Origin of the sequence: Bacillus sp. FSL R5-0659 (assembly GCF_038008785.1) — a bacterium.
Lineage (GTDB): Bacteria > Bacillota > Bacilli > Bacillales > Bacillaceae > Bacillus > Bacillus safensis.
In genome coordinates, this window is sequence record NZ_JBBOZU010000001.1 from 2,763,292 (window position 1) to 2,820,962 (window position 57,671).

Below are 57,671 nucleotides of genomic sequence, written 5' to 3' on the forward strand. Positions count from 1 at the left end.
TGATTACCGCCTTCCTTCTGCACTTGGCGGATTTACGAAAGGCTTCTCACCGCTAGAAATAACAGATGCGTACACCGTTTTTGGCAACCAAGGAGCCTACACACAAAGTCATTCGATCACAAAAGTGACAGACTTAAACGGCAAGACCCTTTACAAGTGGAAAGAGTCGCCAAAGCAAGTATATTCTCAGCGGACAAATGAAACGATGCGTAAGCTGCTTTCCTCCGTTGTAAAAAGTGGAACAGGGAAAAAAGCGAATTTCAATGCCCCTTACATCGGTGGTAAAACAGGAACTTCCAATGACTATAAAGATATTTGGTTTGTGGGACTGACAGATCAGTACACAATGGGTGTCTGGGTCGGAAGAGATAGAGGAACGGTTGAATCGATTTATCGTTCAAGCCCGCACTTACGTATTTGGAAAAATACGATGCAATACGCCAGATAAACAGGAGGTTTGATTGCGATGCATTCAACACATCCATCCCATTTAATTTTATTTGACGGTGTCTGCAACGTGTGCAGCGGCGCTGTTCAATTTGTGATTAAGCGCGATCCGAAAGAACGGATGATGTTCGCTTCATTACAATCAGATACAGGACAACGTATTTTAAAGGAAAACGGTTTGCCTTTAGAAGAGTTCAATTCATTCATTTATATTGAAAAAGGAACCCTTTATACGAAGTCAACAGGCATCTTAAAAGCCGCGCGGCATTTAAAAGGGATCTACAGATGGAGCTTTTTACTCCTTGCCATACCTCGCCCAATCCGTGATTGGTTTTATGAGCTGATTGCAAAAAATCGCTACAAATGGTTTGGTCAAAAAACATCTTGTATGATGCCTACACCCGATATTCAAAAGCGGTTTCTTTCATAAAAAAAAGCATCCTCCAATGATAGGAGGATGCTTTCTTTGTCTGCTTACGAAGGCAGACTTGCCATCACACTGTTATAAAGCTTAATAAATAAGTACAAAATACCGATCAAAAACGTCGCCCAAAACAGCAGAATAAACATCATAAATCCAATCAAATTCAGCATATTAAGCGATTGATAAATGCGAACCACAACCCAGATAAAATAGACAAGACTTGCTAATGCAAAAAGTCCGACTAGCAGAATGAGCTGCTGCGTCAACAGAAATGCAAGCAAGCTGGCAAATAAATAAACAACGGATGCAATCCGAATTTTCTTTAAGTTCTCCCCTTCAGGGTCCTTAGCGAAAAAGAGTAACGCCAGCTCTAATACCGTATCTGCAATCAGTTTTAAGGCAGATAATATCATAAAATAAACAAGTGCAAAAGCGGCAAAAAGAGCAAGACGGATGCCCTGTTCTGAGAAAAATTCCAGCATTCCTTTTAAAATACCTGCTTGAGTCAAGAAATCAGTTGTGATACCTACTGTAAAAATCGAAAAAGCAGAGCTGAATAGTAAGATTGAAATCAGCGGAAAATATCCAGTCAAATATGTATTTTTCATAAATAGTTCCTTTCTCATAAGCTCACATTTATTATGGCTCACTTAAAACGGATTGACAAGATGCTTTCAAAGTAAACTGACAGCAAAAGCAAATTTATGATTTTGCACGTACATTCCTTCACAAACTTACATTTTCCCGTTAAAGTATTACTGTTACGAAAAAAATCGCGCGTTAGGGGTATACTCGTGAAAAAAACTTTAAGACTGCAAACACGGCTAACGATCTTTGTGTGTATCGTTGTCCTGATCTCCCTTTGTATCACATTCTTTACGATATGGTCGGAAACAGCCAAGAACATTCATCAACAGGAGCGTGACATTGCTCTCTCTACTGCCAAAATGGTCGCAGAGGCACCGATCACAGCACAATCATTAGAAGATCATTCATATTCAGCATTACGAAAATATACAACAAATGTTCAGCAAATCACCAAAACCGAATTCGTTGTCGTCATGGATATGAAAGGTATCCGCAAAACACACCCGAATCCGCAGAAGATTGGGAAACGGTTTGCCGGCGGTGATGAAAAAGCAGCATTACAGGGAAAAGAACATATTAGTACGGCTTCTGGAACACTCGGCAGATCCATGCGTGCTTTTGTTCCTGTTTATGATCAAAATGGTAAGCAGCTCGGGGCTGTAGCCGTAGGGATTACGTTAAAGGAAATTGACTTGATTATTCATCAAAGCTTACTTCCACTCTACTTCGTCACATCACTCAGCCTCCTATCTGGCATCATCGGGGCACTCATTGTGGCAAGAAAAGTGAAGAAGATTATGTTTGGACTTGAGCCGGATGAGATTGCCACATTGCTAAAAGAACGAAGTGCCATGCTAGAATCAACAAAAGAAGGGATTCTTGCCGTCGATCAGCACGGTAAAATCAAGCTGGCCAATGCAGAGGCAAAACGACTCTTTCATAATATGGGCATTATGGTTGATCCTAGAGAACAAGATGTTCAAACTCTCCTCCCTTCAAGCGGCTTAAAACAGGTCATTGAAACACGCAAGCCACTGCTTGATCGTGACGTGAGAATGAATGGACTGGAGCTCGTTTTTAATGAAGTACCAATTACAGTAAATGATGAGATTGTCGGGGCCATCGCCACCTTCCGTGACAAAACAGAAGTCAAACACCTGGCTGAGCAGCTTAGCGGGGTCAAAATGTATGCGAATGCCCTCCGTGCCCAGTCACATGAATTTATGAACAAGCTTCATGTCATTTTAGGTTTGGTCCAGCTCAAAAACTACGATGACCTTGGCACCTACATCAAAGATATTGCCATTTATCAGCAAACGGAAACAAATGAAATCATCAACCATGTGAAAAACTCTGTTTTAGCAGGATTTTTACTAGGAAAACAAAGCTATATCAGGGAACAAGGCGCTTCCTTGGAGGTTATTTGCAGCACACAAGTGCCAAATACAGAGGACCCGGCAGTGACGCATGACCTCATTACCGTGATTGGCAACCTGTTAAATAATGCACTCGATGCGGTTTCACATACTGAGACGAAAAACATCTCGATCTCCTTCAGATACGTTCAAGAGCAGCTTCACATTGAAATCACGGACACAGGTGTTGGTCTCACAAAAGAAGAACAAGACATCATGTTTGATCAAGGCTTTTCAACTAAAGGAGAAGACCGAGGTTTCGGACTCTACTTCGTTGACCAAAGCATCAAGAAATTGAATGGACATATGATTGTCACGAGTGAAAAAGGAGAAGGAACGACCTTTAGTCTCCGCATTCCGTATAAACAAAAGGAGGATTCACATGATTAATGTGTTAATAGTAGAAGATGATCCAATGGTTGGGGAGCTGAACAAACGCTACCTGACCCAAATCGATGGCTTTGAGTTAAAGGGGATTGCCACCTCTTTTCAGCAGGCGCTTGAAGTGTTAAAAACAGAAGTCATTCACCTCGTACTGCTCGATATTTATATGCCAGGTCAAAATGGGCTGGCATTACTAACAGAAATTCGCCAGCAAAATCATGCCGTTGATGTCATTGTCATTTCGGCTGCAAATGAAGTGGACGTTGTTCAGCAAACGATGCGAAACGGAGCGGTTGATTATTTAATCAAACCTTTTGAGTTCGAACGATTCCAATCAGCACTGGCAGAGTATAAACGGAAACACGCCCTGTATCAATCCATGAACAGCATTTCGCAAAATGATTTAGATGCGAAGCTTTTTCATAAAAAAGCAGAGGCGGAAAAAGTCCTCCTGCCAAAAGGCCTGACCAAAAGCACACTCAAACTCATCTGGACAAGCATTCAATCATTTGGACAGCAGGCTTTCACGACCGAAGACCTAGCCAATCATACAGAAATCTCTCAAGTCTCCATTAGAAAATATTTGAAATTCCTTGAGGACATCGAAGTGGTGGATGTTGAAATGGCTTATGGGACAATTGGACGTCCTGTTTTCCAATATAAACTGAACACGAGCAATATGAATTTGATTCAGCAATATCTTTAAACTGTTACATCTGACCTTCACGAAAGGCCAGATGTTTTTTTATGGCATACGATGTAACAAACCCCTTGATATCAGTGGTTCTACTGTAATAGAGCACATCACAAAAGCGGCATTATATCATATTTCGGCAGATAAAAAGACATCAAATAAAGCCATTTAACATTTTTTTAAAAATAAAACAAATTTCTATTTATTTATTCGATGGGAAATGATAAATTATGATTGATTAGTTCAACGAGATATAAGTCTGATGTCTTACATCTTCTCTCCTGCCCTCCATAAGTTTCATGAGAAAGCAGGATAAAATACCCTCTTTAGGGTGAGAAGAAGATAGATCGGTCTTTTTTCGCGAGACTTTTCTGAAACTTTTAAATTTTATAGGGGGTTATGTTTTGAAGAAGCGCAAAATTGGACTAGCATTGTCCTTAGTCGTAGCAGCAGGAACCATCCTTGGAGCATGCGGCAACTCTGGCTCAAACAGCGGTGAAAGCAAAAAAGATAAAGATCAATTCACTGTTGCAATGGTAACTGATGTCGGTGGTGTCGATGACAAATCGTTTAACCAATCAGCTTGGGAAGGTTTACAAGCATTTGGGAAAGACAACAATCTAAAAAAAGGTAAAAACGGCTTTGATTACTTACAATCTAAATCAGATGCTGACTATACAACAAACTTAAACACACTTGCTCGTGAGAAATTCGATCTGATTTACGGAATTGGTTTCTTAATGGAAGATGCTATTTCTGAAATTGCGGATCAACGTAAGAAAAACCACTTTGCTATCGTTGATGCAGTCGTGAAGAAAGACAACGTAGCCAGCATCGTGTTTAACGAAAACGAAGGATCATTCCTTGTGGGTGTTGCGGCTGCTCTTACAACAAAATCAAACAAAATTGGTTTTGTCGGCGGCGTTGATTCTGAATTAGTCAGAAAATTCGAAGTCGGTTTCCGCGCTGGTGTTGAAGCAGCGAACCCAAAAGCAAAAGTTGAAGTGAAATATGCTGGTGCATTCGATAAGGCTGACATCGGTAAAGCAACAGCTGAAAGCATGTACAAATCTGGCGTAGACATCATCTATCATGCTGCTGGCGGCACTGGAACTGGTGTCTTCACAGAAGCGAAAAACCTGAAAAAAGCAGATCCTAACCGTAAAGTTTGGGTCATCGGTGTAGATAAAGACCAGTATGACGAAGGAAAAGTACCTGGAACAAAACAAAGTGTCACTCTTACTTCTATGGTTAAGAAAGTAGACACAGCGGTACAAGACTTAACAACAAAAGCAAAAGATGGTAAGTTCCCTGGCGGCGAAGTGATCACATACGGTCTGAAAGAAGGCGCTCTTGACATCTCTCCATCTAAGGAAAACCTTGATAAAGATGTATTAAAGAAAGTGGAAGAATGGAAACAAAAAATCATCAAGGGCGAAATCAAAATCCCTGCAACACGTGATGAATTAAAAGATTTTAAAGCTTAATTTGAGCATCGGGATAAGCGCGCCTTATCCCCTTGCCTCTCCTTTACCTCCTCTTTATTCGTAAAAGGTGGTAAAAGAAAAGCTGCAGCCTCGTTTTGCAGCTTTTCTTTTGCTAGTTTTTATCTTCATCAGCACCCTAAAAAAGGAGCGGTTAAACCTGTGGATTATGTCATTGAAATGTTGAATATACGCAAAGAATTCCCTGGCATTGTAGCAAACGACAACATTACGCTGCAGCTAAAAAAGGGCGAAATTCATGCGCTGCTTGGTGAAAACGGCGCTGGAAAATCAACGCTCATGAACGTGCTTTTCGGACTGTACCAGCCTGAAAAAGGTGAAATCAAGGTACACGGAAAACCCGTGACCATCTCTAGTCCAAATGATGCTAGTGATTTAGGCATCGGAATGGTGCATCAGCACTTTATGCTTGTCGATACCTTCACTGTCGCTGAAAACATCATTTTAGGTAAAGAGCCAAAGAAGTTTGGAAAGATTGACAAAGAGCAAGCCATACAGCAAGTACAAGAACTTTCTGACCGCTATGGTTTGAAAATAGATCCTGCCGCAAAAGTATCTGACATCTCTGTCGGTATGCAGCAACGTGCAGAAATCTTAAAAACACTTTACCGCGGCGCTGACATTTTGATCTTCGACGAACCAACGGCCGTTTTAACACCTCAAGAAATCAAAGAACTCATACAAATCATGAAAAACTTAATTAATGAAGGCAAATCCATTATTTTAATCACCCATAAGCTGAAAGAAATTATGGATGCCTGTCATCGCGTGACCATTATCCGAAAAGGTCAAGGCATTCGTACACTTGATGTGGAAAGCACAAATAAAGACGAACTTGCAAGCCTCATGGTTGGTCGTGAAGTGTCATTTAAAACAGACAAAAAAGCTGCTTCTCCTGCTGAGGAAGTTCTTCAAATTCAAGACCTCACAGTAAAAGACGCCAGAGGAATTGAAGCGGTCAAACAGTTAAACCTGTCAGTGAAGGCTGGCGAAATTGTTGGAATTGCTGGAGTAGACGGCAATGGCCAGTCTGAATTAATTGAAGCCATTACTGGTCTAAAAAAATCAGAATCTGGCACGATCATGCTAAACGGGAAAGCCATTCAAAATCTCCCGCCTCGTAAAGTGACCGAATCTGGGATTGGACATATTCCTCAGGACCGTCATAAACATGGACTTGTACTCGATTTTTCAATTGGAGAAAACATTTCCTTACAAACGTATTATCAGCGTCCTTATTCAAAATTCGGCTTATTGAATATGAAGAATATTTATCAAAAGGCAAAACGAATCATTGCGGAATATGACGTCAGAACACCGAGTGAATATACAGAAGCGCGCGCCCTGTCAGGCGGTAACCAGCAAAAAGCCATTATCGGCCGTGAAGTGGACCGCAATCCTGATTTATTAATTGCCGCTCAGCCGACACGAGGACTTGATGTTGGTGCGATTGAATTTGTTCATAAACGTCTCATTGAGCAAAGAGACTCTGGCAAAGCTGTTTTGCTCATCTCCTTTGAGCTTGATGAAATTATCAATGTCAGTGATAAGATCGCTGTCATTTTCGAAGGCAGCATTGTGGCCATAGTTGATCCAAAAGAAACAACAGAGCAAGAGCTTGGCCTATTAATGGCTGGAAGTACGCAACAGGAAGTGGGGAAAGAAGCAAATGTCTAATCGCTTAACAAATCTGCTGATTCCGCTTATAGCCATTGTACTTGGTCTTTTGGTTGGGGCCATTATTATGCTGGCAAGCGGTTATAGTGTCATCGAAGGCTATGGCGCCCTTTGGAATGGCGTTTTCGGTGAAACCTATTATATGGGAGAAACCATCAGGCAAGTGACACCTTATATTTTATCAGGTCTTGCTGTTGCCTTTGCATTTCGGACAGGCCTGTTTAATATCGGTGTCGAAGGTCAAATGCTTGTTGGCTGGGTAGCTGCTGTATGGATTGGAACAACTGTCCATGCACCTATGTATATTCATCTGCCGCTTGCACTCATCACCGCAGCTGCTGCAGGTGCTTTATGGGGCTTTATTCCCGGATTTTTAAAAGCTCGTTTTTATGTGCATGAGGTCATCGTCACCATCATGATGAACTACATTGCCCTTCATGTCACAAACTATTTAATCTCAAATGTCTTAACAGATAATAAAGATAAAACAGATAAAATCGATGCCACTGCCTCTCTTCGCTCTGGATTTTTTGAGCAGATCACTGATTTCTCCCGGATGCATAACGGTATTTTTGTTGCCATTATTGCGGCGGTCGTGATGTGGGTCATTATTCAAAAAACTTCTAAAGGGTTTGAATTACGGGCTGTTGGAATGAATCAGCAGGCATCACAGTATGCTGGCATGAACGTTCGCCGCAATATCATTTATGCGATGCTCATTTCAGGTGCTTTTGCAGGTCTTGCAGGCGCTATGGAAGGTCTTGGTACATTTGAATATGCCTCTATTAAAGGCTCGTTTACAGGCGTAGGTTTTGATGGAATTGCCGTCGCTTTATTAGGTGGAAATACGGCTGTTGGTGTTGTCCTTGCTGCATTATTGCTTGGTGGATTGAAGGTCGGTGCATTAAATATGCCGCTTGAATCAGGCGTACCGACTGAGGTTGTTGATATTGTCATTGCGATCATCATTCTTTTCGTCGCCTCAAGCTATATTATTCGTCTTGTGATTCAACAAATGAAGAAAAAGGGGGGAAAATAAGTGGGATTTCTGCAAATACTTGAAATCATCGTCCCAGCTACACTTGTTTATGCTGCACCACTTATTTTAACCGCTCTTGGAGGCGTCTTTTCAGAAAGATCAGGTGTTGTCAATATCGGTCTTGAAGGTTTGATGGTCGTCGGAGCATTTTCCAGTATTATCTTTAACTTATTTTTTGCTGATACGTTTGGAGCCTTGACCCCGTGGCTTGGGCTTCTCGTTGGAATGGCCGTTGGCGGATTGTTCTCACTGATTCATGCAGTTGCGACCATTACCTTCCGAGCTGATCAAACGGTCAGTGGTGTGGCCATTAACATGCTGGCACTTGGCGCTACATTGTTTGTCGTAAAACTGATTTACGGAAAAGCACAAACTGATAAAATTACAGAACCTTTCTATAAAGGAGATATTCCCCTTTTAAGTGACATTCCGATCATTGGTGATATTTTCTTTAAAGATGTTTATTATACGTCCATACTTGCTTTAGCCCTTGCGGTGGTTGCATGGTTTGTTTTATTTAAAATGCCATTTGGTCTTCGTCTTCGTGCAGTTGGAGAGCATCCAATGGCAGCTGATACAATGGGAATCAAAGTGTACCGGATGCGTTATATCGCTGTCTTCATTAGTGGACTGTTTGGCGGTCTGGGCGGGGCTGTTTATGCCTCAACGATCGCGCTTGATTTCTCCCATGCCACCATTACTGGACAAGGCTTTATCGCACTAGCTGCGCTTGTATTCGGTAAATGGCATCCATTCGGCGCAATGGGAGCTGCTTTATTCTTTGGATTTGCTCAAAGCTTAAGCATCATTGGTTCTCTCCTGCCGCTGTTCCAAGATATACCGAATGTTTATATGCTCATAGCACCATATGTGCTCACCATTTTAGCACTTACTGGCTTCATCGGACGTGCCGATGCACCGAAAGCACTTGGTACACCTTATTTAAAAGGAAAACGATAAATACGATGTATGATCAATCCCCTGAAGGACAAACTATCTTCAGGGGATTTTTGTATGATAAAAAACTCAAAAACTCCTGTTTATTTTACTTTTATTACACTTATTTTAGTTTAATAAATAGATGAGTGTCACAGAATCTTCTACAATTGAGACAAATAGCATTTGGGGGTGTTTATGTGGCTAATGCACAACAATTGAAATCGATTACAGACGATTCTGACAATAATAAAAGCGTTTTCCGTAAGATCATGTCTTGGAAAATTGGTGTTATTGATCTACCTGTGTATTTAGTACTTGCAGCGATTATTTTAACTGCCGCTTATTTCAATAAAATTCCAGCAAATATGCTTGGTGGTTTCGCTGTTATTATGATTTTGGGGATTTTCCTTGGAGATGTAGGACAACGTATTCCAATCTTAAAAGATATTGGTGGACCGGCGATTCTTTCTTTATTCGTACCATCGTTCCTGGTCTTTTTTAATGTTCTGAATCCGAACTCATTGGAAGCGGTTACGTCTCTTATGAAAACGTCGAACTTCCTTTACTTCTATATTTCTGCTCTTGTAGTAGGTAGTATTCTTGGGATGCAGCGGACTGTTTTAGTACAAGGCCTTATTCGTATGTTTGTCCCTCTAGTTGCAGGTACAATTGCAGCTGTGAGTGCTGGTATCCTTGTTGGCCTTTTAGTTGGTTACACACCGCATCATTCATTCTTCTTTATTATTGTACCGATTATTGCCGGTGGTGTTGGAGAAGGAATTTTGCCATTATCTATCGCTTATTCACAAATTCTTGATGTATCAGCAGAGTCATTAATTTCTCAATTAATTCCTGCGGCTGTCATTGGGAACGTCATTGCCATTATCTGCGCTGGCGCAATGAAGAAGCTTGGTGAGAAACGTCCTGAACTGAACGGGAATGGCCGTCTTGTGAAATCTAAAGAAGCAAACGAAATTTTCGAGCAGCCAGATATGGATGCAAAAGTTGATTTCGGTTTAATGGGTGCTGGTGTACTCGTTGCTTGTACAACCTTCATCTTTGGTGGTTTGTTAGAAAGCTTCGTTCATATTCCAGGTCCAATCCTAATGATTGTTCTTGCTGCTTTAATCAAATACTTAAACGTGATGCCTCAGCATCTTCAAAATGGCTCACAGCAGTTCTACAAGTTTGTATCAAGAAGTTTTACATGGCCGCTAATGGTTGGTCTTGGTATTCTATACATTCCACTTGATGATGTAGCAACTGTCATCTCAATTCCATTCGTATGCGTATGTATCGCTGTTGTACTCGCAATGGTTGGTTCTGGTTACTTCGTTGGAAAACTAATGAACATGTATCCAGTCGAATCTGCTATTGTCACTGGCTGTCACAGTGGACTTGGCGGTACTGGTGATGTTGCAATTCTTTCAGCTTCTGGAAGAATGGGTCTTATGCCTTTCGCACAAGTATCTACACGACTTGGCGGAGCAGCAACTGTTATCTGTGCAACGATCTTACTCAGAATGTTTAGTTAAACTACCACACATAAAAAGCATGAGCTCTCACATGGGCCCATGCTTTTTTTATATTTCTTTTCTCCTATAGGATCTTATTCATCAGCTAATACAATTCGTAAATATTCCCTGGGCTGAAAAGGATACAGCTTGGTTTCTTGATAGCTCATGTGAAGAAGATGCTCAGAAAATAGCGGCCATTCACTCCCGGCCTGCCACCTTTTTTGATCATTTCGGTCAATCAAGAATGCTCCTCCTAAAATCGTGCAGAATAGGCTTAAGCTGATGGCGATCTTTCGTTTCATTTGATCAGCTCCTTTAAGAAAAGCATGTACGAAAAACAAAACAATATACAATGAGTGTCATTTTTGATAAAATTATTTTTGTGGTCAAAAGAACCTAAAACAAATACAGTTTGCTTGAAATCGTTTCAAACCAATGCACTATGGCTGTATTTACGCTATAATTTTAATTACCAGTTCTTTAGAACGTGAATTTATATTGATCAAAGGAGGTTCATTTTCTTGCAGCTTATTCACTTCGCCATCCTATCACCTTTTTTACTCGCTTTTGTTGTACCTTTCCTTTACAAATATGTGAAGCGTATACATACAGGATGGTTTGTTCTCATCTTGCCGATTCTTTTATTTACCTATTTCATCCAAATGTTACATATCACTTCGAATGGACGAACGCTTTTCTCACAGGCTGAATGGATTCCATCTTTAGGGATGAATTTCACTGTGTATGTCGATGGTCTCAGCCTGTTATTTGCTTTATTAATTACAGGTATCGGCGCACTTGTGGTACTGTACAGTATTTTCTACTTATCAAAGGAAAAAGAACAGCTTGGCTCTTTCTACACGTATTTGCTCATGTTTATGACCGCGATGCTGGGTGTCGTTCTTTCTGACAACATGGTGGTTCTATACTTGTTTTGGGAGTTAACGAGTATCTCTTCCTTCCTCTTAATTGGGTATTGGTATAAGCGTGAGCGCTCTAGGTATGGGGCAACGAAATCACTGCTTATTACTGTTTTTGGCGGATTAGCTATGCTTGGTGGCTTCATCCTCATTTACCTGATTACTGATTCATTCAGTATTCGTGAAGCAGTCAATCAGCTTCAACTCATTATGGCATCACCTTACTTTATCCCTGCCATGATCCTAATCTTAATAGGTGCCTTTACGAAATCAGCCCAGTTCCCATTCTATATCTGGCTGCCTGATGCAATGGAAGCACCGACCCCTGTGAGCAGTTATCTGCATTCTGCTACGATGGTGAAAGCCGGTATTTATCTTGTTGCCCGCTTCAGTCCAATCTTTGCTATATCAGAGGTATGGTTCTGGACCATTTCCATTGTTGGACTTGTCACATTATTCTGGGGATCATTCCACGCCGTCCGGCAAAACGATTTGAAAGCCATTCTGGCCTATTCGACAGTGAGTCAGCTCGGTATGATTATGCTCATGCTTGGCGTCGGCGCAGCTGCGATTCATGAAAACAATCCTGCCTTTTTTGGCGCAGCCATTCTTGCAGCTATTTTTCACCTCATTAACCATGCTACGTTTAAAGGAAGTCTCTTTATGGCAGCTGGTATTATCGATCATGAAACAGGAACTCGTGACATTCGAAAATTAGGCGGATTAATGACGATCATGCCGATTACCTTCACAATTACGTTAATCGGTACATTTTCAATGGCCGGATTACCGCCATTTAACGGTTTCTTAAGTAAAGAGCTATTTTTCACAAGTATGATACGAATTTCTGACATCAGCTTTACGGACGTTTCAACATGGGGTGCTATCATCCCAGCACTTGCTTGGCTCGCTAGTGTCTTTACGTTCATTTATAGTATGATGCTCCTCTTTAAAACTTTTAGAGGCCGTCTGAATATAGACCAATTGGAGAAAAAACCGCATGAAGCACCGATCGGCATGCTCATTCCGCCAATCATTCTCGCTGCACTTGTGGTCACCTTCTTCTTTTTCCCTAATATTCTTGCCTATTCTGTCATCGAACCCGCAATTGCGGCGATCATTCCTGAAGCGATTGAAACAGGAAGCCGTTTTTCTGTGAAGATTGAAGCATGGCATGGCTTCCAGCCAGAGCTCTATATGACAATAGGTGTTGTTGTACTCGGAACAATCGGCTACTTGACGCTTTCAAAATGGCGTCCAATGTACAACATCTTTAAGGAAAAATGGTCATTTAACGCTTTATACGACCGCTCTCTTATCGGTTTGGAAAAAGGGTCATACCGCCTGACAAACAGTTATATGACTGGTTTTCTTCGTGACTATCTTGTCTATGTGTTTGGGTTCATGATTATCGTCATTGGCGGCGTGATGTTTTATCAGCAGGCCTTTTCATTTCAAACAGATCAGGCTGCCTCAATTGGCACGTATGAGGTGATTCTTTCACTTGTGATGGTGGCGGCGACGATTGCAACAGTATTCGCAAGCTCACGATTAACAGCTATTATTGCTCTAGGTGTCATGGGCTACACGCTGTCATTATTCTTCGTGATTTTCAGAGCACCTGACCTTGCGCTGACGCAGCTGATTATTGAAACGATTTCTGTCGCACTGTTTTTGCTTTGCTTCTATCATTTGCCGAAGCTGAGCTTAAAGCAAAAAACGAGAAGATTCAAAATGACCAATTTCATCATTTCATTAGGTGTTGGGGTTGTTGTCACTTGTCTAGCTTTCGCTTCCACAAGTCAGCAGTCACTTGATACCATCTCAACTTACTTTATTGAAAACAGCTACAAACTTGCTGGCGGTGACAATATTGTCAATGTCATTCTTGTCGATTTCAGGGGCTTTGATACCCTTTTTGAAATTACTGTGCTCGCCATTGCGGCACTTGGTATTTATGGGTTATTAAAAACACAAGCAAAACGGAAGAGAGGTGTGCGGCGATGAGAAAGATTGATACGAATGATATGCTTTTGCAAGTCACAACAAAAATCACAGCATTCATCATCTTGCTCTTCTCCCTTCACCTATTTCTTGCGGGGCATAACAATCCTGGCGGCGGATTCATCGGCGGCCTGATGAGTTCTGCGGCTGTCGTTCTTCTGCTTTTAGCCTATGATCTGAAAACAGTAAGACGCATTTTGCCTTTTGACTTTATTTATGTAGCTGGAGCCGGTTTGCTCGTTGCGATCCTGACAGGTATGGGATCCTTTCTATTCGGTGCACCTTTTCTATCACATGCATTTGATTATTTCCAATTACCGTTTTTAGGAAAAACAGAACTAGCGACAGCCGTCCTGTTTGATATCGGGGTGTATTTGGTCGTTGTTGGTGTCACCATGACCATTATTCAAATGATTGGAGAGAAGGAATAATGGAATTTCTAATGTCTATTATCGTCGGAATTATTTTTATGGCGGCGACCTATTTGATGCTGTCAAAAAGCCTTCTGCGGGTCATCGTCGGTACTGCTGTTTTGAGTCACGGCGTCCACTTGCTTCTTTTAACAATGGGCGGCTTAAAAAAGGGAGCGCCTCCCGTTCTAAAAGAGGGGCTCACATCCTATGTAGATCCATTGCCGCAAGCATTAATTTTAACAGCCATTGTCATTGCTTTTGGTGTGACATCCTTATTACTTGTCATGGCCTTCCGAGCCTTCCAAGAGCTGCGAACAGATGACATGGATCAAATGAGAGGAAATGATCAGCATGAATAATCTCGTGATCCTGCCTATTTTAATTCCATTACTAGCTGCTACACTATTGATCTTTATGAATAAAAACATCATGCTGTCAAGAGTTTTTAGTGTCTTGGCATCTCTCTCAGCCATTATATGTAATGCATATTTGGTTCAAACGATTTTCACAAATGGGATACAAACCCTTTATTTAGGCGGCTGGAAAGCGCCATTTGGGATTGCCCTTGTGGCCGATCAATTTGCTGCACTCCTTGTGCTGACCGCTTCCGTTGTCGGGCTTGTGACAGTCCTCTTCTCCTTTCAAACGATTGGGAAAGAAAGAGAGCGGCTCTTCTATTATTCTGGCGTGCAGTTTTTGTTAGCTGGCGTGAGCGGAGCCTTTTTAACGGGAGATATATTCAACCTGTTTGTCTTCTTTGAATTACTGCTGATGGCATCTTATATGCTCATTGTATTAGGCGGGTCAAAGCCTCAGCTTCGTGAATCACTCAAATATATTGTGTTTAATATCATCTCGTCGGCATTATTTATTGTCGGAGTTGCCTGTTTATATGCAGTGACGGGTACGCTCAATATGGCTGATTTAAGTGTGAAAATAGCTGAATCAGGGCAAACAGGGTTAATCACTGTTATTTCCATCCTGTTCCTCATTGTATTCGGCTTAAAAGCTGGGATCTTCCCGCTTTATTTCTGGCTGCCAGGATCGTATCATGCGCCGCCAGCAGCGATTTCAGCTCTTTTTGGGGCTTTGCTCACAAAGGTTGGCTTATATGCGATTGCCAGAGTCTTTACATTAATTTTTATACATGATACAGGCTTCACCCATACACTCATGGCGTGGCTTGCCGCACTGACGGTGATATTCGGTGTGATTGGCTCGATCGCCTATTCTGATGTGCAGAAGATCGTGATTTATAACATTGTCACAGCAGTTGGGGTCATTTTGTTTGGATTTGCAGCCAACACACCTGCATCACTCCAAGGAGCCATTTATTATCTTATTCACGACATGGTGATCAAAGGGGCTTTATTTATGCTGGCAGGTGCCCTCTTTGTATACGCTGGCACAAACCAACTGAAAAAAATGGGCGGACTGATTCAATCCCAGCCTCTATTGGGATGGATGTTTTTCATATCGGCTTTATCGCTTGCAGGAATTCCGCCGCTGAGCGGCTTTGTTGGGAAACTAAAAATTGTGGAAGGTGGATTTTCTGCTGGACACATGACGTTTTCTATCCTGGTCTTACTGTCAAGTCTTCTTGTCCTCTACTCTATTATGAAGATTTTCATGTCCGCATTTTGGGGCGAGGAACAGGATATGCGAAGAAGAAAGCCGTCAATTAAAGGAATGGTGTACCCTGGCGTACTGCTTGTCGTCTTATCGCTCGCCATTGGGTTAGGGACAGAGTTCATTGCCCCTTATATCAATCAAGCAGCGGAAATGCTCTCTACACCAGAAAAATATATTCAAGCTGTGCTGAAGGAGTAGATGAACATGGCCTTTCAAATATTACTAAACGCTCTCCTCGCCTTTACATGGATGTTTATGAATGATACATACAGAGCCGCAGACTTTGTATCAGGGTTTGCATTAGGGATGATCGCCATTTTTATGCTGCGTCGATTTTTCCCGCAGCGTTTTTACGGCTATGCCCTTTATGCGATTTTCAAGCTTATCATCATTTTTATTCGCGAGCTGCTTCTTGCCAATTTAAGTGTATTAAAGACCGTATTATCTCCAAAGCTCAAGATTAAGCCCGGTATTTTCGCCTTTCGTACGGATTTGAAAACAGATTGGGAAATCACCATACTGGCTAATATGATTACATTGACACCAGGTACACTAGTGATTGATATTTCCGACGATCGTTCCATTTTATACATTCATGCGATGGATATTGAAGATGCTGAAAAAGCCATTCACGATATCCGGGTTTCATTTGAAAAAGCGATTCAGGAGGTGAGCGGTAAGTAATGGAACTCATTTTGCAAATTTCACTTGGCATTCTTGCGCTGTCTACCTTGCTTTTTGTGATACGAGTGATCAAAGGTCCGTCTATTCCTGATCGTGTGAGTGCGCTTGATGCGATAGGAATCAATTTAATTGGGATGACAGCCATCGTTTCAATTTTACTGAAAACCACTGCATTCTTTGAGATTATTTTACTGCTCGGTATCCTTGCCTTTATCGGTACTGTCGCTTTTTCCAAATTCCTTGAGAAAGGGGAAGTGATTGAAAATGATCGTCATCGCTAAAGCCATCGTCATTTTCTTTATCCTGCTAGGCGCTATCCTCTGTTTGATTTCAGCCATTGGTGTCCTTCGCCTGCCGGATGTTTACACACGTATGCATGCTGCATCAAAAGCATCGACACTTGGCGTTGTTCTGATTTTAGTAGGTGTGTTTTTTCATGAATGGTTTCTTGCAGGCGTTATTTCTGCAAAAATCCTTCTCGGCATCGTATTCATCTTCCTGACAGCACCAGTCGGCGCACACTTAATCGGAAGAGCCGCCTACAATACTGGTGTTAAGCTCGACAAACGCAGTGTCCAAGATGATTATGGCGGTTTCCGTAACTTTGTGATTAAGCGGAAAGAAGATTCTTATTTATAAACAGCGAAAAAAAATGGCCTGACATGTTAGGCCATTCTTTTTTTATCGCTCAACGTGCATATAAAAAAAGCTTCCGCTGCACCGGGAGCTTTTTTATATGCGATCAATGACAGCAAGTGTGCATCTTGACGTACAGATGTGCCGGTCTCGATCATCTTTTATATCGATTTGAAATACCATTGTACGCCGTCCTACATGCACAGGAACAGCTGTCGCTGTCACAACTCCATCGCGTACAGATTTTAAATGATTGGCATTGATTTCAATACCTGAGCAAACTTGCTGCGTTAAGTCTAAATGAGCCGCAGCCCCCATGCTCGCCACTGTTTCTGCTAGAGCAGCAGATGCTCCTCCGTGCAGCAGTCCAAATGGCTGTTTTGTTCTGTGATCGACTGGCATTGTTGCAACGCATCGTGATTCATTGCACTCTACTATTTCAATGCCTAGTGCCTCAAGCAGTGTATTTGATCCGCTCACATTCATTAAGGCCCTCTCCCTTCACACGTTTACAGCACACTTTCAGACTTGGCAATTAACACCGCTTCTGTACGAGATCCAACATTCAGCTTATTAAAGATGGATGTCAAACTGTACTCAATTGACCGTTTGCTCAAATGAAGCACATCGGCAATCTCCTGGTTCGTGTATCCTTTTTCCACTTCTCTAAGGATCAAACACTCCCGTTCCGTTAAGAGATCGTGGTCAGTCTGCTGCGCCTGTTCTGGCTTTTCTTGCTGCTGTGAAATTAATTTCTTTAAATAGGACAGCTGAATGACAACTTCTCCTTGCAATGTCCGGTGTATGTATTCAATAATTTTGTCTTTCGTCTCTGTTTTACTAATTGCACCGTGTAATCCAGCCCGAATAGCCTCTTCAAAATAATCATCTACTTCATACCCTGTATAAATGATAATTTTCACTTGATGGTTGGTTTCTAAAATTTGTTTCGCTATGTCCATTCCATTGATATCCCCGAGATTTAAATCCATTAAAATCACATCATAGATGGAAAAGTCATGCGTCTTTAAAAAGGCGGCTTCTGCATCAGGACTTAAACAATCGACTGATAGCTGCTGGTCTGATTCTAATATGCTTTTTGTCCCTTCCATGACAGCCGGATGATCATCAATGACCAATATCTTCTTCATGTCTTCCTCCCTTTAAATCACTCACTTCCATTTTATATAAAAGACTTGGCTGATGCCAAGTCTTAATCCTTAATAAATGGTTACAATTCCATTTCAATTTTCACCTTGAGCCCTTTCCCCGGGGCTGTGTGAATTTGAAGCTTTCCATTTAATGCTTTCACTCGTTCTCTAATTCCCGAAAGCCCCATGCTCATTGTGTGCTGATCAAGATGACTTGCATCAAAACCGACTCCATCATCCTCATAGTGAAGAACAACCTGATCTTTAATACAAATTAGCATAACTAACACTTGAGTGGCCTTAGAGTGCTTCAGGGCATTAGATAACAGTTCCTGAACAATGCGGTAAATATTCAGCTGTGAATCAATATCAATGTCCAATTCTTTATCAAAGCGTGTCGTATTCAGCCTAATATGAAACGGTGCTTCCTCCTGAATTTGAGAAGTTAGCTTCGATATCGCCTTTACTAAACCTAAATCATACAGCAGCTGAGGCCGAAGCTCATGACATGTTTCTCTCGTCGTTTGAATCACTTTAGACATTTGATCGTTCCATGAGATAAGCGAATTTTCAATAGATGTCGGGCATTGATTGCTTTGGAAATTCGTTAAAAACATCTCCGACTGCCTTTTTAGTGATATCAAGTCCTGGAGTACGGAATCATGAAGATCTCTCGCTAAATCTGAACGCTGCTTCTCTTCCATAGCAAACATGATTTTCTTCAGCCACGCAGGATTGGCCTCACGCTGTTTCAAATCGTCAAGATGCTCCATCAACTCTTCGATTTTGACGACATTTTCTAAACTGACACTGGTGTAAAATGCCAATGTTTTCAACCAAGAAATCTCATCGCGTGTCAATTTCGGTGTCTGTATATTGGATAAGCAGCAAATCATAAACGAGTGACCGCCCCGCTCGCCAATTTTCATCATAAACCCTTTATCAAGCTCGATGATTTTACCAACTTCACCTAAAATATCTTGAAATTGATCCACGTATTCTTTCCATAGCTTACTATCATTTGTTGATTCATCAATTTCAATAATTTGTCCGTCAGCCTTCACCTCAAGCACAAAGGCTTTATTCACAACAAGCACTTCTAAAATGGTGTATTTCAAATGATACAGCACTTGATGAAGTGATGATGCCTCACGAATAAGCTGCGTGAATTTAAACACGCTGTCCTGGTAATTATGCTTCTCTGAAAAACGCTTCAGACGAAAACGGAAATCTAGAATTTCTTTGAAATAGAAAACAGCCAGCATGAGTGTATAGGTAATTATTGCGAGCTTCAGTGTGTACTTCAAATCTTCTGGTTTTTGCAGAATATAAAACGTGACAACAACAAAAATGGTCGGTGTAATGGCAAGAAATCCATAGTATTTCAGTCTACTAATCAAAAAATCCATATTGTAAAGTTTGTTCGTCATGAATTGATACACGAGTGAAAAAGGAATGAGCAAGACAAAAGAAGTTAAGAAAAAGGGATCTACGACATAAATACGAAACAAAACATATGGAATTGCAAATAAAAAGATAAATGGACAAAATGCTATGATATTTATCATGACAAAAAACTTTAAAACAGACCCCTGCTCTGTCTCTTTATATTTCCGCATTCCATTGATAATCACTTTGAATGACATGATAATAGAAGCGAAAAAGAATAAAAGATTTAAACTTGGCATGTATCTGGCTATCACCGAATCAATTGGAACAATTAACTCTATTACTAGATTAATTATAGGAAGACTATATAAAAAGCGAATCGTTTTTTGAGTCGTTAAATGCAGGTCAAACTCTTTGAAATATTGATAAATGAAATGAATATAAAAGATAAATACACTTGATAAACAAAATGTGATGACATAATGGCTAAATCTATCACCAATACCTGAAGTACCTGCACTAAGATATCCGATACAAATCGTTAATAAAAATAAAATTAAAAGGAATGCTGATTTTCGTTGGGCCTCTTTGTTAATTCGAATGATAAAGAAGATACAAAATAAACAAATTGAATACAGAATGAGAGGAATTAAATAGACAAATAAACTTTCTTGACCAATCAATGTCTTATTTTTTAGAGTGATCATTTGGTTGCCTCTTTGAATATCAATTCTTTGCACATTCCTAAGCTCACCATTGATCAAATGATCTTTGTTGTTAGCAGGTTCCCCATTGATTTTAAGTATAATATCTCCTTCTTCTAATCCTGATGTGTAGGCTAAAGAAAGATATTCAACTTTGACAACTTCTGCTTGACCGTTCTTGTTCTCCGCTACACGTGCTCCATTAAAAATATCAAATACATAAATATATGAAACATAGATCACAAATAAAAAAGACAGAAAAACCAAAAAAGCAGATAGTTTCGTATAAGTTATCTTCATGTATAAAACATCCTTAACTGGAGAACTTTTAAATCATTTTTTAAATGAATAGTATCATTTATAGTACCATATATAATCTGCAGACATTTGCCCTTTTTTAATGCCTTGAATAATTACTTTCATGGTTTGCTCATCTGTGTGAATTAAACTTGCATTCCCTAAGTCCAATTCATTCACAACACCAGGATTTTTCACTAAATATGCAATAACATTTTGAATGTTCAACCATTGCCCTCCTTTGTCATAAATGCACATAATTGTTCCTTCTTCTTCCCAGGTAAATCAAGTTGTTCCATTCCTCGCTTCATTTTTAACAGCATAATCTCTCTCATCGATACCATGTACTGAGTCAAACCAGCTTCAAGTAACTTCTGCTTCAGTTGAAACGGCTTTTGCTCAGACTCATCCAGCCGGTTAGAAAAGAAGGAAAGAAGCTCTTGACTGGCATCGTTAAAACGTCTTTGTAAATAACTGAATGCCAGCGTTTGTTTTTTTTGAAAATCTCCGTTTGATTTTGAAAATAACGCAAAAAAATCGTTACTGATCTGTTCAGCAACACCATAATATATCGAATAAGATTCCACAGTGGCGTTTATTTTTCCTGTCGCTAAATAAACACCCAGTACGCTAGAAAGAGCTGTTAAAGATCCTGATTTTTTCCTTAAAACCTCTACACACTCTTCTTCTGTTCCATGCAAATGACGCAAATCCTCGTGCTGCCCTTCCATTGACATTTTGATGAAATGGAACAATTTCTCTATTAGCTGAGAATTATTTTCACATATAGATGTGATGAATTGGATACTCACCGTATACAAATACGTAGATGCATTGATGGCCACTCCTTGGTCGACGTTCATCCAAGGATACGAGTCATTGTCCTGATCTTCAATATCATCTAATATATCGGCAGATAAAATGAGAAGTTCAATCCCCGCTGCCAGTTTTGTAATCGCTTGCTTGTCTTGTCCGCCAAATGCCTCATAATGCTGGTAAGCCAGTTGACCAAGAGGAAATTCTTTTTTTCTATCTGTAAATTTCAGAAGCAGCTTTTGTAAATCATTCTGCCTGACTGCATGTTGAATAAAATCAGACATATTCTGCTTGATTTTTGTATTCTCTAGATAGTTTAGCATACTCGATCTTGTACCTCACCCTTTCGTCTTTTATTTTACTAAAAAGACATGAGCAAATGTCCACTGACATCGCTATTTAACAATTATATAATAATATATCCTTTTTTTGTATGTATTTGGATAAAAAAAAGACTTGATGATTATCAAGTCTTTAAGAAATTTTCACATATTCATATTTGTCGTATTGATCAATGCTTTTGTTAATGTTATGAAGAGAAGCCGTTGTTTCTCTGATTTCGTTTTCAAGTTTCCATAATAATTGTTTAAGTTCTTCGATTTCATACTTTTCCATCGATTCCACTCTCCTTTTTTGGAAGATCAATGTATTTGTGTATGGTGATTGGGTCATAAGTATTTGATCTGTTACTAACAGTGTAAATGTAATTGAGTATTTTTTCACCGAAAAGTATGCACAAAACGTGTGCGCGATACCGCAAAATTCAATAGGTCTTTTTTCATCATTTTCTGACTTTTCAAATCATACTTTTATCTCAATTTCAAAGGAATTGCGTCATTTTTGCGACAGGAATAGGCATCATTCGTCACAATTCTCTCCTAACAGAACGTACGATCCCCTCTATATCTTCGGTTTTGCGTGTCATAGGTCAGACGACAGACGCTATTGTGGACACCGCAATTTTTTGGCGACATTCACCGAAATTGACCGCAAAAGTACCTATTTTTATGCTGGAATTACAAAGATAGAAAGATCATTTTGATTCTTTATTCTGATTTTCTACATACATTTAGAACAGATATCCGTCCAATTTCACGCCAATGAGAGAAGAGGTGACCATGTGTTTTACTATGTACCTTATCCTGCTTTGCAGGTTCCCGCAATGAGCAACGCATACCCGACGCGCACACCAATGACTTTTCCTCCAGTTGATGCCCACTCATTTCAACGAGCCGGAAAGGAATCAGCCCGTCTCGTTGCTGATGCTTCACTCATCACGCAGCAAATTTCCAGCTCCCTTCCGTTTGCGCAGCGCATCATGGAGGCTGCTGAGCGCTCTGATTCGACAAGTGTTATCCGAATGCTGAAGCAAATCGGGGTGAAAAGCGGCATTGATATCCGCTTTAGTCCAGAAGGCATTCGAATCTACTTGTCTCTTGCCTCCAGCAGACTTTTCCTTCTTTTACAGTGGGCATGACAAAGAAAAAGCCGCTCTCACGCGAGCGGCTTTTCTTAAGATTCAAACATTTTATGGCACCATTCAATGGCTTCTATATAACAGCCATAGGCTTCCTGTTTCGGGAGATTTCCATCGAACATTTCATCATCCCATTCATTTCGTTCAATACGTTTGGCCACACCTAGCACAAAAGAATAATCATTTTCATAGCCAAGCAGTGCCTCGCCAACTTCATCAGAAAGCGGCAGCTCCTTCACAAGTTCTGTAATATCTGCCCTGACAAGTGTATCAATGAGAGAAAACATGCCTGTCAGCATATAAGAGGCAGGGTGCTCTCGTTCAGTCCGATAGGCAATCAGTTCACACGTTTTGGCACGAATGAATGACATTTTGATAATTTCTTTTTGGCTTGAGTTAGCTTGGACATTCAGTTCTTTAAATGAAAGGATAAAGATCCAGCGCCGAATTTCATTAAACCCAAGCAGGATAATCGCCTGCCGGATACTCTTAATTTGATATAGACGTCTCATGCCGCCTGAATTCAGCATTTTTAATAATTGATATGATAGCGAAAGGTCACTTTCAATAAAATGAGTCACGGTCTGGATATTCGGCTGGTCCTTGCTTAACTCATTTAAAAGCTGATGGTACGCATGGAAGCTGGTCGATAATGCTCGTCCTGATATCACATGCGGCTCACTAAAGAAATACCCTTGAAACAGGTGAAAACCCGCTTCTAGCGCTTCTTCATATTCTCTTCTCGTTTCTACTTTTTCTGCTAGAAATCGAAGGCGATACTTTTTATACGTATTCAGAATAGCTCTTCGTTCTTGCGTTGTCGTTTTCAGAAAGTCAATTTTTAAAATATCAATGCAATAGAGGAGTTCCTCAAGCAGCTTGTCACTATAATGTGTTCCGTTTAGGAAGAAATCATCGAGTGCAATCGTATATCCCCATTTTTTTAACTGCTTACATCTCATAATAAGTGCCGGGGTAATCGGTACATTTTCTAATATCTCGATCACAAGCTGATGCGGATCAAAATAGGTGAGCAGATCAGATGAAAGCAAGCTTTCGGTGAAATTAATGTAGCATCGTTTTCCTTCTGTCAGTGTTTCGATGCCGATATTTAGAAAACTGTTGATAATGAGGTCCGTTGTCGCTTGATCACCGTCTTCAGCGCTATATGTATTGGTTTCACTATCTCTATAAAGCAGCTCATATGATACGACTTGTTCTTTTCTGTTAAAAATAGGCTGTCTCGCAACAAACACCCTCAACTGCTCCAATCCTCCTTTATGCCATGACAAACAAGATGTGCTTTCAGTATACCAAATGATTGCGCTTTTAGTTCATTTTCAATCGGTCAAAATTAAAAAAAGAGACCATCTGGCTTGATGATCTCCCTTTCTTCTAATCATTCGCTTTCATAAAGCTCTTTTTTGATTTTATTTTTCACATCATGGATAAACTGCATTTTATTATCCCAGCATTTTTGACTCAAATCGACTGGATATTCTTCTGGTTTGCTGATTCGTTTGTATTCCTCCCAGAAGAGTCCAAGACTGTCCTGCACGTAGGCTTGAATCGTTTGAATATCTGGATTGTCATACACAAGTTTACCTTGTTCAAAAATCGGTACGTGAAGATCTTTCGCCACAAAGTTTGTCACGAATTTACTAATAAATGTATGCACGGGATGGAACATTTTTAGTTTATCCTCACTATGAACATCTTCCTCTTCAAGTGCAATGTAGTCACCTTCAGAATGATGGTTCAATTGATTAATAATGCGGTACACCCGTTTACGGCCTGGTGTTGTCACTTTCTCTGGGTTAGATGAAATTTTGATGGTATCATTCATTTTGCCGTTTTCTTCAATGGACACCAGCTTATACACTGCACCGAGGGCTGGCTGATCGAATGCTGTGATCAGTTTTGTCCCAACACCCCACACATCAATTTTGGCGCCCTGTGCTTTTAAATTCATAATGGTGTGTTCATCAAGATCGCTTGATGCAATGACTTTTGCCTCATGGAATCCTGCTTCATCCAGCATTGTTCTAGCTTTTTTAGACAAGTATGCAAGGTCCCCGCTATCAAGTCTGACACCAATGAAGTTGATTTTGTCTCCAAATTCTTTCGCTACCTTAATCGCATTCGGTATACCTGATCTGACAGTATCATACGTATCGACTAAAAAGACACAGTCTGTATGTGTTTCAGCATATTTTTTAAATGCTGTATATTCATCACGGTATGCTTGTACAAGTGCGTGAGCATGTGTTCCTGATACAGGGATGTTGAAGCGTTTCCCAGCACGAACATTACTTGTTGCCTGGAAGCCGCCGATGAGTGCCGCTCTTGCTCCCCACATCGCCGCATCCATTTCATGTGCACGTCTTGTTCCGAATTCTAAAGCTGTCTCATCTTCAATGATTCCTTTAATCCGAGCCGCTTTTGTTGCAATCAGCGTCTGGAAATTCACGATATTGAGCAATGCCGTTTCGATTAACTGAGCTTCAACAAGCGTTGCCTCGATGCGCATAATCGGTTCATTCGCAAAGACAATTTCCCCTTCTCGCATTGAATGAAGTGTACCTGTAAAGGATAATCCGCTTAAATAGTCAATGAAATCGCTTTTATAACCAAGTTCATCTTTTAAATACGCGAGATCGCTTTCAGTAAAGGAAAAGTCCGATAAATATTCAATCGCTTTCTCTAAGCCAGCAAATACAGCGAAGCCATTGTCAAATGGAAGCTTTCTAAAGAAGAGTTCAAAGACTGCCTTCTTCTCATGTATGCCGTCTCTCCAATACGTTTCTGCCATGTTAATTTGATAAAGATCTGTATGTAGTGATAAACTGTCGTCATTAAACCGATGCTCCAACTTCCATTCTCCTTCCCTTACTTAACCACTTTCGCACCAAGCGACTGCTCAAAGTGAGAAAGTGCCCACTCGTGCCCCGCTTCATTAAAACTCGCCACAGCATTCTGGTGAATCACAAGTTCAAAGCCTTTATTGTACGCATCAACAGCTGTATGAAGTACACAAATATCGGTACATACGCCGGCTAAGTGAAGTTCCGTGATGCCGCGCTCGCGCAGTTTCATTTCTAATTGAGTGCCTGCAAAAGCAGAGTATCTTGTTTTTTCCATATAGTAGACATGTTTTAAATGTTTTGACGTGTGAAATAGTGAACTTAGTTGTCCATAAAGTTCAATACCCTCTGTTCCGCGAATATTATGGGGCGGAAATAACTTTGTCTCTGGATGATAAGGGTCCTCTTCTTCATGATGATCGACAGCAAAGACGACAAAGTGGCCTTCATCAATAAATGAAGAAGTGATCTCTGTGATCTTAGACTCAATCGCCTGTCCAGGCTTTCCGCATGTCAGTTTTCCATCGTCTGCAACAAAATCAACTGTATAATCAATACAAATCAACGCTTTGCCCATCCGCATCTCTCCCATATGCTCTTTTGAATCATTATATCTTATTCATTTCACTAGGGAAACCTATTCAACAGATTCATGAGAAAAAGCTTTTTGAAACAGTTCATCCTCTATATAGATGTGCTCCTGATTCACCGCAATTGGCATCTCTATGACAAGACCAAATGGAGAGTGCGCTTCATGATGATTCACCACTTTAAACGAACATCCAGCGGCATTTGCCATTTTGACATATTGAGAATAAGAAGCATAGGACAGTTCACCATTTAAAAGAAGGGATGCCTGTCGATTGGCCTTCAATACTTGCTCCACCTCATGATACGGTTTATTTCTTGATACCTGTCCCTTTGTCAGGGCGAGAAGCGCTCGTTCCCTTAATGAACCAAGAAACATTCTTCGTTCATCAGGTTTTGTTTCAGCATGTCCAAATATCCCCTGCTGCAAATAAAAGTCTACGGATTCTTCTTTCATCGCTGTTTTCACTCCTGGTTTCTAAATTTACATTTCTGTGACCCAGTGCACAATCTTGAGTGCGAGGTCACGGGCTTCGTCTGTTTCTACTCTTTCCATTAAAGATTGTTCAAGCGTATGGATGAGCTGCTCTTTTTCGTCCTCATACGCAATGGAAATACTCCATTCAATGTCAGGTACGGCTACAAGCGTTTTATATTCTTTTTTATTTTCATGTAAATATACATTGTAGGTCTTTGGTTGTCCGCTTGTGATGTGTGCTTTTCTAATTTTCATTTGACTCTGTTCACACCTCTTTTTTCTTCTTATATCCATTGTACCATAAAAAAAGACAGCTTCTGAAAAGGAATTCCCTTTCAAAGCTGGCTACGCATTAAAGCTCTTTTGCTGGCTGATCAGGTCTATATCCCACACAAAAGTGACATTTGGACTGTTAAAAAATTGGACAAGATCTCCTGCATTATAAGTCCCTGAACCACCGGCAGAGTGATCGACACTTTTTGGCGAAATGGCAAAAACATCACCGAAATGTGCTGCCCCATTTCCGTACACACGATCAATATGAATAGGCCCAACAATCGCTGGCATCTTTCCACCACCTTTTCTTACCTCATCATATGCCCAGCCTAAAATTACGTGTATGAAAAATAAAAAAGACAGCTGATCTGTAATCATCAGCTGTCTTTCTATGCGTTAAATGATTGAGGCTGGCCAAACAATGTAAAGTCCCAAAGCATTGTCGCATTCGGATCACTTGTAAGTGACATATAATCACCTGAATTAAAGGCTCCTGCCCCGCCAGTAGAGTGGTCTACAGCCAAAGGGGCAATGGCCAGGACATCACCGAAAGTAGCTGCACCGTTTCCTCCTAACGACTCGATATGAATAGGTCCAACGATTGCAGGCATCAGAATCTCCCCCTATCTGCTTATCACAATCATCTTATGCAAGAAGGGAAAAAGTGTGCATCTGTCCTAGACGTTTAAATGCTGTTCCTTACGAGATCGCTGACGCAGCTGCACCAATCTGACAATATTCAAGGTGATGGCTTTGAGCAGTGCATAGACAGGGACCGCAAAGATCATACCAAGGATTCCGCCAAAGCTTCCTGCCCCAATTAATAGCAGGATAATGGTCAAAGGATGTGTGTTGAGGCGTTTCCCAATAATCAATGGAGAAATAACATTTCCATCAACTTGCTGAACGACAAGAATCACAATCACTGTCACCACAGCTTTTCCAGGCGAATCAAGAAACGCAATAAGCACAGCTGGTGCCGCGCCAAGATATGGCCCAAGGTAAGGAATCACATTCGTGACCGCAATGATAATACCGAGAATGAGCGCATATTTCACACCAATTAATAAGTACCCGATAAAACAAGCCACTCCAACAAATAAACAGACGACAATCTGCCCTTGTATGTAAGCCGCAAGCGTATCGTTTAATTCTTTAAAGATTTTTAATCCTTCTTTACGGTAAGGCATTGGCAAAAATTGAACGAGCTTGTCCGGAAACTTATGTCCGTCTTTCAACATATAAAACAAAATGAACGGAACTGTGATCACAGCTAAAGCAATATTGGCAATCACACCAAACACAGCAGACATACTTGAAGCAATATTTTCCGGCAAATCTTTTAATGTCGAAACAATTGTCTGTTCAAACTTCGAGACGGAGACATAATCTTGGTTCATCATCCAAGTAAATGTTTTAGAATGCGAGAAGTCATTCATAAATTTCTGCATATCCGTCACATAACCAGGGAAGCTTTTGACAAGTCCACCGACCTGCGTGACAATAATCGGTCCCGCAGCATTCACAATGAACGTGATGAGTCCGATGAACAAAAGATAAATGATCAGGATAGCCAGTGTCCTAGGAATTTTCTTGGACAAAAATCGAACAATTGGATTAAAGATGAAAAAGAGAATTCCAGCCAGCAAGATGGGAACAAACAAGGTTGAAGCAAATAAAATAATCGGCTGAAATAAAAACGAAACCTTTGTTGATACATAAACAATGAGTAAAACAAGTAATATTTGGAATGTCCAGAAATGAACTTTAGATTTTAACAAAGATGCTCCTCCTGTTACGTATTGATCTTATTAAAAAACTACTATTCAACCCACCTTCTGTCAACTGCTTCTTGTTTTAGAACCTTATTTTTTGTAAAAAAAAGAACAATTGGTATATCATGCACTTTTTCCAGATATACATTCTGTAAGCATGAAAAAAGCAGACACCTTTGCGTCTGCTTGTTACACTCTTTCACTGTGATCAGGCATCACCGATACAATTTGCTGGATCCGCACATAAAAAACTGATTTCGCCCCCGCCTCAATGACAATATGATCCGGCATGACTTCCTTCAATTTTCCACGCACCGTATCTTTCACTGTTTGAACAATTAATCTCATACCGATTACTTTCTGCAATGTTTGATAAACATATGGATCAACTAATGAAACAAGCTGTGGACTTCCTTGTTGTGCCATCCTACCTGCCCCTTTACTTGTGTATTTACCCACAGCGTATGCAATGACCCATGTGAATGTCACTCAGGGCAAACCCACAACATAAATACCACATTTTAACATTTTATGTTATTTTACATCTTTTGGAAGTATAATAGATTGGTGCTGCCAACAACTTAAATCATTTGAAGAGGTGAATGATCTTGAAAAAACTCATCTGTCTCGCTGCTGTCATGCTCTTTTTTTCCTTTGCAAGTTATGCGTATGCAGGATCAATTGGAGATGAACCTGGGACACCGGGGAAGTGGTTTAAAGGAGAAGCGCCAGTTCAAAAAGACGAGTCAAAACCGCCACTTGTTTTTGTTCACGGCATTAACAGCTCCTCCTCCACATGGTTCGACCGAAACGACATGGCAAAGCAAGCTGTTCTGAACGGATACGAAAGCGCATTCATAGATTTGTATCCAGATCAGGATACGAAAAAGAATGGCAAACTATTAGCAGAAAAGCTAAAAGAAATCTATGATGTGTTCGGTCGAAAACTCATTGTGATTGGTCATAGTAAAGGCGGGGTGGATACACAGTCCGCACTCGTGTATCACAATGCCCATCCATATGTAGAGAAGGTCATCACACTTGGCTCCCCTCATTACGGGACGCCGCTGGCAGATTTAGCGTATAGCAAGGGCGGAAGCTGGCTCGCGGAAATTCTTGGACAAAAAAGCGATGCGCTCTATTCTTTGCAAACGGGGCTCATGGCGGCTTTTCGAAGTGAAACCGACAAGCTGGAGAAGTTTCCTCAAAAATACATCACTTATTCGGGATCGGAATGGGGAACATTTGGCGGGGTGCTGTACTTAGGCGGCATGTATTTAAAGAGCTTTGGTGCAAACGATGGCGCCGTCACGGTAAGCAGCACAAGACTATCATATGCAAACAATATTTTAACAGGGAAATGGGATCACAACTCCATTAAAAACGGCACAAGCATGTTTCCTGTGTTCCAGCATCAGCTGCTGGCAAATGCCGCAAGCACTGGAAAAGAAAATATAGAGAGCCCGAACTCTACTGAGCTGAATACAGATGTTTATGTGAAAGGCGGAGAAAGTGAAAAGGATAAAACAGAAGCGTTCTATGTAGAGGAAGGAACGAATGGCTTATCGATTCAGTGGTTAAATGAAAGGCGTGAGGCGCGGCCGGAAATCATCGCCCCAAATGGAGACGTCTTAACAAATCTGAAGACATCGGAAGCATCTTTCCCATATGAAGGCGCATTTTCGCACCATGTGCAAATCAATAAACCCGTTCCTGGAAAATGGACAATTCGATCAAATTCAGGAAAAAAGACTCCTTATTTGCTGCTCGTATCCTTTGATTCACCATTAAATGAAGAAATCAAAGCAGAGGCAGCGAAATTAGGGGATGATGCATCGACCCATTCAAGCGGTCTGATTAAACGATTAAGCAAGAAAGTAGAAACCTTTTACTTTAAGGATGCTCAAAAAGATCATCCTCTCAAAACAACTTCTTCATCAGCTGTTCAATTGAAAAAAGAAGGTGCTTATTCTGTCACGGTTCATTACACTGGACTCACTGCATCAGGTACATCAGCATTTAACCGTACCGTTATTCGCACATTGTATGTCGATCAGCATGGAAATATTCATGGTGACATTCCATACTAAACAGAACGTTTCATGGGCTGAAGTGCCTGTTGCACTTTCTGATCCAATTCCGTGATTTTTTTCATTGCAAGTGATTCGTCTATTTGTCTGTAATGGTGATGCCCGCCAGGCTCTTCATCCATTTCATCTGCTTTCTTAACGATTTGCTGGAGTGTGTCCTTATGAAGGTCGCCCTCTGGCAAATATGAATCCGTATGAAGCAGAATTGCAAGCGCAATATCTTTGGCTGCCTTTGGTTCCTCACCGAGGCGTATGAGCAGTTTGTGAGCACGCTCTGCGCCTTTAATGGCATGAATATCATTCCGTCTATATGTCTCGTAATCCCATTCTCCGCCAGCTGTATACCATTCATAGTGGCCGATGTCATGCAAGAGGGCTGCTTTCACAGCGAGATCTGGATTAATCCCTGCCTGCACCGCCAGTTTGAATGCGTGATAAGCACAAGCAATCGCATGGGCTTTACCTGAACGATTTAAATATTTTTGAGCGACTGGATGGGTGTAAACATCCATTAATGTAACCTTTCTCATGGAAACCCCTCCTTATCTATATTTTTAGCATCCTAACATATTCTGAAAAGAAACTCAAATGTTCTGTTATATTTTCTATGAGTCTCAAAAATAGCTTATGTCAAATGAGCTGTTTTTGCTTGTACAATACGAAAAAAGCAGTCGTTATGACTGCTTTTTTTCTTCTTTTCAGCGTGATATGAAAACCCTTGAAGTCTAGGAAGGCCGAGTACTGGCGCGGAGCGAATTTGACATTCGTGAGCACCAGCACGCAAGCCTGACACCGAATGCGAGGGTTTGCCTTACGCTGTAGCTGTCGTTATGACTGCTTTTTCACATACTCACGTGCATCGTAGACAGATCCGCCAGCTGGATCATCTCCTAAAAGATCGAGCAAAATCCCTGCGACTTCATCTGGACTCTTCAGTGTGCCTGTTTCATATAATTGCTGAAAACGGTCTATTTGTTCAAAGTCTTGTTTTGATGACTTCCGAATTTCCCCCTGCATATCTGTATCGATCGTGCCGGGTGAAAAGGAAAACGTGTTGATCGGATGCGCCTCGTCCTGCTGTTCCTCATGAAAAGTCCTCATAAACATATCGAGTCCTGCCTTTGAACTGCAATACGCACTCCAGCCTTTGTATGGGTTTTTCGCCGCTCCAGAAGAGAGATGAACGATCGTTTTCTTTCCGTTAAAAGATTGAGTCTGTTTGGCAAACACATGGCTCAGCAAAACAGGAATGACAAGATTCAACTTGTAATGCTGATGAAGCGTATCCTGTCCGCCTTGTCCAACGCGTTTGATAGGTGTAACCATTCCTGCGTTATTGACGAATAAGATGTCATCAGCATCTACCAGAGTTTGCGGCATGAGACTATGTTGAAGCCATTTGGCCGCTGCTTCTTCATCCGTCAGATCGACCTGAGTATGTGTGAGCTTTGGATGGGATATCGGCGATGCACTTCTTGCTGCTGTGTACACATGATCCCCGCGTGAAAGCAGCCTGTTCACAAGTGCTAGGCCAAAACCTTTTGATCCGCCTGTAACGATTGAAATTCGAATGACAATCTCCTCCCTTGATATCACTATTTTACGTAGTGAAACGGTGGGACATCAAGCAATCTGCATAAAGAAAAGCCTGCCTCTTTTAAAAGAGACAGACTATTTCTTTTCAGCCTTCGCATTCACCTTTGGAATCAGGATAATCATCACGACGAGACCAAGGGCTATCAAGAAACCAAAGATAATCGGAAGCAGTGCTGATGTCTGCTTCTCATGTTCATCCTCAGAAGGTGCTGATACAGCCGAATCACTAAAAGAGATATTCTTCTCTTTCATCATGTGAGCTGGTGTTTTGGGTGGGTTCTCTTTTAGATCACTGAAAAGCTGCGGAGAAAGAGATCCACCCGGGGCTTTAGGCGGTTCAGCAAAATGAATGTCTGTTTTGACCTTTGACGTTGTTTTACTTTGTTCATATTTCGTTTGATCCCTCAATATACTCGAGTTAATATTGAGCTCCTTTTCCTGATATTCATTCGGCTTGACATTCGTATCCGTATCTTCACCAGCAGCAAAAGCGGCAGGGATGAGCAGAAAAAGGGAAACGGCAGCGAGTGCCGCCCCTTTCACGAATAGATTAAGCTTCATGAGTCACATCACGTTCCTCTGTTTTATCTTTCCATAGCTTTTTCACAAGCGGTACGACCATGAAAAGGACAGTTAAAATCACTAACCCTGTGACGCCCATTCCAAAGGTGTCTCCATTTCCATATTGGATCGACAGGTACACGTCTGTCACTGGATTGGTAAAGTGGAAATTCGGCATCACCAAATCAATTAACGGTGCGACAAAGAAGAAAATAAGCGCCGTTGCTGCCATCCATCCGGCAATGGAACCGAAAAGGAAGGCCGTGCGAATAAAGGCAGAGCACGCCACTAATAACAAAATGGTGAAGATCGACCATTGAATGGCTTGATCATCTGCAAGTTTGTAAATGTTCAGTCCAAACAAACTGATCATGAGTCCGACTAATAGATTCAAGATGCCAAACAGTGCACCTTTGACCAGCATCGGAGCTGACGCATAATACGAGCTGAAAAAGCCAATTAACAAACTGCTGATCATCACAATGACCAAAATGACGACCGGCGGTACAGTCTGCGTTTTTTCTTCCGGCACATCGCCGCTGATTTTCAGCGGATTGGCTAAATGGTTATACACATAGTTGCTGTTGCCTTGATCACTTAATGTATTTCCTAAAATACCCTTTAAATCTTGCTGAACAAGTTTTGTAGAGTCGACATTCTTGCTCCAGTTTTCATTCAGCGTATCTGCTTTTTCTTGTACTGTTGTGACACTCTCTTCAATGTTATTCGTATAATCCGCCACCCCTTTTTGGCGGTCGGTTAACGAACTCATATTTTCAGAAAGACGAAGCACTTCCTGACCAATTGAATCCTGTGCACTGACAACAATTGAACTGCCTGCAAGGTCTGCTGTATATACCGCATCTCCTTGATCAGCCATTTGCTCAGCTACATTGTCCGCACTTTCAGCAATTGTCTGTAATTCCTGTTCCATGCTTGCCTGCTGAGTCGTGATGTACTCTGCATAACCATCTGAAAACTTCTGCATCTCATCAATAAAAGTAGACACATCATCGTTTGATGTCAGCATCTGGTTTTTGAGCTTATCCCAGTTTTCTGTTTCTTCTTTTTTGATGGAGAGGATGGACTGGATTTCTTCTCCTTTTGTGTCATATAGAGAAGAGTTATTAGATGGTTGATAGACATTTGCGATCATCAGCTCTAGCTGAGAGAGTTGATTTGAATAGTCCATTAATTTTTTAGTTCTTGTTGATTTCGTTTCAAATTTTTTCTCAAAAAGATTATCGCTAAAGACATTACTAATCGGTGAATTTCTGCGCTTCAGCTCTTTTACTTTGCTGACAATGGATGATTCCTGATTTTTGATTTCATTTGGAATGACATTATATCGATCTTGTAACGATAGAATCATCTTTTCAAGTTTATCTACTTTTTTCGTCAGACTCTCAAGCTCTTTACTCATTTGACTCACTTTATCTTTCAATTCGTCATTATGAGCAGCAGCTTTTTCTTGAATTTTCTTTTTCACTTCATCTAAGCGAGTTGAGAGTGCTTTTAGGTCATCCTGCGATGAATTCTTACTGCTAGTATCTGGCTGAGCAGGATTTTCACCGCTTTCACCTTGTTCCCCATCTTCAGTCGAAGGCGGTGTTTCCGGTTCTCCTAATTGATCCGCGAGTTCGTTCATCTCTATTGAAATTTGTGAGAGTTCATTTGTTTCTTCATCTAAGTTAATCCCAATCTCTTCTGGGTTTTCATTATCTTGGTCTGATGGCCCGTCATCATCAGAATCAACTGGCGGTTCCGGCTCGTCCATTAACTCTTGCCTTTTTGCTAATAGCTTTGTCTGCAGGGCTGATATTTTATTTCGATAATCTTCTAAGTAACGCTCTTCATACTTTTTAATCAGTTCTTCCTGAGACGCTTTCACAAGTTCCGTTAATCCCGTTGATTGCTTAGGAATAGCCTCTTCTCTCGACTTTTGAACAGATTGGATAGCGCTGTCAGTTGTTTTCAGCTGACTTTGTACCCCGTTGATGTCTGTTTTGAGTCCGCCCATTTGATCACTAAAGCTGCGGGCATTTTGGTTTTGAATGTCAGCGAGCTGCTTAAGCCCTTGCTGAATTTGCTTTTGGTTTGTTGATTGCGCTTTGATCAAGAGATCCTTTTGTTTGTCTTGATACTGCTGGTATTGATCGACTACTTTCACAAAGTCCTTTAACTGGTTCTTTGCTTCTTCTGTTGTACTCAAGCCGTCTTTATATTGTTTCTGTGAATCGGCCATTGCATTTTTTAATTCTTCTATTTGTTTCTTCTGCTGCTGTACGGCATCTGATAATTTGTTCGAGTTCGGTTTATAGAAGTTGTACATCGTATTTTGGAATTCGACTTCTTTGCCGACAATATGCTCAAACTCTTCTCTCACATTGCCAATTTCCTGTGATACAAAACTCCAGTATAGCGTTGACATCTGTTCATTCATTTTCTTTTGCGCATTTTCCAGCTCTCTTTGCACTTTCTCTTTATTGACTGCATTGAGCTGATCTTGAATCGAAAATTGAATGGATGCCTTTTCCGGATGGTCTTTATCATAGCTCAGCACATTTTTAGAGAAGTCAGACGGAATATAAAGGACAGCGTCATACTTTCTGTTTTTCAGTCCATTTTCCGCCGCGCTGCGATTCACTACAGTCCATGTATAATCAGGACGCTCTGACAATGCTGCCACAACATCCTGTCCGAAACGAGCCGTGTTTTCACTTTCACTCGCCCCCATATCCTCATTGACCACCGCAATATTTCGTGTGGCATTCTTCTTCTGTTTTGCCGGATCATCTCCAATCAGGTGGAAAAATAAAACCGGCAGCACAAGAATTAATATCATGGTGGATATGATTTTGATGGAGCTTTTTTGCTGCTCTGTCATTGAACACTCTTCCTTTCTACCGCACATAAAGGAACCTGGATTTTCTTCTCTTTCCCGTTTTCAACCAAATAGCCGAAGCCTGGCTGAATGTCTGGTTCTTGTCTTGCATACGGAAGCGGTATGATGTTTTGCTCTGATTTTTTCATGAGTAACATGGCATGACGAACTTGTTTGATTTCGTTTGTGAGTGCATCATAGCCCTTGCTGAACTCGGTATGATTCCCTGATGCAATCAGGCTGAAGCCTAAGTGCGCATATGACTTCATGAAATCAGCCAATTGATCTTGAAGACGCGGATCGATCGTCTGCTGAAAACGCGTAATGCCATCAATCACAAGCACAATTTGAGGAAATGACAGCTGATCGGTCTCCCCTCGGCGTACAGCTTCGACATACATCTCTTCTCGCACCTTGAATAAGCGGTCCATTTCTTCTGCCCATTCCGTGATATCATCCTTTGTTTCAAGGTAATCAATGTTCTCTTCTTTTGCATAATGGGATAGACCTCGATCAATTGAATCAAAGACAGCCAGTTTTTCAGGCTTTGCCACTAAAAGCTGATCAAGCATTAGTTTTGTCACATTTGTTTTCCCGCGCTGCGTTTGACCGATGATGAGGCAATGTTTATTCTTTTTCAAGTCAAAATAAACAGGTGCCACAGATTCCTCATCTAATCCGACTGGAATGTCATAAGGCGGTTTTTGTTCATCTAAACGACTCTCAAGCTCCCAAACTGTCAGCTTATCAGGAAGCATTGGCACAGGCTTTGGTTTTTCGGCTGCTTCAAAGCGGTCATGAAGAAGCTGTATCTCTTGTTTCAGATGCTCAAACAATTCGAGATCGTTCTCTCCTTCCACTGGCAGAAACATTTGCGCAAAATAAAGCTCTTCTTTGTTGATAATCACTCGTCCTGGGATCGGCTCTAAACTGAATTTCGGTCTGCCAATAATCGAGTACGCCTCTCCTTGATCCATTAAGTAATGGACAATCTTAGTTTTCAAATTGTTCATCAACGATTGACGCACTGCATTTACCCGAGTCGCCGTAATCAAGAAATAAATACCTAGTGATTGTCCGTCACGGCTCAGCTGAATAAATTCAGATTCGAGGTCATGCATTTCGTCTTTGACAATGTCAAAGTTATCAATCACGATAAAAATGAACGGAAGCTTTTTCTCATTTAAGGCATTGTACATTTTGATATGACTCATTTCTTGCTGTCTGAATAACCGCTTGCGATATTCAACCTCTTCCCGCAGACGCTTCATTGATTTTTGAATCTTTCTCATCTGATCCATTAAGAAATAATCCGCCGTATGTGGCAGTTTGGCTAACGGAAGCAATGTTCCGTTTCCGAAATCATAAATATATGCGTGCCATTCTTCAGGTGAATACCTCTCCGCAAAGCTCATCAATAGTGTTGTAGCAGCAAGTGATTTGCCGTAGCCGGAGGAACCAAAGATGCCAATGTTCCCATCTTCCATCATTTGATAAGAAAGTGGATGCTGGCTTTGCTGATCTGGTTCATCGACAAGCGCAAAATGGAAGACATGCTCTTCACTCGACGCATAACGTGTTTTAGGGATCCGCTCTTCAAGCGGTGGAAGCCATGGACTTGGCAGCTTCTCAATTCCAAGCTCTTGCTGCATACGTTCAATTTCATCCACAACAGCAGAAATTTCCGTCACTGTCTCTTTTTTCACTGCTGGCTCTGTGCTTACTCCTGATAACGGAATAAGACCGGTATCTGTCACAATGGCAATATCATCTTCTGACCCGTAGCCATCTTCCATATATGGTGCACCGCTCCAAGCTGATTGGAACAATTCATAAATTTCATTGTTGCCCACTTGTAAATAGCCTCGGCCTGTAACGGTAATGGACGCTGCATCACTATTTTTCAAAATTTCCTTACTATCTGACGCATCTTGCACTTTTAGTGCGACCTTAAAGCGGGAGTTACTCCAAATCTGGTCATCAATGACCCCGCCTGGCTTTTGGGTAGCTAAGATCAGATGGACCCCGAGGCTTCGGCCGATACGTGCAGCACTGACAAGCTCCCTAATAAAGTCTGGCTCTTCACTTTTTAATTCAGCAAACTCATCAGAGATTAAGAACAAGTGAGGCATTGCCTGCTCAGCCTTTTTCTCCTTGTAGAGCTTCGTATAATCATTGATGTGATTCACATGATACTGATCAAACAGCCGCTGTCTTTTCTTCAATTCACTTTTAATTGAGGCAAGCGCTCTTTCACTAAAGTTCTTGCTGCCTTCAATATTGGTGATCGTTCCAAGTAAATGAGGAATATTTCGGAACGGCTGCGCCATTCCGCCTCCTTTGTAGTCAATCAACAGGAAAGCAACTTCGTGCGGATGAAAATGTACAGCGAGCGATAAAATATACGTCTGTAAAAATTCACTTTTCCCTGATCCCGTTGTTCCCGCCAATAGTCCGTGCGGGCCGTGTGCTTTTTCATGCAGGTTCAGATCGACAATGTCGTTTTTCCCTTTATAACCGATTGGCACTGATAATGATTTGGCCGTTTCTGAAGTCAGCCATTTTTCACGAATGCCAATGTCATCTACCTGTTTGGCATGGAAAAGATCAAGGAATGAGACCGTCTCAGGAATCGAATTGGTCATACCCACTTGATGATCTAATGTTCTCAGGGTTCTGGCAAACAGTTCATTGTCCCCGCGCTGATGTGTATCAAGCTGAAACGGAATTCTTACTGCCTTCTTGTGCTGAATGAGAATATCCCCTTCTTCTTCGTTAATATAACGGACAAGCGTCGAAATATTTTCAGCTAAACTTTCCTTTGTTTCTGCTGCAAAGATGATGGAAATGCCAAGATCTGTCCGGCTGCCTTCTAAGTATTCTAAAATCACATGCTCGGCAATGAGCTCATGATTTGTCACGATGAACACAAAATGAGGCGTAAAGATTTTCTTCTCTTTTTCTTCTTCTAAATCACGCTCACGTAAAATTTCATAGATTGAGGACAACAGCTGATCGCGTGTTTGTTCGTTGTAAATAAACCCTTTGCCATATGTATGAGGCAGCTGGAAGTGCGGAAGCCATTTCATCCATTCCCAGTTCTCATACTCCTGCTCATGAAAGATAAAGACAAATCTCAAATCGTGATAGCTGTGCGAGAAAGCAAGCTGCCCGACAAGCTGATGAAGCTCATTTTTCACAATCGCAGGCTTCCCAATTAATCCTGTTGGACCATCCGCAAGACCGAATGTAATCGGGACATTCTTCACTTCACGATATACTTTTTGCATGTGCTGCGTTTGTTCCATTAAGTCATCAACATCCCGGTTGGCCATATCGCCGCCGCTCATCGATAATTCATAGCTTGATGGAACTGCGCCCGTTCCAAGACGCAGATGCAAGAAGTCGTCACTCACAAGCGTCTTTTCCCAAATGCGGCCGCTGATTTCTGATGTTAAATATTTCATTTGTTCAAATGACGGATAATGATACGTCAAAATATATTGCTGGCGGTCATACAGCTCTTGCAGCTCTTTCCGCTTATTTTCTAAATAAAGAGAATAGACTCGCTGCCGCTTCTCTTCTCGTCTTTTGCGCTGTGATTTTTCTTTAAAGTATTGAACGGACGATGTAATTAACGTCATGATAAACATCGCCATCGACACGACAATAAAGATTCCGCGCGGCTGGATAAGGGCGACAATCCCCATCACAAGGAGCATGACAAGCGGCGGAAGGACAACAAGCCAAAGCCCTCTGCTGTTATTTTCACTCTCCTGCGAAGGAAAGCTAAAGGATACCCGGTCATCTGGTAAATCATAAATCAAACGCGGTGTACGTCTGTATGAAGGGTATTTTTGTTTTGTTTCTGTGCTTGGCGGTCTTGTTTTTTCCAAGCGTGTTTGAAAAGGTTCGCAAGCTGTCACCTGTAATAAATCATCATCTATAAATGTCACCGTCAGAAAGTTCCAGAACAGCTCATCTCCGGCATAAACCTTCTCTGGACCGTTGATTTTCTTTCCGTTCACGTAAATCGTCTCGTCCTGAGGCATGACATACCATGTTCCTTCGATTTTCTCTAAAGTGAACTGGCTGGCCTCTTGAAACATGGAATGAGCTTGTTCTTTCCACACATCAATCTCATCTTTCTCCTCACGTGAAAAAGACAGCTCAACTCTATTTCCTAGGTAATAAATATGCTGATCATGATGTGCATCCATTAAAATAAGTGTAAGTGAACCAAGCTGATATGGTTCATGTGGAAGTAATTTGCCTTTCTTCTCATCCCCCTGATAAATAGTAAAACCATCATTCGGTTCATCAGGAGATAAACGAATTGTCCCTTCATCAAATGAAAGTGAAGGGATTGTCACCGTATGCTCTATTTCAGGTCCAATCAGAGCTTCTCGATTGAACTGCTCATCTAAACGGACGGTTTGATAATCCTCCTCATAAAAAACCCAAAGAAGACTCAAACGCTCCACCTCCTCATCGGACAGCACCAACTGTCAGTTGTATCGAAAGAATTATTTTTTCTCATCTTTTTTTGTCTGAGAGGTTTTCTTTTTCGCTTCAGATTCTTTCTCTTTTTTCTCTTGATCAGCTTTTGACTGCTCTTTTTGTTCAGCTGTTTCATCTGTTTGGCTTGCGCCCGAGGAGTCACTTGTGTTTGTCTCGGTTGTTTCTTTTTCTTCATATTTCGCCATTTCTTTAATGATTGGATCCAGTTGTTTTTGTTTTTCTTCAGCAGAAAGGCTGTCATCGTTTTGAATTTCATTGCGGTAGGCGACGAGTGCCGTGAATATGTACCTGTCGTCTCCAAGCACCCGTGCAATATCAAGTGCTTCCTTGCTATTGCCTTGTCCAATATGAATCCAGAATAGGAAGTATTGCGGATCTGTCTGTAATGTGTACGTTTCTGTGATTTCTTTTTTATGCTGATCAAGTAAGAGGCTGCCTTGATTCGTTTGTACATACGAAATGGCCAGTTCATATTGAAGAGAGACTGGCATTTTATTGGCTGGATACTTCTCTAACGTATCCACCACTTGACTGTACTGCTTGTTGAGATAATATTTGTTTGCCTCGACGTATGCCTCTTGTTTTGGCATGGCAAAAAAGAAGGTGTAAATGGTGTACACCAATGCAGGGATTAACAGAACAAGCAGACCTAGTCCGATGTATCGCTCTATCTTCCATTTCTTTTTAGGGATGGTTAATAGCGTTTTTTCTTTCGTATCGATTGCTTTGATCTTTTGCTCAATCAAAGCTGACAATTCTTCCAGCGACTTCGTTTCACTAATTTCTTTTGCCAGCTCAGATAATTTCAACGTTTCATTGTAAGCCACATATTCTTGAAATTGATATTCATGGTCAACCACTCGAAGAACGACGGCCTTGACCTCTTTTAACAGGCGATGCTCATCAGTTTCATATGGCGGGATGCTTTCTTTGACTCCATAATGCAAAAACGCAGGAGCTAAGCCTTGATGAAAAACAATGTTTTCAGGAGAAACAATAGGATGCAGCCGCTTCACGTCGTGTTTAAGAACTGCATCGACAAGCTGGTATGAAAAAATCCATTTGCTTTTTTCATCCTTTGCATGGATGAAACGAAATTCCTGATAGGCAGGAGGCGGTTGAATAGAAATGATAACCTCATCTTCAGTTAATTGAATCTCTTTCTGAAATGAAGGATTGATATCTTTGATCGGAGCCGCTTCTAAACCGTCTAAGAGTTTAATTGTCTCTTTTTGAAAAATAAAGGTATAGGTGCCTCCCTCTTTTTTCATGACTGCTTCTAATTGTTCTTCTAAATAGGAACTCTTTTTATCTGCCATTTACAAAAGTCCTTTCATAGTATTTCCAGCCTGTCTCCTGTGGTAATTCCACAGTCTGACAGCTTATATTCGCCTGAAAACACAGCTTTCTTATTGACTACTCGCACCCATCCGCCTTCCCGCTTTGGAAGCGAGATTTGTTTTGCCTGCCAGGCGATATGGATGACTTGTTTAATATGTAAATAATTTGATAGTCTCAAATCAAACACACTGCCATCATAATTTTTTAAGTCGATGGTAATATCGATATACACAAATTTCCACCTCACAAAATAGAAAGAGCGCCGGCATCCATTGACAGACTCGGCGCTGTTTCTGCTTTTCACACTTAGAAAGGAAATCCCCTTGATTAGCCGCGGATTTGGCTTGCGATGTCTTGGTCAGTGCTTTCAAGTGTATTTGCCGTTTGATCAAGCTGATTGCTGACATCTGTTAATAGATCAGACATTTTGATAAATGAAGGCTTAAGCTGTTCGTATTGATCAGCAAATGCTTCACTAGAAGCACCTTCCCACATTCCTTTTAAATCAGAGATCATTCTATTTAGACGATCAACTTGGTTTAACACTTCTTGACTTTCAACACCATATTGCTTAGCGGTCGCTCTTAGTTCTTCTGGGGTTACGCGAATAATTCCTGACATATTCCTCATTACCTCCCGTGCATAGCCGCCATATAATGGGCTAATCCACTTATTTTTTGACGTTATTATTATAAAAACAGAAATGATACACAGTCAAACAAATCTGTTTTTATTTTACAAAATGAGTCTATAGAATTACTGGTTTTTCGCTTTTTATCTAGTATTTAACAGTTTTTTGGTCATATATTCTTAATAAGTATCCACCGACTTTGGTGGACCTTTCCGCCTATTGATTTTTTACTACGTTATTATTGTACTATTTCTTTTTCATCGTGCTTCAACATCCACTTGCTTGCTTCTCACACTTTTTGTTTTTTTAAGTTTATGGCAGTTTTTTGTTGATTTACGTACCTCATTCTCTTCATAATGTAAGTACGTGAAATATTCGAAAAAGCAGGGGTTTTTTATGACAAAAAAGACAGATCCGTTTAAGTATAGTCTTGATCGTTTAGAGGATGTGGCAGACCAAATAAGTGATGTGCTCAATTGCCCTATTACTATAGAAGATACTCATCATCGATTATTGGCATATAGCACACACAATGATTTTACTGATCCCGCCAGAACTTCAACCATTATCTCCCGCCGGGTACCAGAAAAAGTCATCAATCGGCTTTGGAAGGACGGCATCATTCCTACACTCCTTAAAACAGACGAACCGCTTCGTGTCCCTCAAATTGCAGAGGTGGGTTTATCTAGCAGGGTCGCCATTTCCATTTGGAAGGACAAAGAAGTGCTCGGATTTATTTGGGCGATTGAATCTACGCAGCCATTTTCAGAAGAAGAAATGGACCTTCTCAAAATGGCAGCACATACCGTGAAAAACAAATTACTCAATTTACAAATTCGAAAAACGAAAACAGAGGAACGCAATCAGGAGCTTTTCTGGAAAATGCTCACGGGTCATATTCATGAAAAGGATGAGATGCTTGACCTTTTTTTAAGACTTGGCATCAGATGTCCAGACACATATGCCATCATCATCTTCCGTCTTCGTGACGAACTCACAGAGGAGACAGAAAAAAAGCTGTCCTATCTGCTTGAAACAACACAGCAAGTACAGGTATTGTTAACGACTGTTGATTTTCACGAATTCATTATTCTTGTCTCACCAAAAACAGAACATCCGCTTCAAGATATTAAACAATTCACAAGCGGCATGCTGCAGCAGCTTGCGGACCGGTATCATATTCAGCATGTTCAGGCAGCAATTGGAGGAATTTACGATAACATCTCTCAAATTCAGCCTTCCTATAAAGAAGCACTGGCTGTATTAAAAACGAAAGAACGCTTTCCAGTTGAAACAGAACGTTTAAACAGCTTTTCTGAACTAGGCATTTATCAATACCTTGATGTGCTTGCTGAGAAGCGAAAGGGCTCTTCTTACTCCAGTTACTCTTTATCGAAGCTGGAGGATTACGACCTGAGGCATCATTCCAACCTTGTCGAAACACTTGAACGGTTTATTGACTGTGACAGCAATGCCAATATTGCCGCAAAGCAATTAAATATCCACATCAATACCTTAAATTATCGATTAAAACGGATTACAGACATCGCAGAAATTGATTTAAAAAACATGAATGAGAAAATGACCATATACCTTGATATGAAGCTAAAAAACGTCCATTTGTGAAATTTCACAAAGAGGCGTTTTTTTATTTTTTATTTCAACCGAAGAATTTTCTAAACTTTCAGGATACACTAGACATACAATATCAATAGATAAGCATAGGAGGAATAAACATGATCATCGGCATTCCGAAAGAAATTAAGAACAATGAAAACCGAGTGGCATTAACACCAGGAGCAGCTTCTCAATTGCTTTCAGCTGGACATCAGATTTTAATTGAAACAAACGCTGGTTTTGGAAGCGGATTCACTGATGACGATTATGTATCTGTTGGTGCAGAGATTCTTGATCAGGCGAAAGATGTATGGGCATCTTCTGATATGATCATGAAAGTAAAAGAACCATTACCTGAGGAATATCCTTATTTCAGAGAAGGACTCATCTTATTTACGTACCTGCATCTAGCCGCAGAGCCCTCCTTGGCTGAAGCATTAAAACAAAAAGGCGTTACAGCCATTGCTTATGAAACCGTAACGGACGGAAAATCACTCCCTCTTCTCACACCTATGTCTGAAGTAGCAGGCAGAATGGCCGCTCAAATTGGTGCACAATTTTTAGAAAAGCCAAAAGGCGGAAAGGGTATTTTACTTGCAGGTGTACCAGGGGTATCAAGAGGAAAGGTCACCATTATTGGCGGCGGAGTTGTTGGAACAAACGCAGCGAAAATGGCAATCGGACTTGGCGCAGATGTCACCCTGATTGATGTAAATGCAGAACGCCTGCGTCAGCTGGACGACCAATTTGGCCATCAAATGAAAACGTTAATGTCCAACCCTGTCAACATTGCAGATTCAGTCAGTGAAGCAGATCTTCTCATTTGTGCTGTGCTGATTCCTGGTGCCAAAGCACCGACACTTGTGACAGAAGAAATGGTGAAACAAATGAAACCTGGTTCTGTCATTGTAGATGTAGCGATTGATCAAGGCGGCATTGTCGAAACCATTGATCATATCACAACCCATGACCAGCCTACTTATGAAAAACACGGCATATTGCATTATGCTGTCGCCAACATGCCAGGTGCGGTTCCGCGGACATCAACTGTTGCGTTAACGAATGTCACTGTTCCATATGCACTGCAAATTGCGAATAAAGGCGCTGCAAAAGCTATTAGAGAAAACAAAGCCATCGCAGAAGGTGTCAATGTCATGAACGGACATATCACGTACGAAGCGGTTGCTCGTGATCTCGGCTATGATTACGTACCTGTCAGCAAAGCCATCGATGCCACTTTTATGACCGAAGCTTAATCTACTCCCCGCCCTCTTGATGGGCGGGTTTTATTGTTAACCTTAAATAAAAAAAAGTTGACAAATTTTCTTCTTCCCCTTAATCTATTTGTACAGATAAGACAGGGGGAAACATCATGCAAAAGAAGACACGAACTGCTGACTTTGTGCTAGTCGGAATGTTTGCTGCACTCATGGCTATCGGGGCCAATATTACATCCATTGTGCCGTTTTTACAGGTCGGCGGAATTCCACTTACGATGCAGCCGTTTTTTTGTGTGCTTGCCGGTCTCTTACTCGGCAGACGGCTCGGGGCATTAGCTATGATTGTCTATGCCTTGGTTGGAATTGCTGGTGCACCAGTATTTGCTCAGTTCTCTGCGGGCTTTGGGGTCATTTTAGGCAAAAGCGGCGGCTTTGTATTATCATACATCCCTGCTGCCTGGCTTGCCGGATTCATTCTGGAAAAAAGAAAAAGCCCTGGCTTTGGCCGATTTTTGCTTGCAGCCATTGCTGGTACGACCGTGATGTATGTGATTGGAACGACCTATACATACCTCGCATTAAATGTATGGCTCAATGCACCGATTTCCTATCAAACCACATGGTTCTTTATGATCTGGTTTATGGTAAAAGACTATGCATTGACTATATTACTTGCGATGCTGGCACCTAAAATTTATCGCTCTGTATCCAAAGCCACATCCTTTCGAAAACAAGAAGCTGTATCATAGAAAAAAGAGCCTGTCATCATTCAGGCTCTTTTTTCATCATTACTCAGCGTATTGATCTATGATTTGTTCTAGCATTCCTTCAAGCACTTCTACATTTTCAAGATCTGATGGACTGAAGCGGTAGCGCGCAAGCTGTTCTCCTTCATTATACATCTCTTCGAGCCATCCTCTCAGGCCTCTTGCTCTGCGGTCGACTTCAAAAACAATGTCTAAGCCGCCTTCATCTATCAGAAAAATCAGCTCTAGCTCATCAAGCATATAGCGATAGTAGTCTGATGTCGGAATGAACTCGAATTCTTGGACGAATGGCAGGCGCCGCTGAAAGTAAGGTGCTTGCTCACAGTCTGCTTCATTTAGGTGGAAGCCAAGATTTCTAGTGGCCTCCAGTACATTTCTCACCCAAGGGTGTGCTTCAACGAAAATGCGGTCATAGTCAGATTTATCGATTCCGCCTTGGATATCAAGGTCTGTCATTACTGCAATTTCTACTTTTCCGATCGTCATCGGGGTATCGATAGGAAGAATAAATGAAAACGGAAATTCATGCTTTTCTCCAGGCTGGATGGTAAAAGAATCCGTCACCCGTAAAGTAAAGATATTCGCATATTTTCTTTGCTCTTCATCATCTTTCACAATCACATACTGTGTTTGAATCTTGACATTGATATAGCGGATGTCCTGAGCAATTTTCCCGCCCTTTACATGGACAGTTCCCTTTACTTCTTGTCCTGGATAATAAGCGTTTTTCTCTAAAATGGTATCTACTTTTGCTGCACCAATCCCAGCACTTGCCGCTAGCTTTTTAAAAAATGACATATCCCATCTTCCCCTTTTCATTTTTATCAGCATATATACGTAAGATAGAGGAAGAAAGATTCATTTAATTCATACTTTTGTCCTAATTATTTTTTCATCTACGAACAACAAAAAAGCTTATAGAAAAAACATCATCGTTTTCTCTACAAGCTTTTCATTTTACAGAATAATCGCCGCCAGCCAGCCGAACAGAACAAGCGGAATATTATAATAGATAAAAGTCGGGACACAAGTTCCCCAAATGTGGTGATGCTGTCCATCCATATTCAATCCAGATGTTGGTCCAAGCGTACTGTCACTTGCAGGTGAACCTGCATCTCCAACAGCCGCAGCAGAGCCAATAATGGCAATGGTGGCCATTGGACTAAATCCTAAGTGTAAGCAAAGTGGAACAAAGATGGTTGTAATAATCGGAATCGTTGCAAATGATGATCCGATCCCCATTGTCACAAGCAGGCCGACAAGCAGCATTAAAATCGCTGCAAGGCTCTGGCTGTTGCCGATAAATTGGGAAGATGCTTTGACAAGAGATTCAATGTCTCCTGTTTTTGTTAAAACGTTGGCAAACCCAGCGGCAACAAGCATAACAAAACCGATAAATGCCATCATATTCATTCCAGATGTAATGAGTTCATCTGCTTCATCGCGTTTCATCATTCCAGTCACAAACAAGACAAGCAGTCCTGCGAGTGCACCGAAGATCATTCCTTCCACACCAAGGCTTTGCGATAGATAAAGCTGGACAATCAACGAAACGAGAATAGCAAGACCGGCAAAGAATAAGCTTTTTTTCGTATAAGCCGATTTCTCTACATCTGTAATTTCACGATTCTCATATACCTTCGGCTTTCGATATACAAAAATGGAAACAATCAAGCCAAGAACCATTCCTGCTACAGGAATCAGCATCGCATACGGAATATCTGCAAGGTTTACGGTCAGACCCGCTTCCTTCATATTGTCACGAAGCATTCCGTGGAAAATCTGTCCAAAACCGACTGGAAGTAATATATATGGTGCAGTGAGTCCGAAGGTAATGACACACGCTAGCAGTCTGCGGTCAATCTGAAGCTCGTTAAACACCTTTAATAACGGCGGAATGAGGACTGGGATAAAGGCAATGTGAACAGGAACGACGTTCTGTGAAAAACAGGACACGATCAAAATGACAAGAACGATGAGCACTTTTGATAGTGTTTTCCGTCTTGAATCGCCTTCTTTTCCTAGAAGCTTCACTGCTCCTTCAACCATGGCATCTGGAAGACCTGTTTTCGTCAGCGCCGCAGCAAATGCCCCTAATAACGCATAACTAATCGCCACGGTTGCATTTCCTCCGAGTCCATCCGTAAAGGCGTCCACTGTTCCTCCCAAGCCTAATCCACCTGCAAGTCCGCCAGCTAAAGCGCCTATTGCTAGCGCAATCACGACATTGACCCGCAGCAAGCTTAATATCAACATTAAAACAACCGCTAAAACAACTGCATTCATGGTGAAACCCCCGAAATCCTTTAGTTTACTAATGTAGTAGATAATTAAAGTACCAACGTATGTTACCATAGAAAAAAAACTTCGTCAAATGGCGTATGTCCTACATAAAAAAAGCTCTGCCATCCGGCAGAGCCTTATCCCTTATTTTGTTCCTTCAAATCGTTCCACAAATGTAGCAAGTGATCTTACCATCACACCTGTTGCCCCTGTTGGCCCAAAGCATGAAGGTTTTTCTGTTGTTGCAGTTCCTGCAATATCTAAGTGAACCCAAGGCGTATCCTCTGCGAATTCACCAATGAAAGCCCCTGCCATGATCGCATGACCATCACGGCCTGGTGAGTTATTGAGATCAGCCATTTTGCTGTTTCGTACTCGTTTCTTATCTTTTTCCGTGATTGGCAGCTGCCAGATCATTTCACCGCATTCTTCTGATGCTTCTTTAAACTGAGCGTACAGCTCATCGTTATTGGTCATTACGCCTGTTGTCTCATTTCCAAGCGCCACAATGACACCGCCTGTTAATGTGGCCACATCTACAAGGACAGAGGCACCGTGCTGCTTCGCATATGTCACCCCATCTGCTAAAACAAGACGGCCTTCTGCATCTGTATTGAGCACTTCGATTGTTTTCCCGCTTAGTGACACAATGACGTCATCCGGCTTCATAGCGTCTGCGGAAATCATATTATCCGTTGAGGCGATGACCGCAATGACATTTTGCTCTGGGCGAAGTTCTCCGATGATTTCCATTGCGCCTAAAACAGAGGCTGAGCCGCCCATATCTGTTTTCATGCCAACCATACTCGCTCTTGGCTTTAAAGAGTAGCCGCCGGTATCATACGTGATGCCTTTACCAACAAGGCCGATGACGTCTGTCCATTCTTCCTTGCCTTGGTATTTCAGCACGATGAGTTTTGGCGGTTCGGTTGAGCCTCTATTGACGGCTAAAATACCGCCCATTCCGAGCTCTTCCATTTGTTCTTTATCTAAAATTTCAATCTCAAATTCATATTTATATGCAAGCTCTGCCGCATACGAAGCGAGATCAGAGGATGTGAGCATGTTCGGCGGCATATTCACAAGGGTACGGGCCGAATTGACTGACTGTCCGTACACTTCGCCGACTTTCAGACTCGCCTGAATTTCAGCTTGATCATGCTCCGTCGTTGCATAAACAAACTCGATAAAGCGATCTGGTTCATTTGTTTTATGTTTAAAATCCTGTAATTCATATGTAGCTAAAAGGCAGCTTTCAGACAGGGCATGGGCTGCATCTTGAGCAGGCAGATCCTTTCCAATAAACGTATCCAGCAAGACAGAAACCGCTTGCTTTTTATCTTGATGAAGCTTTTTAAATAAATGGGCAAACACTTCTTTTGCCTCTTCAAACGTGTAATCTGATTCCTTCCCAAGCCCGACAAAATAAATGCGTTTGATGCCTGTTTCAGGGGATGGGAAAAACTTCGAAAGCTGATTTCGTTTGGATGAAATATCGCCTTCTTTTAATAATTCAGTGATTCTTCCTTCAAGTAATTCATCCATTTCTTTTGCTTTTCCTGATAATTGGCTCTTTTGAAAAAGTCCGATCGCCAGTGTATCTTTATGCTGCAATTCATTTGTCGAGAAAAACATATTTATCACACGCTCCTTAATGAACTCCATTTTTCACATTGGAACTTCTATTATATCAAAATTTGCGTGCCTATACGATCATTGCCAGTCTGTCTTTACTTGATGAACATTTATATTTTCACACGTGGAAGGGCATCATGAAAAAGCGCCGAAAACCTAAGCAGCCTGTCCGTGTTCTCCTCGTTCCACATCTAGTTTCTTTAATGTTATAATGAACATGGACTTGGCAGCATTTTTTACTGCTATCATTTTTTCATCATACTAGGATTTTTAGTTCATCATTTCGCACGATATTTTTTCTTAAAGAGAGGATGTTTCTTGTTCATGAGCGTACTGACGAATTTTCCGCTGCTTGCCAGCCTAGCAGCCATCTTTTTTGCACAATTTGTAAAAGTACCGATTCAATTTATTATTTCTAGACGACTAGATTGGTCGCTCATTACAAGCACAGGCGGAATGCCAAGTTCACACTCCGCAGCAGTAACAGCACTCTCCACAGCAGTGGCTTTAGAGCACGGGCTAGATACATCTATCTTTGCCATTTCCGCCATCTTTGCCATTATTACTATGTTTGATGCGACAGGCGTTCGCAGACAGGCAGGAGAACAGGCGACTGTTCTCAACAAGCTCGTAACAGATTTTAACCGATTTGTTTCCGAAGCAAAGAATTTCCCAAATGCGGAAGAAAAAGAAAAGCAAAAGAAATTAAAAGAGCTTCTTGGTCATAAGCCGATTGAAGTCTTCTTCGGCGGTTTAACAGGGATCTTGCTGACACTCATCTTAGATTATTACTTCATGTAGAAGCGAAAAAGCTTTGGACCTTAAATGGCCCAAAGCTTTTTTATTCTTTATTGGCTTGAAACTGCTGACGGAATACTTGCATCGATTCTGCTTCATTGAGCTGATTTAAGTCTTTTTCCGTTAACGTCCCTTCACCCTTTTTGATGATATACACATCGAGCACTTTTTTACCCCATTCTCTATACACATCATCAACGGTTTCATAGTATAAATCAAGCTTATGACCTTTAATCGCTTTCCCGGTATCTGCAACGACACCGTAGCCATAGTTTGGGATAAACAGCACCGTTCCAATCGGAAAAACGGATGGGTCGGCTGCCACTGTTGAATATAAATCACGTTTCACTTTGACGCCTGAATATGTAATGCCATATGCATGATGTTCCTTCGTTTTGCCTGTTGATTCCACACCTGCTGTATAGCCGGTTGCCACAACCTTCTGCTTCGGGTAATCGTTCCAATTAAACGCCTCTTCGAGAGAAACAGATCGCATGTCTTCACTTTTGAGTGCCATCGTTTCCCTTTTTGGCTGCTGAAAAAAAGAAGATACTTGCTTGCCCGCATCGGTCTCTTTCACCCACGCAGCTAAATCACTTGGTTCGACTCCAGATATGCCCGTAAAGCTTGTCAAAAGTGCAATCATGAATAGCGCTGTCATGAACAATCGTTTCATCCATGTTTTCATCTCTATTTGTCACTCCTCTACCCATCTATTTGTTTCCAAACAAAATGGAAACTATGCAAAGGAGAAACAAAAAAACCCACTTGCGTGTCCACAAGTGAGTTAAAACATTTGATACCCTCTTTTTCGAAGTGCATTAATGACAAAACCTGATGCAATCGCACCAATCAGGCCGCTTAATAAGATGATGATATCTGCCGCAGCGAGTGAGACGATCCGGTCTCCTATTCCTGAAAAAGCAGTGCCAGGCTCTCTTACATAAGCGATCATCTTTTGATTGTTAATAATGAAAAGGCATACAATTGGATATAAAATAGCCATAATCCATGACATTCTCAGCAGCATATTGAGCAAAAAACCAATGCCAAAGAATAACACGAAAAATAAAATAACTGAAATGATAACGACTGGTAAACTGATCACTTCATCTCCACCCCCAAATATCCCATCATTAGTTTAACTTGGAAATAGAGATGAAGTCAATCAATGGAAAAAGCAGAACGATTAACGCTTCTTTCCTGTCCCTTTACATTCCTCACACGTTTCAGATCCGCCGAGCAATAGCTGAAAATACCCTTTTCCTGAACAATATTGACAGGCTGATGTTTTTTCCTTTGTTTGTGCATTCATATTGCTCACTCCTTAATCTAAATTTTCTGATAATTCATCATAACATATTTTTCTGTCCAGTACCAAGTGAGAAAATATTCCGTCAAACATGAAAAAACGTGTACCACAGGGATACACGTTTTTGTCTATATCGGTTTAGAAGAACTTGAATTTTCCTTTTTTCAGAACAAGTCCTGGTCCGCCAACCATGAATAATGAACGGTTGTCGATGATTTTTTTCATTGCAGAAGCTTTTGTTCCTTGAAGTTTTTTACCAAACGCAACACCTACAGCGTCGTGTTCACCAAGAGAAGCAACTGTTCCTTTGATGTCTGGCTTAAAGCTTTCAAGAGAACCGCCTTTTACTAGTGCTGCAAGGTTTTTCGCTACTGTTTCACCTTGCTGCATAGCGATTTGTGCAGTTGGTGGGTATGGACGGTTGATTTCTTCATTGATAATCAATGAACAGTCACCAATGATGAAGACATCATCATTTTCTGGTACACGAAGATCTGGAGAAACTTTTACGCGGCCGCGCATGTTTTCAAAACCAGCTTCTTCAACGATTGGGTTACCGCGTACACCTGCAGCCCAAACAACAGTTGCAGCTTTGATTTCTTCTGTATCATCGTCTTTTCCAACAATGATACCTTCAGGCGTACATTCTTTGATCGCTGTACCGATTTTGAACTCAACACCTTTACCTTGAAGGTAGTTCATCGCATAGTCGATCAATTCTGGATCGAATCCAGGAAGAGCTGTTGGCGCAGCTTCTACACAGATGATACGCACGTCTTTTTGATCAATGTCATACTCTTTGCAAAGCTCAGGCACACGGTTTCCAAGCTCACCAAGGAACTCAATACCTGTGAATCCAGCGCCTCCGACAACGATCGTCAAACGCTCTGGACGTTTTTCAGCATCCGTATTATACGTAGCAAATTGAAGCTCGATGTGCTCACGAAGCTGACGAGCAGAGTTGATGTTAGAGATTGAGAATGCGTATTCTTTCAGTCCTGCAATACCAAATGTTTCAGGAACAGCACCAAGTGCAACAACAAGGTAATCATAAGAAAGTTCGCCATCTGATGTCACAACTTTCTTCGCTTCCTTATCAATGCTTTCAACTGTTGCTTGTACAAAGTTGACACGGGAACTGTTAATCACATCTTTGATTTGATAACGACAGCGGTCATGATGAAGTGTACCTGCACTTGCTTCATGTAACCATGTTGTTTCGTAATGATAATTATGCTTGTTCACAAGAGTAATATCCGCATCATTTGTGCCAAGCTGTTTTGTTAATCTTGTTACAGTCATTAATCCGCCATAACCTGCACCTAATACAACGATTTTCGGTTTATTCACTGGAATCACATCCACCTTTTTTAAATTTGCTGTAAAACGGATAAAGAATTACATATCGTTATTCTCAACCGCTTTGCGGCATTTTATGAAATTTAAACAAAAAAATAAGTATGTGAAAATCTGAACTTTCACCTACATAAAACGAAAGCATTTGACCGTATCCGACAAAAATTCATAAAAAATTAATATTTAGTTCCCTTAACAATAATAGCGAGTTCTGCTCCAATTTTCAAGGCTTTAAACTGAAAATCCTTATGATAAACGGTCTTTCTCACTTTTTCCTCCTTTTCAAAGCTTCAGCATCAAAAAACGACAAGTTTTTCAAAACAAGTCAAACGACGATATGTGGTATGATATGATATAGTGATAACAATTTTCATTTGGGAGGATTAAAGGAATGCAAGAAGATTCTAAGGTATATGACATTACCGTTATCGGGGGCGGCCCAGTTGGATTGTTTACTGCGTTTTACGGAGGCATGAGACAGGCAAGTGTGAAAATCATTGAAAGCCTTCCTCAGCTCGGCGGTCAACTATCCGCTCTTTACCCTGAAAAATATATTTATGATGTGGCTGGTTTCCCAAAAATCCGCGCACAAGAATTAGTTGATAACTTAAAGGAACAAATGGATAAATTTGATCAAACCATTTGCTTAGAGCAGGCAGTTGAAACAGTTGAAAAGCAGGCAGATGGGATCTTTAAACTTGTCACAAATCAAGAGGTTCATTATTCTAAAACAATCATCATCACAGCTGGTAACGGTGCATTTCAACCGAGAAAGCTTGAATTGGATACAGCAGAATCATTTGAAGGAAGCAATCTGCACTACTTCATTAATGACCTGAACCAATTTGCCGGTAGACGCGTGGCCGTTCTTGGCGGCGGAGACTCTGCGGTGGACTGGGCACTCATGCTTGAGCCAATCGCAAAAGAAGTATCCATCATTCACCGCCGCGATAAATTCCGCGCACATGAGCACAGTGTAGAAAACTTGCACAACTCGAAGGTCAATGTGCTGACTCCATTTGTGCCAACTGAGCTCATTGGTGAAGACCGCATTGAACAGATCGTGCTCGAAGAAGTCAAAGGCGACAAAAAACAAGTGCTTGATGTGGACGATGTGATCGTCAACTTCGGTTTTGTTTCCTCCCTTGGACCAATCAAACAATGGGGCCTTGAAATCGAAAAGAACTCCATCGTAGTGAAATCTACAATGGAAACAAACATCGAAGGCTTCTATGCGGCAGGAGATATCTGCACGTATGAAGGAAAAGTCAAATTGATTGCAAGCGGATTTGGTGAAGCACCAACTGCTGTCAACAATGCGAAAGCCTACATGGACCCGAAAGCCCGTGTACAGCCTCTCCATTCCACAAGCTTATTTGAAAACAAATAAGAACGGATCAAAAAAGGAGTTCCCACTCGCGGAACTCCTTTTTCGTTTATTTAAAAACCCCAATATAGGCATTTGCCATTCCAAGTACCATTGCAGCAAGCAGCACCACAACAATCCCTGCCACAACCAAAATCACCCGATCCTTCACACGTTCCTTTTTCGGAAGCGGCTTCTCAATCCCGCAAGCTGGACACGTTTTGGAACGATACGGAATCAATTCATGACAGTTCCTGCAATTGATTTGTTCACTCAAACCTCAGCAACCTCTTTTCTCACTACAGTTTATGTTTGGTTTTCATGATACTCTTTTCGAGTGGAAATAGCCAGTTGTTCGGGCCAGCTGTAACAAAATTGAGCGATTTGTGAAGTGCGAAGATGAAAGATGCTGAGTGTTATATGATCACTTTTTGCTTGTTACTCATTATCGGTGAGACTGTTGTATTATTTGCAAAAAATTTAAGAAACATGATAATGAATTTGCAGCAAAACTGTGATAAACGCTCTTGTCATTTACAGAATTTCTTTATTTATCAATCCTTACACTTATTCTAGACCTACAACTACAGAAAAAGATGATAAGCTATTATGTAATATGGAATGTATTAAAGATACCTTTAAAACCGCATTCCACCAGAATTTTCTTATAATTTTCAACTTGATGTGAATCATAATCATTAAAATACCAAATAACTTTCTCCGTCTTTAACATAGTACATATCTCTTCTAAGTAAATTTTATCAACTTCACTAAATGAAAAACCATATGAGTAAATTCTGCTGATGTTACATTCTTCTAAGTTGGAGAAGAATTCAGAATTATCTTCAAGAGCTATTTCTGTTTTTTTTCTAAGTTGATAATAAATATCATTCAGTCCATTTTCAGAACCTATATTTTGCTGCATATAGATTTCAGTATTATCTTCTAAATTTCCATGTCCAAAATGAATTTCCTCGCCCTGTCTTCCATGTATATAGCAAATATTACTATCACAAACATCATACACTACTTCTAAAGTATCTGTATAATTAAATACTAAAAATTGATCGTTTTCTTTCAAGAGTGACTTAAAATCTTTCTTAGGGTCAGCACAATTTATTTCAATAGAATTAACCCATTCAGAGAAATATCCTTGAATTGCTGTTGCTGGCACAATTAGATTTTCAATTAGATTTTCATTTCTAGCTGCTGTTTTCCAATAGTCTATATCTCCATCTTTATCAAATATATCCTCATGATAATCATAGATTTGACTAAAATTTAAATGCCCTAATGAATTTTCTATATCTCTCCACTTAATTTCTATATCTGATATGTTACCCTCTTCTTCGTCTATAAGATAAAATAGCATTGATAAAACATCATTCTCATCATAATCAATTCCACCATCACTTAATTCAATTCCTTCAGGTATTATCAATTCATCCATAATAATATTGGGATAACTTAAAAGTAAAAATTTCTTAAAGTCATCATAAGAAGTTTTTAAATAATGAGATAAGTCAAAACCATTACCTATGATAAATAAATTAGCCATTTTTCCCCTCCAACAATCCTGTAAATCTTGAAAATCCCATAATATAGTCTCATAATAAATTCAAAGATTAAAAAGTGATTAGCATCCACAGCTTAAATTTTAGATAAGAAGTAGCAATTTTTACACATTTTCCGCCAACTATGTTCCGCTTTCAGCCATCTATTTTTATTACACTTAGGACATTGCACCTTTATCTTATTTTTTTTCCACTTTAACTCCACCTTGTCAAACTCATATTTCTCTTGAGAGTTAGAAGGATCGGGATTTTCCTTCAATAAAAAATCAGCTAAACAGGCTTTACAGTATAGATTATTATCGTGTTTTAACAACTCTATTTTAGAGAAACACCCTTTTATATCACCTTCAACTACATTACAACAATTACAAAATCTACCCTGTTTTATGTTTTCAATTAACTTTAACCTATTCTCACACCTACTTTTATTGTAATTATTAAAAAATGGAACATCAATTATTAGATACGAACAGGCATAACATACTAAATCTTTTTTAGTTTGAGGATATGAAAAGTTGTAATCACCTAAATTATTTTTATCAATAGAGTATTCCCAAAAGTCCGCTTCAACCTCTAAACTATTATTAAAATTGCATTTTGGACATTTTACATCAAATGATTTTGTTCTACATTCTTTGCATTCACATGGTTTCCCCCAATCACAATTAGGCATAATTAATTACCTTCCTCCAATTAAATTAATTTCTAAAAAAGCCTCTTGAACAGTTAGTTTTTTAAAATTAACTATCCAAGAGGCGTATACCTGCATTTTTTAAGTTTATATATTTATCAAAAACTCATCTGTATTAAATAGTGCTTATTAACACTCTTCAGGCGTACCGGTATTCGTTGCTGTTCTGAAAGAAGAACCGCACCCGCATGATGCGATGGCGTTTGGATTGTCAATCGTGAAACCGCCGCCCATTAGTGATTGTTTGAAATCAATGATGGTTCCGTTCATGATATCAAGGCTTTCGGAGTCGACAAGGACATTGATGCCGTGCTGCTCGAACTGCGTGTCTTTCTCTGAGACTTCATGGTCAAAGCCCATGCCGTATGAAAGACCGCTGCAGCCGCCGCCTTTTACGCCCACTCGCAGGAACGCATTTTCTTCTTCATGTTCTTTCATCATATCTTTAATCTGCAGTGCAGCAGCTTCTGTAATGGTTACTGGTGTACTCATGATCATCCCTCCTTTTGACTGGATGTTTCTTTTTCAATTATAAACGTGATGATGCCTTTTCTCAAATAAATGGTTTAGAGATAAAATGTCCCGTCACAAATGGTCTCCGCAGGTCCTGTCATAAGCACGTGGTCATTGTCTTTCCAGCGAATGATGAGGTCTCCGCCTGCTAAATGAACTGTCATGTCTGTTTCTTTTTTCGC

The 57,671-nt window shown here is 40.8% G+C and carries 60 protein-coding genes (2 of these 60 only partly in view); 23 read left to right on the plus strand and 37 right to left on the minus strand.

Annotated elements, in window-relative coordinates:
* Both NSQ72_RS14305 and NSQ72_RS14310 read left to right on the plus strand, forming a co-directional pair.
* Positions 1 to 448, plus strand: partial view of a transglycosylase domain-containing protein gene (locus NSQ72_RS14305; RefSeq protein ID WP_341084360.1) — the end only. The gene continues 1,454 nt to the left of window position 1, outside the view; only the last 448 of its 1,902 coding nucleotides appear in the window; its start codon lies off the left edge, out of view; its stop codon occupies positions 446 to 448.
* 18 nt (positions 449 to 466) lie between these two features.
* On the plus strand, positions 467 to 877 hold the full coding sequence (locus NSQ72_RS14310; RefSeq protein ID WP_268474728.1) for a thiol-disulfide oxidoreductase DCC family protein: 411 nt from the start codon (positions 467 to 469) through the stop codon (positions 875 to 877).
* 44 nt (positions 878 to 921) lie between these two features.
* Here NSQ72_RS14310 and NSQ72_RS14315 read toward each other — a convergent pair whose 3' ends face one another.
* Positions 922 to 1,479 carry a YufK family protein gene (locus NSQ72_RS14315; RefSeq protein WP_039181089.1) on the minus strand — a complete coding sequence of 186 codons (558 nt, stop codon included), beginning with the start codon at positions 1,477 to 1,479 and terminating at the stop codon, positions 922 to 924.
* 186 nt (positions 1,480 to 1,665) lie between these two features.
* Between NSQ72_RS14315 and malK the strand changes: the two genes are divergently transcribed.
* The 7 genes from malK (at position 1,666) to NSQ72_RS14350 (ending at position 10,647) form a co-directional block, all read left to right on the plus strand.
* Complete coding sequence (malK, locus tag NSQ72_RS14320; RefSeq protein ID WP_064498103.1) at positions 1,666 to 3,264, plus strand: malate sensor histidine kinase MalK; 1,599 nt, start codon at positions 1,666 to 1,668, stop codon at positions 3,262 to 3,264.
* On the plus strand, positions 3,257 to 3,964 hold the full coding sequence (locus tag NSQ72_RS14325; RefSeq protein WP_024423307.1) for a response regulator: 708 nt from the start codon (positions 3,257 to 3,259) through the stop codon (positions 3,962 to 3,964). Before malK ends, NSQ72_RS14325 begins: the two co-directional genes overlap by 8 nt.
* Before the next feature lie 392 nt (positions 3,965 to 4,356).
* The gene (locus NSQ72_RS14330; RefSeq protein ID WP_039181096.1) at positions 4,357 to 5,439 is read left to right on the plus strand and encodes a BMP family lipoprotein; all 1,083 of its coding nucleotides are present in this window, start codon (positions 4,357 to 4,359) and stop codon (positions 5,437 to 5,439) included.
* A gap of 159 nt (positions 5,440 to 5,598) precedes the next feature.
* Entirely contained in the window at positions 5,599 to 7,134 is a 1,536-nt protein-coding gene (locus tag NSQ72_RS14335) for an ABC transporter ATP-binding protein (RefSeq protein ID WP_039181099.1), read from the plus strand.
* Positions 7,127 to 8,173 carry an ABC transporter permease gene (locus NSQ72_RS14340; protein WP_039181102.1) on the plus strand — a complete coding sequence of 349 codons (1,047 nt, stop codon included), beginning with the start codon at positions 7,127 to 7,129 and terminating at the stop codon, positions 8,171 to 8,173. Before NSQ72_RS14335 ends, NSQ72_RS14340 begins: the two co-directional genes overlap by 8 nt.
* Positions 8,174 to 9,133, plus strand: coding sequence for an ABC transporter permease (locus NSQ72_RS14345; RefSeq protein ID WP_024423311.1), 960 nt, complete (start codon positions 8,174 to 8,176; stop codon positions 9,131 to 9,133). It abuts the gene before it with no gap.
* A gap of 176 nt (positions 9,134 to 9,309) precedes the next feature.
* A complete protein-coding gene (locus NSQ72_RS14350; protein ID WP_039181105.1) occupies positions 9,310 to 10,647 on the plus strand; it encodes a 2-hydroxycarboxylate transporter family protein in 1,338 nt (445 codons plus the stop codon).
* 74 nt (positions 10,648 to 10,721) lie between these two features.
* Here NSQ72_RS14350 and NSQ72_RS14355 read toward each other — a convergent pair whose 3' ends face one another.
* The gene (locus NSQ72_RS14355; RefSeq protein WP_024423313.1) at positions 10,722 to 10,931 is read right to left on the minus strand and encodes a hypothetical protein; all 210 of its coding nucleotides are present in this window, start codon (positions 10,929 to 10,931) and stop codon (positions 10,722 to 10,724) included.
* Positions 10,932 to 11,150: 219 nt separating this feature from the next.
* On the opposite strand from NSQ72_RS14355, the gene NSQ72_RS14360 reads away from it, so the two are divergent.
* From NSQ72_RS14360 to mnhG, 7 genes are read left to right on the plus strand one after another with little or no spacing between them, the layout of a single operon-like run.
* Entirely contained in the window at positions 11,151 to 13,556 is a 2,406-nt protein-coding gene (locus NSQ72_RS14360) for a Na+/H+ antiporter subunit A (protein ID WP_341084361.1), read from the plus strand.
* Entirely contained in the window at positions 13,553 to 13,984 is a 432-nt protein-coding gene (locus NSQ72_RS14365) for a Na(+)/H(+) antiporter subunit B (protein WP_039181111.1), read from the plus strand. The genes NSQ72_RS14360 and NSQ72_RS14365 overlap by 4 nt, the downstream gene beginning before the upstream one ends.
* Positions 13,984 to 14,325, plus strand: a complete 342-nt coding sequence (locus tag NSQ72_RS14370; RefSeq protein ID WP_024423316.1) for a Na(+)/H(+) antiporter subunit C — start codon at positions 13,984 to 13,986, stop codon at positions 14,323 to 14,325. Before NSQ72_RS14365 ends, NSQ72_RS14370 begins: the two co-directional genes overlap by 1 nt.
* Positions 14,318 to 15,796 (plus strand): Na+/H+ antiporter subunit D, encoded by a 1,479-nt coding sequence (locus NSQ72_RS14375; protein WP_024425940.1) that lies wholly within the window; start codon positions 14,318 to 14,320, stop codon positions 15,794 to 15,796. The genes NSQ72_RS14370 and NSQ72_RS14375 overlap by 8 nt, the downstream gene beginning before the upstream one ends.
* Before the next feature lie 6 nt (positions 15,797 to 15,802).
* Entirely contained in the window at positions 15,803 to 16,282 is a 480-nt protein-coding gene (locus NSQ72_RS14380; RefSeq protein WP_059375889.1) for a Na+/H+ antiporter subunit E, read from the plus strand.
* Positions 16,282 to 16,563: a Na(+)/H(+) antiporter subunit F1 gene (locus NSQ72_RS14385; RefSeq protein ID WP_039181117.1), complete on the plus strand. Its 282-nt coding sequence runs from the start codon at positions 16,282 to 16,284 to the stop codon at positions 16,561 to 16,563. The genes NSQ72_RS14380 and NSQ72_RS14385 overlap by 1 nt, the downstream gene beginning before the upstream one ends.
* Positions 16,547 to 16,921, plus strand: a complete 375-nt coding sequence (gene mnhG, locus NSQ72_RS14390) for a monovalent cation/H(+) antiporter subunit G (protein ID WP_024423320.1) — start codon at positions 16,547 to 16,549, stop codon at positions 16,919 to 16,921. Before NSQ72_RS14385 ends, mnhG begins: the two co-directional genes overlap by 17 nt.
* Positions 16,922 to 17,014: 93 nt before the next feature.
* On the opposite strand, the gene NSQ72_RS14395 is transcribed toward mnhG, so the two are convergent.
* The 6 genes from NSQ72_RS14395 to degQ form a co-directional block, all read right to left on the minus strand.
* Positions 17,015 to 17,404 carry a hotdog fold thioesterase gene (locus NSQ72_RS14395; protein ID WP_039181120.1) on the minus strand — a complete coding sequence of 130 codons (390 nt, stop codon included), beginning with the start codon at positions 17,402 to 17,404 and terminating at the stop codon, positions 17,015 to 17,017.
* Positions 17,405 to 17,427: 23 nt separating this feature from the next.
* On the minus strand, positions 17,428 to 18,069 hold the full coding sequence (locus NSQ72_RS14400) for a response regulator transcription factor (RefSeq protein ID WP_024423322.1): 642 nt from the start codon (positions 18,067 to 18,069) through the stop codon (positions 17,428 to 17,430).
* A gap of 80 nt (positions 18,070 to 18,149) precedes the next feature.
* Positions 18,150 to 20,462: an ATP-binding protein gene (locus NSQ72_RS14405; RefSeq protein WP_341084363.1), complete on the minus strand. Its 2,313-nt coding sequence runs from the start codon at positions 20,460 to 20,462 to the stop codon at positions 18,150 to 18,152.
* 54 nt (positions 20,463 to 20,516) lie between these two features.
* Positions 20,517 to 20,687 (minus strand): competence pheromone ComX, encoded by a 171-nt coding sequence (gene comX, locus NSQ72_RS14410; protein ID WP_181286101.1) that lies wholly within the window; start codon positions 20,685 to 20,687, stop codon positions 20,517 to 20,519.
* Positions 20,684 to 21,598 carry a polyprenyl synthetase family protein gene (locus NSQ72_RS14415; protein ID WP_341084365.1) on the minus strand — a complete coding sequence of 305 codons (915 nt, stop codon included), beginning with the start codon at positions 21,596 to 21,598 and terminating at the stop codon, positions 20,684 to 20,686. The genes comX and NSQ72_RS14415 overlap by 4 nt, the downstream gene beginning before the upstream one ends.
* 151 nt (positions 21,599 to 21,749) lie before the next feature.
* Positions 21,750 to 21,890, minus strand: coding sequence for a degradation enzyme regulation protein DegQ (gene degQ, locus NSQ72_RS14420; protein ID WP_003213123.1), 141 nt, complete (start codon positions 21,888 to 21,890; stop codon positions 21,750 to 21,752).
* Positions 21,891 to 22,395: 505 nt separating this feature from the next.
* Between degQ and NSQ72_RS14425 the strand changes: the two genes are divergently transcribed.
* Entirely contained in the window at positions 22,396 to 22,752 is a 357-nt protein-coding gene (locus NSQ72_RS14425) for an inner spore coat protein (protein ID WP_341084367.1), read from the plus strand.
* 35 nt (positions 22,753 to 22,787) lie between these two features.
* On the opposite strand, the gene NSQ72_RS14430 is transcribed toward NSQ72_RS14425, so the two are convergent.
* The 9 genes from NSQ72_RS14430 to NSQ72_RS14470 form a co-directional block, all read right to left on the minus strand.
* The gene (locus NSQ72_RS14430; RefSeq protein WP_047203313.1) at positions 22,788 to 24,014 is read right to left on the minus strand and encodes an EAL and HDOD domain-containing protein; all 1,227 of its coding nucleotides are present in this window, start codon (positions 24,012 to 24,014) and stop codon (positions 22,788 to 22,790) included.
* 137 nt (positions 24,015 to 24,151) lie between these two features.
* A complete protein-coding gene (locus tag NSQ72_RS14435; RefSeq protein ID WP_341084369.1) occupies positions 24,152 to 25,624 on the minus strand; it encodes a nicotinate phosphoribosyltransferase in 1,473 nt (490 codons plus the stop codon).
* A gap of 17 nt (positions 25,625 to 25,641) precedes the next feature.
* A complete protein-coding gene (locus NSQ72_RS14440) occupies positions 25,642 to 26,193 on the minus strand; it encodes a cysteine hydrolase family protein (RefSeq protein ID WP_024425949.1) in 552 nt (183 codons plus the stop codon).
* A gap of 60 nt (positions 26,194 to 26,253) precedes the next feature.
* A complete protein-coding gene (locus NSQ72_RS14445; RefSeq protein WP_059375923.1) occupies positions 26,254 to 26,661 on the minus strand; it encodes a YueI family protein in 408 nt (135 codons plus the stop codon).
* A 27-nt stretch (positions 26,662 to 26,688) separates the two neighbouring features.
* On the minus strand, positions 26,689 to 26,937 hold the full coding sequence (locus NSQ72_RS14450; protein ID WP_024423330.1) for a YueH family protein: 249 nt from the start codon (positions 26,935 to 26,937) through the stop codon (positions 26,689 to 26,691).
* A gap of 90 nt (positions 26,938 to 27,027) precedes the next feature.
* Complete coding sequence (locus NSQ72_RS14455) at positions 27,028 to 27,249, minus strand: spore germination protein (protein ID WP_107163176.1); 222 nt, start codon at positions 27,247 to 27,249, stop codon at positions 27,028 to 27,030.
* Between the two features lie 98 nt (positions 27,250 to 27,347).
* Positions 27,348 to 27,569, minus strand: coding sequence for a spore germination protein (locus NSQ72_RS14460; protein ID WP_003213446.1), 222 nt, complete (start codon positions 27,567 to 27,569; stop codon positions 27,348 to 27,350).
* 66 nt (positions 27,570 to 27,635) lie between these two features.
* Complete coding sequence (locus tag NSQ72_RS14465; protein ID WP_039181146.1) at positions 27,636 to 28,739, minus strand: AI-2E family transporter; 1,104 nt, start codon at positions 28,737 to 28,739, stop codon at positions 27,636 to 27,638.
* A 183-nt stretch (positions 28,740 to 28,922) separates the two neighbouring features.
* Positions 28,923 to 29,159, minus strand: coding sequence for a YuzF family protein (locus tag NSQ72_RS14470; protein ID WP_024423334.1), 237 nt, complete (start codon positions 29,157 to 29,159; stop codon positions 28,923 to 28,925).
* 176 nt (positions 29,160 to 29,335) lie between these two features.
* Between NSQ72_RS14470 and NSQ72_RS14475 the strand changes: the two genes are divergently transcribed.
* Positions 29,336 to 30,823, plus strand: coding sequence for an esterase/lipase family protein (locus NSQ72_RS14475; protein ID WP_341084372.1), 1,488 nt, complete (start codon positions 29,336 to 29,338; stop codon positions 30,821 to 30,823).
* On the opposite strand, the gene NSQ72_RS14480 is transcribed toward NSQ72_RS14475, so the two are convergent.
* From NSQ72_RS14480 to NSQ72_RS14515, 8 genes are all read right to left on the minus strand, one after another.
* Positions 30,820 to 31,353: an HD domain-containing protein gene (locus tag NSQ72_RS14480; protein WP_024423336.1), complete on the minus strand. Its 534-nt coding sequence runs from the start codon at positions 31,351 to 31,353 to the stop codon at positions 30,820 to 30,822. The two genes, NSQ72_RS14475 and NSQ72_RS14480, sit on opposite strands and share 4 nt — an antisense overlap.
* 298 nt (positions 31,354 to 31,651) lie before the next feature.
* Positions 31,652 to 32,395, minus strand: a complete 744-nt coding sequence (locus NSQ72_RS14485) for a (S)-benzoin forming benzil reductase (protein ID WP_341085036.1) — start codon at positions 32,393 to 32,395, stop codon at positions 31,652 to 31,654.
* A gap of 99 nt (positions 32,396 to 32,494) precedes the next feature.
* Positions 32,495 to 32,980 (minus strand): type VII secretion protein EssA, encoded by a 486-nt coding sequence (gene essA / locus NSQ72_RS14490; protein WP_341040791.1) that lies wholly within the window; start codon positions 32,978 to 32,980, stop codon positions 32,495 to 32,497.
* Positions 32,970 to 35,867 (minus strand): type VII secretion protein EsaA, encoded by a 2,898-nt coding sequence (gene esaA, locus NSQ72_RS14495; protein ID WP_341084374.1) that lies wholly within the window; start codon positions 35,865 to 35,867, stop codon positions 32,970 to 32,972. The genes essA and esaA overlap by 11 nt, the downstream gene beginning before the upstream one ends.
* Positions 35,864 to 40,339, minus strand: a complete 4,476-nt coding sequence (essC, locus tag NSQ72_RS14500) for a type VII secretion protein EssC (RefSeq protein WP_341084375.1) — start codon at positions 40,337 to 40,339, stop codon at positions 35,864 to 35,866. The genes esaA and essC overlap by 4 nt, the downstream gene beginning before the upstream one ends.
* Before the next feature lie 51 nt (positions 40,340 to 40,390).
* A complete protein-coding gene (gene essB, locus NSQ72_RS14505; RefSeq protein ID WP_268474715.1) occupies positions 40,391 to 41,704 on the minus strand; it encodes a type VII secretion protein EssB in 1,314 nt (437 codons plus the stop codon).
* 14 nt (positions 41,705 to 41,718) lie between these two features.
* Positions 41,719 to 41,958 (minus strand): EsaB/YukD family protein, encoded by a 240-nt coding sequence (locus NSQ72_RS14510; RefSeq protein WP_003213579.1) that lies wholly within the window; start codon positions 41,956 to 41,958, stop codon positions 41,719 to 41,721.
* A gap of 95 nt (positions 41,959 to 42,053) precedes the next feature.
* Complete coding sequence (locus tag NSQ72_RS14515) at positions 42,054 to 42,347, minus strand: WXG100 family type VII secretion target (protein ID WP_003213769.1); 294 nt, start codon at positions 42,345 to 42,347, stop codon at positions 42,054 to 42,056.
* A gap of 406 nt (positions 42,348 to 42,753) precedes the next feature.
* On the opposite strand from NSQ72_RS14515, the gene NSQ72_RS14520 reads away from it, so the two are divergent.
* From NSQ72_RS14520 to NSQ72_RS14530, 3 genes are all read left to right on the plus strand, one after another.
* Entirely contained in the window at positions 42,754 to 43,983 is a 1,230-nt protein-coding gene (locus NSQ72_RS14520) for a PucR family transcriptional regulator (RefSeq protein WP_341084376.1), read from the plus strand.
* 110 nt (positions 43,984 to 44,093) lie between these two features.
* A complete protein-coding gene (gene ald / locus NSQ72_RS14525; protein WP_064498094.1) occupies positions 44,094 to 45,230 on the plus strand; it encodes an alanine dehydrogenase in 1,137 nt (378 codons plus the stop codon).
* Between the two features lie 116 nt (positions 45,231 to 45,346).
* The gene (locus NSQ72_RS14530; RefSeq protein ID WP_058838089.1) at positions 45,347 to 45,943 is read left to right on the plus strand and encodes a biotin transporter BioY; all 597 of its coding nucleotides are present in this window, start codon (positions 45,347 to 45,349) and stop codon (positions 45,941 to 45,943) included.
* A 39-nt stretch (positions 45,944 to 45,982) separates the two neighbouring features.
* Here NSQ72_RS14530 and NSQ72_RS14535 read toward each other — a convergent pair whose 3' ends face one another.
* From NSQ72_RS14535 to NSQ72_RS14545, 3 genes are all read right to left on the minus strand, one after another.
* Positions 45,983 to 46,759, minus strand: coding sequence for a sporulation protein (locus NSQ72_RS14535; protein WP_129192967.1), 777 nt, complete (start codon positions 46,757 to 46,759; stop codon positions 45,983 to 45,985).
* A 159-nt stretch (positions 46,760 to 46,918) separates the two neighbouring features.
* A complete protein-coding gene (locus NSQ72_RS14540) occupies positions 46,919 to 48,247 on the minus strand; it encodes a Na+/H+ antiporter family protein (protein WP_024425962.1) in 1,329 nt (442 codons plus the stop codon).
* A 141-nt stretch (positions 48,248 to 48,388) separates the two neighbouring features.
* Positions 48,389 to 49,879, minus strand: a complete 1,491-nt coding sequence (locus NSQ72_RS14545) for a leucyl aminopeptidase (RefSeq protein WP_047203324.1) — start codon at positions 49,877 to 49,879, stop codon at positions 48,389 to 48,391.
* Positions 49,880 to 50,203: 324 nt separating this feature from the next.
* Here NSQ72_RS14545 and NSQ72_RS14550 point away from each other — a divergent pair, with 324 nt between their 5' ends.
* On the plus strand, positions 50,204 to 50,680 hold the full coding sequence (locus NSQ72_RS14550) for a divergent PAP2 family protein (RefSeq protein WP_024423347.1): 477 nt from the start codon (positions 50,204 to 50,206) through the stop codon (positions 50,678 to 50,680).
* A 40-nt stretch (positions 50,681 to 50,720) separates the two neighbouring features.
* Here NSQ72_RS14550 and NSQ72_RS14555 read toward each other — a convergent pair whose 3' ends face one another.
* The 4 genes from NSQ72_RS14555 to NSQ72_RS14570 all read right to left on the minus strand — a co-directional run bounded on the left by NSQ72_RS14555 (position 50,721) and on the right by NSQ72_RS14570 (position 53,345).
* The gene (locus NSQ72_RS14555; RefSeq protein WP_039181168.1) at positions 50,721 to 51,365 is read right to left on the minus strand and encodes a 3D domain-containing protein; all 645 of its coding nucleotides are present in this window, start codon (positions 51,363 to 51,365) and stop codon (positions 50,721 to 50,723) included.
* Positions 51,366 to 51,464: 99 nt separating this feature from the next.
* Complete coding sequence (locus NSQ72_RS14560; protein WP_039181171.1) at positions 51,465 to 51,785, minus strand: YuiB family protein; 321 nt, start codon at positions 51,783 to 51,785, stop codon at positions 51,465 to 51,467.
* Between the two features lie 81 nt (positions 51,786 to 51,866).
* Positions 51,867 to 51,992, minus strand: coding sequence for a YuiA family protein (locus NSQ72_RS14565; RefSeq protein WP_158333015.1), 126 nt, complete (start codon positions 51,990 to 51,992; stop codon positions 51,867 to 51,869).
* A gap of 135 nt (positions 51,993 to 52,127) precedes the next feature.
* A complete protein-coding gene (locus NSQ72_RS14570) occupies positions 52,128 to 53,345 on the minus strand; it encodes an NAD(P)/FAD-dependent oxidoreductase (protein WP_024423350.1) in 1,218 nt (405 codons plus the stop codon).
* A 391-nt stretch (positions 53,346 to 53,736) separates the two neighbouring features.
* On the opposite strand from NSQ72_RS14570, the gene yumC reads away from it, so the two are divergent.
* Complete coding sequence (yumC, locus tag NSQ72_RS14575; RefSeq protein ID WP_039181175.1) at positions 53,737 to 54,735, plus strand: ferredoxin--NADP reductase 2; 999 nt, start codon at positions 53,737 to 53,739, stop codon at positions 54,733 to 54,735.
* Between the two features lie 46 nt (positions 54,736 to 54,781).
* Here the strand turns inward: yumC and NSQ72_RS14580 are convergent, their stop codons facing one another.
* From NSQ72_RS14580 to dapF, 5 genes are all read right to left on the minus strand, one after another.
* Positions 54,782 to 54,988, minus strand: coding sequence for a hypothetical protein (locus NSQ72_RS14580; RefSeq protein WP_012011136.1), 207 nt, complete (start codon positions 54,986 to 54,988; stop codon positions 54,782 to 54,784).
* Positions 54,989 to 55,318: 330 nt separating this feature from the next.
* Entirely contained in the window at positions 55,319 to 56,269 is a 951-nt protein-coding gene (locus NSQ72_RS14585) for a bacteriophage abortive infection AbiH family protein (RefSeq protein WP_341084379.1), read from the minus strand.
* Between the two features lie 92 nt (positions 56,270 to 56,361).
* Positions 56,362 to 56,958, minus strand: a complete 597-nt coding sequence (locus tag NSQ72_RS14590; RefSeq protein ID WP_338592554.1) for a hypothetical protein — start codon at positions 56,956 to 56,958, stop codon at positions 56,362 to 56,364.
* A gap of 147 nt (positions 56,959 to 57,105) precedes the next feature.
* The gene (locus NSQ72_RS14595) at positions 57,106 to 57,468 is read right to left on the minus strand and encodes a HesB/IscA family protein (RefSeq protein ID WP_024423354.1); all 363 of its coding nucleotides are present in this window, start codon (positions 57,466 to 57,468) and stop codon (positions 57,106 to 57,108) included.
* Between the two features lie 74 nt (positions 57,469 to 57,542).
* Positions 57,543 to 57,671, minus strand: the 3' end of a protein-coding gene (gene dapF / locus NSQ72_RS14600; RefSeq protein WP_341084381.1) for a diaminopimelate epimerase. Its footprint extends 726 nt past the window's final position; the window shows 129 of its 855 coding nt (coding positions 727-855); its start codon lies beyond the right edge, outside the window; it ends in the stop codon at positions 57,543 to 57,545.

What these genes read in the sequence shown, in the direction of transcription:
- NSQ72_RS14315 (WP_039181089.1), bottom strand. Translation starts at nt 1,479, where the DNA reads ATGAAAAATACATATTTGACTGGATATTTTCCGCTGATTTCAATCTTA.
- NSQ72_RS14325 (WP_024423307.1), top strand. Translation starts at nt 3,257, where the DNA reads ATGATTAATGTGTTAATAGTAGAAGATGATCCAATGGTTGGGGAGCTG.
- NSQ72_RS14520 (WP_341084376.1), top strand. Translation starts at nt 42,754, where the DNA reads ATGACAAAAAAGACAGATCCGTTTAAGTATAGTCTTGATCGTTTAGAG.
- ald (WP_064498094.1), top strand. Translation starts at nt 44,094, where the DNA reads ATGATCATCGGCATTCCGAAAGAAATTAAGAACAATGAAAACCGAGTG.
- NSQ72_RS14450 (WP_024423330.1), bottom strand. Translation starts at nt 26,937, where the DNA reads ATGAAAATTAGAAAAGCACACATCACAAGCGGACAACCAAAGACCTAC.
- NSQ72_RS14460 (WP_003213446.1), bottom strand. Translation starts at nt 27,569, where the DNA reads ATGCCTGCAATCGTTGGACCTATTCATATCGAGTCGTTAGGAGGAAAC.
- NSQ72_RS14340 (WP_039181102.1), top strand. Translation starts at nt 7,127, where the DNA reads ATGTCTAATCGCTTAACAAATCTGCTGATTCCGCTTATAGCCATTGTA.
- NSQ72_RS14480 (WP_024423336.1), bottom strand. Translation starts at nt 31,353, where the DNA reads ATGAGAAAGGTTACATTAATGGATGTTTACACCCATCCAGTCGCTCAA.
- NSQ72_RS14380 (WP_059375889.1), top strand. Translation starts at nt 15,803, where the DNA reads ATGGCCTTTCAAATATTACTAAACGCTCTCCTCGCCTTTACATGGATG.
- NSQ72_RS14530 (WP_058838089.1), top strand. Translation starts at nt 45,347, where the DNA reads ATGCAAAAGAAGACACGAACTGCTGACTTTGTGCTAGTCGGAATGTTT.
- NSQ72_RS14595 (WP_024423354.1), bottom strand. Translation starts at nt 57,468, where the DNA reads ATGAGTACACCAGTAACCATTACAGAAGCTGCTGCACTGCAGATTAAA.
- NSQ72_RS14365 (WP_039181111.1), top strand. Translation starts at nt 13,553, where the DNA reads ATGAGAAAGATTGATACGAATGATATGCTTTTGCAAGTCACAACAAAA.
- NSQ72_RS14310 (WP_268474728.1), top strand. Translation starts at nt 467, where the DNA reads ATGCATTCAACACATCCATCCCATTTAATTTTATTTGACGGTGTCTGC.
- NSQ72_RS14385 (WP_039181117.1), top strand. Translation starts at nt 16,282, where the DNA reads ATGGAACTCATTTTGCAAATTTCACTTGGCATTCTTGCGCTGTCTACC.
- NSQ72_RS14475 (WP_341084372.1), top strand. Translation starts at nt 29,336, where the DNA reads ATGATCTTGAAAAAACTCATCTGTCTCGCTGCTGTCATGCTCTTTTTT.
- NSQ72_RS14375 (WP_024425940.1), top strand. Translation starts at nt 14,318, where the DNA reads ATGAATAATCTCGTGATCCTGCCTATTTTAATTCCATTACTAGCTGCT.
- NSQ72_RS14440 (WP_024425949.1), bottom strand. Translation starts at nt 26,193, where the DNA reads ATGGGCAAAGCGTTGATTTGTATTGATTATACAGTTGATTTTGTTGCA.
- degQ (WP_003213123.1), bottom strand. Translation starts at nt 21,890, where the DNA reads ATGGAAAAGTATGAAATCGAAGAACTTAAACAATTATTATGGAAACTT.
- NSQ72_RS14545 (WP_047203324.1), bottom strand. Translation starts at nt 49,879, where the DNA reads ATGTTTTTCTCGACAAATGAATTGCAGCATAAAGATACACTGGCGATC.
- NSQ72_RS14590 (WP_338592554.1), bottom strand. Translation starts at nt 56,958, where the DNA reads ATGCCTAATTGTGATTGGGGGAAACCATGTGAATGCAAAGAATGTAGA.
- NSQ72_RS14395 (WP_039181120.1), bottom strand. Translation starts at nt 17,404, where the DNA reads ATGAATGTGAGCGGATCAAATACACTGCTTGAGGCACTAGGCATTGAA.
- NSQ72_RS14370 (WP_024423316.1), top strand. Translation starts at nt 13,984, where the DNA reads ATGGAATTTCTAATGTCTATTATCGTCGGAATTATTTTTATGGCGGCG.
- NSQ72_RS14535 (WP_129192967.1), bottom strand. Translation starts at nt 46,759, where the DNA reads ATGTCATTTTTTAAAAAGCTAGCGGCAAGTGCTGGGATTGGTGCAGCA.
- NSQ72_RS14550 (WP_024423347.1), top strand. Translation starts at nt 50,204, where the DNA reads ATGAGCGTACTGACGAATTTTCCGCTGCTTGCCAGCCTAGCAGCCATC.
- NSQ72_RS14400 (WP_024423322.1), bottom strand. Translation starts at nt 18,069, where the DNA reads ATGAAGAAGATATTGGTCATTGATGATCATCCGGCTGTCATGGAAGGG.
- NSQ72_RS14455 (WP_107163176.1), bottom strand. Translation starts at nt 27,249, where the DNA reads ATGCCAGCGATTGTTGGGCCTATTCATATTGATCGTGTGTACGGAAAT.
- NSQ72_RS14405 (WP_341084363.1), bottom strand. Translation starts at nt 20,462, where the DNA reads ATGAAGATAACTTATACGAAACTATCTGCTTTTTTGGTTTTTCTGTCT.
- mnhG (WP_024423320.1), top strand. Translation starts at nt 16,547, where the DNA reads ATGATCGTCATCGCTAAAGCCATCGTCATTTTCTTTATCCTGCTAGGC.
- essA (WP_341040791.1), bottom strand. Translation starts at nt 32,980, where the DNA reads ATGAAGCTTAATCTATTCGTGAAAGGGGCGGCACTCGCTGCCGTTTCC.
- NSQ72_RS14355 (WP_024423313.1), bottom strand. Translation starts at nt 10,931, where the DNA reads ATGAAACGAAAGATCGCCATCAGCTTAAGCCTATTCTGCACGATTTTA.
- NSQ72_RS14540 (WP_024425962.1), bottom strand. Translation starts at nt 48,247, where the DNA reads ATGAATGCAGTTGTTTTAGCGGTTGTTTTAATGTTGATATTAAGCTTG.
- essB (WP_268474715.1), bottom strand. Translation starts at nt 41,704, where the DNA reads ATGGCAGATAAAAAGAGTTCCTATTTAGAAGAACAATTAGAAGCAGTC.
- NSQ72_RS14565 (WP_158333015.1), bottom strand. Translation starts at nt 51,992, where the DNA reads ATGAATGCACAAACAAAGGAAAAAACATCAGCCTGTCAATATTGTTCA.
- NSQ72_RS14555 (WP_039181168.1), bottom strand. Translation starts at nt 51,365, where the DNA reads ATGAAAACATGGATGAAACGATTGTTCATGACAGCGCTATTCATGATT.
- NSQ72_RS14470 (WP_024423334.1), bottom strand. Translation starts at nt 29,159, where the DNA reads ATGGCACAACAAGGAAGTCCACAGCTTGTTTCATTAGTTGATCCATAT.
- NSQ72_RS14445 (WP_059375923.1), bottom strand. Translation starts at nt 26,661, where the DNA reads ATGAAAGAAGAATCCGTAGACTTTTATTTGCAGCAGGGGATATTTGGA.
- esaA (WP_341084374.1), bottom strand. Translation starts at nt 35,867, where the DNA reads ATGACAGAGCAGCAAAAAAGCTCCATCAAAATCATATCCACCATGATA.
- NSQ72_RS14515 (WP_003213769.1), bottom strand. Translation starts at nt 42,347, where the DNA reads ATGTCAGGAATTATTCGCGTAACCCCAGAAGAACTAAGAGCGACCGCT.
- NSQ72_RS14585 (WP_341084379.1), bottom strand. Translation starts at nt 56,269, where the DNA reads ATGGCTAATTTATTTATCATAGGTAATGGTTTTGACTTATCTCATTAT.
- NSQ72_RS14415 (WP_341084365.1), bottom strand. Translation starts at nt 21,598, where the DNA reads ATGCTAAACTATCTAGAGAATACAAAAATCAAGCAGAATATGTCTGAT.
- yumC (WP_039181175.1), top strand. Translation starts at nt 53,737, where the DNA reads ATGCAAGAAGATTCTAAGGTATATGACATTACCGTTATCGGGGGCGGC.